The organism is Alteromonas halophila (assembly GCF_014651815.1).
GTDB classification, from domain to species: Bacteria; Pseudomonadota; Gammaproteobacteria; order Enterobacterales; family Alteromonadaceae; genus Alteromonas; species Alteromonas halophila.
On sequence record NZ_BMXP01000004.1, the window covers coordinates 115,343 to 173,013 of the forward strand.

Genomic DNA, 57,671 nt, shown 5'->3' on the forward strand with positions numbered 1-57,671 from the left:
AATACCGAACTTAATGTACTGGGTTACACCTTTAACACCATCCAGGCCGGCTTTAACCATATGTCGAATGGCCAGAGCGGGCTGCGCTCACGAAGCTGGAACCGGCTGTTTGCCTCGCTGCTTTTTTCCAGTAAGGAAAACCTCTACTACGTTAAAGCCTGGTACCGTATTCCTGAAGATAAGAAAACCTCACCCATGGATGCCACGGGTGATGATAATCCCAACATTACCGACTATTACGGGCGCATGGAATTCGGCTACGGCACCCGTTTTGGTGACGTAAAACTGCTGATGCTGATCCGCAACAATTTAAATTTCGGCAACAACCGGGGCAGTATTCAGCTGAATCTCAACTATCCGCTATCAGACCGGTATGATCTGATGTTGCAGTACTTCAACGGGTACGGTGACTCTCTGATTGACTACGACCGTTCGCAGGAGCGCATCGGTATTGGCTTTAGCCTGAAGTTCCTGTAGCACACCAGGGTCCTGCATCTCTGCGCGTAACAGCCTGATGTTTCGAAAATAAAGCAAACAACCGGAATTCTTCTATAGTTGTAAACAGCGCGCTGATGTCGCCAATACAACAGCCAGGTTTAAAGCCACACTCACGCGATAGGACTGGACGTATGAAGCGAGACTCTCACAATGAACTGCCATTAGATGATCCGGACCCCATTATTCGTGTCAGCCATGTGGCCATTCGCTTTGCCGTTAAACTGCTTGCCATTCTTATGGTCATCGTCATTTTTTTCGGCATTGCCGATGTTATCTATGTGCTGTATCAGCGACTGATAGCAGATCCCGTTTACCTGTTAAATATCAGTGATATTTTCGAGACATTTGCCGCCTTTCTGGCGGTGTTGGTGGCCATTGAAATATTCGTAAACATTCGGATATATTTGCGAGGTTACGACTTTCCGGTCAAACTTGTGGTGGCCACTGCAATGATGGCGGTCGCCCGAAAAATCATTGTGCTCGACTTTGCAAAAATTGAGGCCATGGAAGTGTTCTCGCTAGGCGCAATTATGCTGGCATTAGGTATTACCTATGGCCTGATGCTCAGAACCGGAAAAGAACGCGAACGCCCTGCGGACCGCTAGCCAGCGCTGGCTGGCCGTAGTTTACGTTAGTCGCACGGGCCCTGGCCAGCGCGGCACCTACCGTGCATAAAATACCTTCTTACTGCTCTGGTCTAACGGATCACGCCTGCCGCACGGTATAACTGCAGGTGAACATCTACCAGCGCGCTGATATCCCGCTGATAGCCTCCGCCGATAACCGCTGCAACAGGCACGCCATGCTGCTGACAGCGCTCCATAACCATAGTATCCCGCGCCAGCACTCCTTGAGTTGTCAGTGACAACAATCCGAGATCGTCGTTACCATGAACATCCACACCGGCATCAAAAATAACCGCATCAGGCTGTGCCTGTATAAACGCAACGTGCAGGGCTTCGTCGAGGGTTTCGAGATACGGCTCGTCCTTCATTCCTTTGGGTAAGCCAATATCAATATCTGACACCTGCTTTCGGTGCGGAAAGTTTTTCTCGCCATGCAACGACAGGGTGAACACGGCGGCATCATCGCGAGCCAGCCAGGCTGTGCCATCGCCCTGGTGTACATCGCAATCTATGATCAACACCTTATCGATGGAGGCTGAGGCCAGCATGGTTTTGGCAGCCAGATACAAATCATTAAATAAACAAAAACCGGAACCAAAACTGTCAAACGCGTGATGATACCCGCCGGTCAGATTCAGTGCCCGGCCATGTTCCAGAGCCAGATTCGCGGTCAGACAGGTGCCGCCTACAGCGCGAAGTGTTCGCTGAATTAGTTGCTGCGACCAGGGAAAGCCAATACGGCGCATGGCTTTTTTGTCCAGTGAGCCGCTGAGCAGCGCGTCAACATAAAGCGGATCGAAGTGATCGCGAAGTACCCCCTCCCCGACCGGCTCGGGGGAAATGAAGCGTGACGCCGCAACGCCATGCTGACCAAGCGCATCGCGGATCCCCTGATACTTTTCAATTGGAAACCGATGCCGTGGTGGCAATGACAACTGACTGTAAATCGGGTGGAAAACCAGTGGGATCATAATGCTCGCTGCCCGCAGAAATCTTACATTGGCAGGCAGTGTATCATGCGTGCTGGTATTAGCGGCTTAAGCTGTTCACAACACGCTCGACATTATCTGACATGCGCTGCATGGAACGGGCTATATCGTCGCCCTGAGATAAATCATGGTATTTCTGTGACGATGTCACCACCTTGGAGATAATAGCCTCAACATCGCTCAGTACCGCCTCCTGCTCATCCGCAGCATCATTTAAGGCCACCACCACACTGGCAGTCTCTTTAATATCGGATACAACCTGATTCAGGGTTTCCAGTGCCAGCGCGGCTTCTGTCGCATTGGTATCAGAGAGCTGCTTTCCTTCCTCCATTGCGGTCACCGCGCCGCGCGCTTCTGCTTCAAAACTGCTCAGAATATCGTTTATTTCCTTGGTCGACTGCTGGGTTTTCGCCGCCAGCGCCCGCACTTCATCCGCTACTACGGCAAACCCCCGGCCGTGATCGCCGGCACGCGCCGCCTCAATCGCTGCATTGAGGGCCAGCAGATTGGTCTGGTCAGCGATTTCATTTATCACATTTACCACTTTAAGAATATTTGCACTGCGGCTTTGCAGTTCACTGACAATCTCACTGGAATGCGTAACGGTCCTGGCTAACTGTTTAAAGCCCCGGTTCGCTTTTTCAAAGGTGGCATAACAGCTGGCCACGTTTTCCTGTGAATTATTGGTCGCTACCGCCACCTGATCGGTAATCGCTACCAGATTCTGTACAATTTCACGCAATTTATCGGTGCTGGCGTCCAGAGACTGTGAGGCATCCCGTTGCTCAACGGCACCATCCATAATGGCATCGCTGACACCATGCAGGTTTTTCACGGCATGCACCATTTCCTGCTCGGCGGCCTGCAGCTCACCCACAGAACCTTTTAACTTGTCCTGTAATGTTCGTGCTGAGTCTGCCAGTGCACCCAGCTCATGCCGACTACGGTAAGTTAGCGGGTAGTCATAGTTACTCTCGGCCAGGTGTCGGATGCAGGTAGCGATTTCTTTAACCGGCCGAATAACCTGGTGTCGTAGTCTGTAAATAACGTAGACCACGGACAATAGCGATAACACCACTGATGCAATCAGTACCAGGTACAACGTACTGCGGGTACTGCCCTGCAGGTCAGCGGTTGCCTGGCTGGATTGTCTGCCTATTTCGTCGGCAATGGTTGCCAGCAGCTTTGCGGGTTCGCGGTCTATGCCCCGTACAAAATCATCCCCCACTTTAGCGTCAAAGCCTGATGCGACAAACGCCTCATACCCTTCCCGGTATTTCTCAGCCATAACCTGGTGCGACTTAAGAAACTGTCGGATATCTGACTTCGCCGCGCTGCTGATAACCGGATTATCCAGCATAGTATGAAACTGCGCCCGAATATCTTTTTCACGTTGTTTAAACCGGCCCCAGTATTTATTTCTGTCCTTCTCGTTGTGTCCGCGCAACAGCACATTTTTCCATTCCTGAACCTGAGTTTTAAAGGCACTTAACACCCCGTTGACATCGCGTTCAGACCGGATCAGGGTGTTTTCAAGTTCTTCAATAGAATTGATAAGCGTAAAGGACTTAACGATGGAAGAGGCATTAAGGAGTACTAGCAAAAACAGGCTGGCAAGCACGGGCGTCATTACCAATCGGCTTATACTGGAATAGTTCACACATACACCTTTGTTCGGGGCTACAATTTTAACGCCGGTATTAAATGATCGCTGTGTGACATACGCATGACAAAAAAGTATAAATTAATATAACCAACTATTCGGATATATACGCAACATGCCATTATCGCGACTGCAGGAGTCCCCAACAATGCACAGGAATTCACAGGTTTTTGGAGCGGTTTTTTGTAGTACGCAGCGATACTTTATTAGCGCAGGCGTGGGACAAGTGGCGAAGAGGAATCTGGCCTCAACCAGGCTTGGTTAAGATTTATTCGCGGCAAAGTAACGGCGGGCAGAATGCATCATGCCCACACACATTACTTTTTATCACAAAGTCTGCAAGGGGCGTAACGCATCACACCCCTTCCAGATTTATTCCCACTCAATGGTGGCAGGCGGCTTACCTGAAATGTCGTAGACAACACGCGAAATGCCGTCAATTTCATTAATAATGCGGTTTGAGACTTTACCCAGGAAATCATAAGGCAGATGGGCCCAGTGGGCTGTCATAAAGTCGATGGTTTCTACCGCGCGCAGTGACACAACCCAGTCGTATTTACGTGCATCCCCCATCACACCGACCGAACGCACCGGTAAAAATACGGTGAAGGCCTGGGAAACTTTCTGGTAAAGATCGGCGCTGCGCAACTCTTCAATAAAGATAGCATCAGCACGACGCAGCAGGTCGCAATACTCTTTTTTGATCTCGCCCAGCACCCGAACGCCAAGCCCTGGTCCCGGGAAAGGATGGCGATACAGCATATCGTATGGCAGGCCCAGCTCCAGACCAATCTTGCGAACTTCGTCTTTAAACAGTTCACGCAACGGTTCGACCAGTCCAAGCTCCATATCTTCCGGCAGGCCGCCCACATTGTGGTGTGACTTGATAACATGCGCTTTGCCGGTGGCAGAGCCTGCTGACTCGATGACATCGGGATAAATCGTTCCCTGCGCCAGCCATTTAGCATTAGTCAAAAGTGCAGCCTGCTCGTCAAACACCCGCACAAATTCATTACCGATGACTTTGCGCTTGGCTTCCGGGTCGTCAACCCCTGCCAGTTTGTCCAAAAAGCGCGCTTCAGCATCGATCTTGATGATATTCAGGCCGAAGTGATCGCCGAACATTTCCATGACCTGCTTGCCTTCATCAAGGCGCAGCAGCCCGTTGTCGACGAATACGCAGGTAAGCTTGTCACCAATGGCCTGGTGCAACAGCATGGCAGTGACCGAGGAATCAACGCCACCAGATAAGCCCAGAACCACTTCCTCATCGCCGACCTGCTTTTTAATTTTTTCTACGGCATCTTCAATAATCGCGCCGGGGGTCCAGAGCTTCTCACAGCCACAAATGTCCATCACAAAATGGCTCAGTAGACGCTGGCCCTGACGGGTATGCGTGACTTCCGGGTGAAACTGTACCCCGTAGAACTGCTTTTCTTCATGGTACATCGCCGCATGCGGACAGGACGCAGTCTGCGCGATCGTTTCAAAGCCTTCGGGGACCGCTGAGACCTTATCGCCATGACTCATCCACACATCCAGCAGTGCATTGCCGTTGTCACTGATGGCATCTTCAATATGGCTGAGCAGCGGGCTGGGTTTAATGATTTCCACCTGCGCATAACCAAACTCACGACGGTCTTTTGAGCCCAGTACACCACCGCCAAGCTGTTCTGACATAGTCTGCATGCCATAACAGATCCCCAGCACAGGAACACCTGCGGTGAACACATAATCCGGCGCACGCGGTGAGCCCTGCTGTGTCACCGACTCAGGACCTCCGGACAGGATAATGCCCTGCGGGTTAAACTCGCGAATTTGTGCTTCTGTGACATCCCACGCCCAAAGCTCACAATACACGCCAATTTCACGCACCCGACGTGCAATTAGCTGTGTGTACTGCGATCCAAAATCAAGTATAAGAATTCGCTGGTCATGAATATTGGTGGTCATGCTGTTACCTGTCATCAATAAAAAGAAAAAGGCTGGTAAGAGACCAGCCTGACATTGGGTTTGTCATGCGCCCGGGGCTTAGCCCAGGCGATAGTTAGGCGCTTCTTTGGTAATGCTCACATCGTGCACGTGAGATTCGCCCATGCCGGCAGAGGTAACACGCACAAATTTTGCTTCGTTACGCATCTGATCAATGGTGCCACACCCGGTCAGTCCCATGGCAGAGCGCAGGCCTCCCATCTGCTGGTGGATAATTGTCGCGATTGGCCCTTTGTAGGCCACCCGGCCTTCAATGCCTTCAGGTACCAGTTTGTCAGCCTTGCTGGCATCCTGGAAATAGCGATCTGATGACCCATTACTCTGGTTCATTGCGCCCAGTGAGCCCATTCCGCGGTATGACTTGTAATAGCGGCCCTGATAGAGTTCGACCTCTCCGGGCGCTTCTTCGGTGCCAGCCAGCATGCTGCCAACCATGACGCAGCTTGCGCCCGCCGCAATCGACTTGGCAATATCGCCCGAGAAGCGAATACCGCCGTCGGCGATGACCGGGATATCATGATCTTTCAGCGCTTCGACAACGTCGCCTACGGCAGAAATCTGTGGTACACCACACCCGGTAACAATCCGGGTAGTACAGATAGAGCCTGGGCCAATGCCAACTTTCACTGCATCGACACCCGCTTCGACCAGCGCCAGTGCGCCTGCTGCAGTCGCAACGTTACCGGCGATGATCTGCAGATCCGGGTAGCTGTCACGTACTGATTTTACCCGATCAATCACGCCCTTTGAGTGACCGTGAGAGGTATCAATCAGCAGCACATCAACGCCGGCATCAACCAGCAGCTGAATTCGCTCGTCGGTACCTGCGCCAACACCAACGGCAGCACCAACCCGCAGTCGGCCCAGCGAATCTTTACAGGCGTTGGGTTTATTTTCTGCTTTCTGGAAATCTTTAACGGTGATAAGGCCGGTCAGCTTAAAGGCATCATCGACCACCAGGATTTTCTCTATGCGATGTTCGTGCATCAGTTCCAGTACGTTGTCAGAACTGGCCCCTTCTTTCACCGTAACCAGGTTATCCTTGCTGGTCATGACCTGCGATACGGGCAGTTCAAGACGACGCTCAAAGCGCAAATCGCGACCCGTAACAATACCGACAAGATTATTTTCTTTGTCCGTGACCGGAAAGCCTGAATACCCCAGCTTTTTGGATAGCGCAATGACATCGCCGATGGTGGCGTCAGCCTCAACCGTCACAGGATCGGAGACCACACCACTTTCGTATTTCTTCACTTCGCGAACGTGTTTGGCCTGCTCTTCCGGCTGCATATTTTTATGAATGAAGCCCATTCCGCCTTCCTGCGCCAGGGCAATCGCCAGCGGCGCTTCTGACACTGTATCCATTGCAGCAGAAACCATGGGAATATTCAGGGTAACCCCGCGGGTGAGGCGCGTCTGTAAACTTGCTGTATGAGGGAGGACGTCAGAATAGCCGGGAACCAGCAGAACGTCGTCAAATGTAAGCGCTTCTTGGATGATACGGAGCATGCAACAACACCTTTTCAGTTGAGGGTTAATTGCGGCGCAATTGTAGTGTTTTTTCGTTTTCAGGTAAACTCTATTCCAACTAAAACCAAGGATTTTTTGCAGTATGTTTCAGACGCCGCCCGCCTCCCCCCGCCAAATCCTCACTGTCACCCGCTTAAACCGCCTGGCGCGTACGTTGCTGGAAAGTGAGATGGGCCTTATCTGGCTATCGGCAGAGGTGTCGAATTTTGTCGCCGCGGCATCAGGCCACTGGTATTTCACCTTAAAAGACAACAAAGCGCAGGTTCGCGCCGCCATGTTTAAGAATGCCAACCGTCTGGTACGCAGACGGCCGAAGGAGGGAGATAAAATTCTGGTCCGCGCCTCTGTCGGGATTTATGAAGCCCGGGGTGATTATCAGCTGATTGTCGAGCACCTTGAAGATGATGGAGAGGGCCGTCTTAAGCAGGCCTTTGATGCGCTGAAAGCAAAGCTGCTGGGCGAAGGACTGTTTGATGCCTCAAAAAAGCGTCCGTTGCCCGACAGCATTCAGCGCATTGGCGTGATTACCTCAGCCAGCGGTGCGGCGCTGCATGATGTGCTGAGCGTACTTGGCCGTCGCAGTCCGGCAACGCAGGTCGTCGTGTATCCGTCGCTGGTACAGGGCGAGTCTGCTGCCGCACAGTTAATTGATGCCATTCATACGGCTAACGCACGTAATGAGGTTGATGTGATCCTGCTCACCCGCGGCGGGGGCAGTATGGAGGATTTGTGGTGCTTCAACAACGAAGCGCTGGCCCGCACTATTGCCAGTTCTGATTTACCCATCGTAAGTGCGGTGGGTCACGAGGTTGATATTACCATTGCCGATTTTGTAGCAGACTTGCGGGCGCCGACCCCGTCGGCTGCCGCCGAGCAACTGAGTCAGGATACCCGCGCCTTATTGCAGCGGCTTGATACGCTGACCACACGTTTAAGCCGGACTATGGAGGCGCGAATACGAAACGCAGAGCGCCAGTTAAAAGCCAGCCATCAGCATTTACGGGCCTTGCACCCGGCCAACCAGATTAATGCGCAAAACCAGAACTTACGCCGGTTATCACGCAGTCTTCAGCACGGAATGCTGCAACATTTGCGCTATGCCCGGCAACAGGCACGTAATCTGGATGAGCGCCTGCACAGGGTGTCACCGCTCAAATCTCTTCACGCCAGTCAGCATCAGCTTGACGGCCTGACCCGGCGTCTGGTGGCGGCAATGACACAGCGACAGCGCAGCGCTGAGCAAGCTCTGGCCACACAGGCTCAGCTACTGCAGTCCGTCAGTCCGCTGGCAACACTGGCACGCGGTTACAGTATTACGTTCAGTGGCACCACGGCTGTCACGGGCGTGAACCAGGTTAACGAGGGTGACAGCCTGACAACCCGGGTTGCTGATGGTGAGATTGTATCCACGGTTAGCGCCACCAAACAGCTAAATGACGAGTAAAAAAAGACGCATCGCAAAAACGGCAGACGGCGGCCTCAGAAGGCTATTGACAAGCTTCGCATGGGTGCGCGATCCTTGGTTAATAAATGTATCGTCGCGTATCGGCAGGTATCGCGCAGAAAGAGGCTTTTTTATGTCACTACGCGCGCCCCGTACCAGGTTCGTCGTACTATACTTTTGTTGCATAATTGGCGCGGCAGGCTGTGCCCATCAGTCGCAGACTAAACAAATTTCCTCTGCCCATGTACCAGAGCTGGACGTACAGGCATTGTCACTGTTTTCTACTTATGCCAGTGATGCCATGCGTTTACAGTGTCAGCAAAACGCGCACACATGTCACGAAGACGCGATCCCGCCCGACACATTTCTTGATACCCTACGCGACGCGGGCAACGCTGACACTGTGCATGCCTCCTCCTCACAGTCTGCCGATTATGAACTGCTTATAGCCAACCTTGGCCGTGAAACAACACCCTCTGTCTGGCAGTCATTGTTTTCTCAGCGCTCCCCCGACAGTATGCAATATGCAGAGTTTACGCTGACCTGGCGAGGGATTGAATTGTCCAGCCTAATTGTCAGCGGGCGCTTCCCGGCTACCGCGGATGCGAAAGCTAAAGCGCGTCACCTTATCGGCAAGTGGTGGAACGCCGTCGAAAACAAGCGTATTTTTTCTGCCCGTTATCTGTACACCCAGCTTAATGCCAGCAATTACGACGATGAACTACGCCTGCCTGAATCTATCGACACCTTTCGGCAGTCTGTCACCGAACTGTATCCTGACCCGCTGGAGGGCGTGATCAGTCGCTACACCCACCCTGACTATCAGGATGCGCTGGTCGACATTAACGTCTACCCTATTCGTCAGTCTCTGTCTAATGACACGGCCCGGATCCTGGACGATGAACTGAACAATGATCTGGCTCAGGCTGAAAAAGTGGCGGACGCACGGGCATTGACGCTGGAGCTTATTCACACCGCCGAAGATACGGATGTTGCGACCCTTCAGGGCAAAGGCAGACGGCTCGCACTGCAGGCATCATCGCCAACCAGCGATACGATTTATGCCAGTATTTACGCCTTTCGTCTTAAGGATAAAATAGTCAAAATTACGACCACCATGCCACCTCGGTTTTCTGATGCGCTGGTGAGCAAGGCCATACCGCACATTCAGGTCCCGAAGGAGTCAGGACTGATGTCTTCTCTGCGGGCAAACAGTACGCAGGGCGGGAGTTAGTTGTGGTTACGGCCCATTTCAAGGCGGTCCGGTTGTAGGGTGCAGCGCCAGCCTGAAACGCGACAGGTAGCGCCAGCTACCTGTCTGTCCGGGTGCTTAGCGGCGCTTCTGCTTGTGAAACGACATCATCCGACGGCGCTTACGCTGCTGTGACAAGGTAAGCTTGTTGGTCTTGCCCTCAAACGGATTGCTGCCTTCGCGGAACTCAATTTTTATGGGTGTCCCCATTACCTTTAACGCGCGACGGAAATAGTTCATCAGGAAACGTTTATAGGAACTGGGCAAGGCGTCAACCTGGTTGCCATGGATCACAATGACCGGCGGGTTGTAGCCCCCGGCATGGGCGTACTTCATCTTGACCCGACGTCCGCGGACCAGCGGCGGCAGATGATCTTCCTGTGCCAGCTCCATAATCTGAGTCAGCAACGACGTACTGACCCGACGGGTCGCACTTGCATACGCTTCCTGTACGGACTCAAACAAATTACCTACACCACTGCCGTGCAACGCCGAGATAAAGTGCAGCCGCGCAAAGTCTATAAAACCAAGACGGCGATCCAGCTCGCGCTTCAGTTCGTCTTTAATATCGGTATCCAGACCATCCCATTTATTTACGGCAAGCACCAGCGAGCGCCCCGAGTTCAGCACAAAGCCCAGCAGGCTTAAATCCTGATCAGAAATACCTTCCCGCGCATCGATCACCATCAACACCACATTGGCCTCTTCAATGGCCTGCAGTGTTTTAACTATTGAGAACTTCTCTACCGCTTCGGTAATGCGCGCACGTTTGCGTACGCCAGCCGTGTCAATTAGCACATATTCGCGCTCATCGCGGGACATAGGAATATAGACACTGTCTCTTGTTGTCCCCGGCATGTCATAGACCACGACCCGCTCTTCACCGAGGATCCGGTTGGTCAGTGTAGACTTGCCGACATTGGGCTTGCCCACAATCGCCAGCTTTATAGGCAGATTTTGCAGGCGTTCGCGCTGCGCTTCCGCATCTTCTTCTTCATGGACCTCGGTGTCCTGCACCTGCATATCAGGAAAGCTGTCATCCAGAGGACTGAGCGCGGTTGTCATTAACTGACTTACACCGCGACCGTGCGCTGCCGCGATCTGGTAAATTGTGCCGATGCCCAGTGAATAAAAATCGGCACTTTCGCTGTCGCCATCAATGCCATCGACTTTATTAGCAACCAGCAGTACCTGTTTGTTTAAGCGGCGCAGGTAATCTGCGATCCCCTGATCGGCAGGCAACAAACCGGCCCGCGCATCCACCATAAACATCACCACGTCGGCCTCTTCTACGGCCAGCAGAGACTGCTGTGACATGTGTTTGTCTATGCCTTCTTCATCCCCGGTAATGCCGCCGGTGTCGACAACAATAAACTGGCGGCTTTCAAACGTCGCCTGACCGTATTTCCGATCACGCGTTAACCCAGGATAGTCGGCCACCAGTGCATCACGGGTATTGGTAAGGCGGTTAAAAAGTGTGGATTTGCCGACGTTTGGCCGACCTACCAATGCAACAACAGGCAACATGATTGCGATCCTAAGAAACGAAAAATCAAAGAGGCCGCGGCAAGCCGCGGCCTAAATAGTATACCGGTTCACTGAACAATCGCCAGCCACCGGTAAAGTGGCGGGTTACGGTGTACGTACAGAGACGACTTCGCCGTCACGGGTCACAATTATAAGATCACCGTTAACATTCAGTGGTGCAACATACACTGCTTCGTCTTCATCATCACCGCCGATATCCAGTCGCGCGACAATCTTGCCGCTATCAGCGTCCAGCCAGTGCACAAAGCCCCAGTTGTCGCCTACGACAACGTAGTCTCCCACCGGCTCTGCGGCAGTAACGGATCGCCCTTTAAGCGAACCTTGCGACCAAAGTTCAATACCGTTGCGTCTGTCCAGCGCATAAATATTGGACTTATTATCAACCACGAACAAGGCATTGCCCTCGCGGGAGATATCGCGGTAGGCACCGTATTCGCGTTTCCAGATAATGCGACCGGAACGCAATTCGACGGCGGCAAGTGTTCCGCTGTAAGAAATAGTGTAGGCAATACCACCAAACAGCAGCGGCGTGGTGTCCACATCAACGATACGCTCAAGTTCGGTCGCGCCGGCCGGCTTTCCAATGGCGGTTTCCCAGGCTACCGCGCCTGAACCGAGGATATTGACCTGCAGCTTACCCGTTGCGGTTCCAAGAAGCGCGCCGCCACTGACAATTACCGGCGCTGAAATACCACGAAGCGTAAGCGGCGGTGTCTCACCTTCACTCACCCAAAGCTGCTCACCACTTTCTGCATCAAAGCCAAACAGTGATCCGGCGCCAGTATTGACGACCAGAATACCTTCGCCAAGCGCTGGTGCAGCCAGCACTTCGCCAGGCACGATGGCTGTCCACAGTGTTTCGCCACTTTCAGCATCCAGGGCCATAACCAGTCCGTTTTCCGAACCGATAAACAGTTTACCATCGCCATGGGCCATACCGGCAATGCGGGCAGACTCGCCACTGCTCCACAATTTTGAGACGGCGCTCATCATGCCTTCGTCGCGATAGACTGCAAAGTTGCGTTCCCACTTTTCCTCGCCGTTTTTTGGATCAAGCGCTTTGACATCGCCGTGTCTGTCGGCGACAAACAGCGTGTCATCAGCGTACACCGGGCGTAGCCGTGAAAAGTAGTAATCAACGCCATCGCCGATATCTGTATCCCAGCGCACGCTGGGTTCAAACTGCTGCTCAATGGGTTTGAGACGGCGGATCTCCAGCTCTTCCTCATCCGTGAACCACCCTTCAACGGTGGAGCACCCGGTCAGGGTGACAGACATAAGTAGCGCGAGACTCAGCGCGCGGGCACACTGCCCATTGCGTCCACGTGTGGTGTGAAACAAATCAGATACCTCGTTGTATTGTTATGCGCCGGCGGCGGCCGCCAGATTATCGAGTTTCATTTTTAGCATCGGATTGTTGGCACTTTTTTCCAGAGCAAGTGAGTACGCTTCACGTGCGTCGTTAAACTTCTCCTGACGCACAAACACATCCCCCTTCACTTCCGCGACTTGCGCGGCAAAGGCCTCATCCTGAATATCGCTAAGCGTAGACAACGCCGCATCAAACTGGTTCAGCTCCATTTGTACGCGAGCCAGACGTACGCCAGCCATGCTACGCAGATGCGCATCATCGGCCGTGCTGACAACCCGGTTCAGATGGTTAGCGGCGGTGTCAAGATCGCCCTTCGCTACGGCTGTGCGTGCTGCGATCATACTGCCGATAGTGGCGTAGCCGGTGTCACCGTGTTCGCTAATAAAGCTGTTAAGCTGTGCAGCGTCACTGCTCTGTTCCAGTTGCTGTACAGCCTGCTGATAGCTAATTGATGCGGCTTCACGTGACTCCAGCTGTGAGTCAGAATAATACCGCCAGCCCCACAGGCCTCCCAGGCCTAACAAAGCACCGACAATAATTGCCGTACCGTGTTCTTTCCAGAATCGCTTTATCGCTTCAACCTGCTGTTCTTCTGTTGCGAACTGTTCCATCGCCTAACCTCTTATTCTTCAGTGCTGTCACTGGTACTTGTAGTTACTTGTCCGTCGCGGTCAGCAACGCACGTAATGTTGTATCGATAGCATCAAGTGCTACGGTTTGTTGTTCGTCGCCCTGCAGAGGCTTTATTGTTACGGTGCGTTGATGCATTTCATCACTGCCAAGCAACAACGCGGCCCGGGCACCACTTTTATCTGCACGCTTTAACTGCTTTTTCAGGTTGCCGCCACCGCAGTGCATCAGAATGCGCCGCTCAGGCAGCCGGTCGCGCAGGCATTCTGCCACTTCTGCCGCATAACCCACAACCTCTTCGCCCAGCGCAGTCACATAAATATCCGCTGTCGAGGTATCGGTTTGCGCATTCAGTGTACCCAGCATGAGCACCAGACGCTCCAGACCCATAGCAAATCCTACCGCGGGAGAAGGCTTGCCGCCCAGCTGCTCGACCAGACCGTCGTAGCGGCCACCAGCGCACACGGTGCCCTGTGCACCAAGACTTTCCGTCACCCACTCAAACACGGTGCGGTTATAGTAATCAAGACCACGTACCAGGCGCGGATTGATTTCATAGGCAATGCCGGCCTGCGTCAGGCGCTGGCAAAGCGCATCAAAATGCAGTTTTGATTCCTCATCAAGATGATCAACTAACAGCGGTGCATCTTTAATAGCTGCCTGTACATCCGGATTTTTGCTGTCCAGTACGCGCAGAGGGTTTGTCTCTAGCCGTCGCAGGGAATCCTCATCCAGCTGGTCCGCCCGAGCCCGTAAGAATTCCGTGAGAGTCTGGCGATACTGCTGACGCGCCTCGTTAGAGCCCAGAGAGTTGATCTGAAGCGTGACATGCTTATCAATGCCAAACGCTTTCCATAACCGGGCAGACAGTAAAATAACCTCTACATCGATGTCCGGCCCGGCCAGACCAAATGCTTCTACGCCAAACTGATGAAACTGACGGTAACGCCCTTTTTGCGGACGCTCATGACGGAACATTGGCCCCATGTACCAAAGGCGTTGCTGCTGATTGTATAGCAGACCATGCTCGTTACCGGCGCGCACACAGCTCGCCGTTCCTTCCGGACGCAGTGTCAGGCTATCGCCATTCCGGTCTTCGAAGGTGTACATTTCTTTTTCGACAATATCCGTGACTTCACCAATCGACCGCTTAAACAAATCGGTGCTTTCAACAATTGGGGTGCGGATCTCCTGATAGCCGTAGTTTGCTACCACTTGCCGAATGACGGATTCAACCTGCTGCCATTCCCGGGAAACATCGGGAAGACAGTCGTTCATGCCACGAATAGCCTGGATTGTTTTAGCCACCTGAAATTCTCATACCGCTTGTTAATGAAAAGCCCCGCATTATAGGGGCTTCTTGGCCAAACAACAATGCTCCCGGCCAATGTGAATGCCGCTCAGACTGAGACACCTCGGTTGCTATTGGCAGGGTTTAGTATCGATTGCCTGAAACGCGTGCTGTCAAAGCCTTCTAGGATTCCTTGTGGGTCACCGGGATCGCATTCGCCTGGTCGATACGGGCGGCCTTGGCGCGGATCCGCGCTTCAAGCTGATCGACCAGGTCATCGTTGGCCAGTCGCTCTTTCTGACGCTTACCGTCAACATAAAAGCCACTCATATTGCGCGCCCCTGTCAGACCAAGATCAGACACTTCGGCCTCGCCCGGGCCGTTCACCACGCAACCAATTATCGACACGTCCATAGGCGTACGCACATCTTCAAGGCGCTGCTCCAGTGCGTTGACTGTACCAATCACATCAAACTCCTGACGAGAACAACTCGGACAGGCAATGAAATTAATACCCCGTGAGCGTATACGTAGCGATTTCAGAATATCAAAACCCACTTTGATCTCTTCTACCGGATCAGCGGCCAGCGACACCCGCAATGTATCGCCAATGCCTTCTGCCAGCAGCATGCCCAGACCAACTGCGCTTTTTACCGCGCCCGCACGCTGACCACCGGCTTCGGTGATCCCGAGGTGCAGTGGCTGGTCAATACGTTTAGCCAGTTCACGGTAAGCGCCGACCGCCAGAAATACATCAGACGCCTTCACACTGACCTTAAACTGGTCAAAATTCAGTTTATCGAGGATATCCACATGGCGCATAGCGGACTCGACTAACGCGTCAGGCGTAGGCTCGCCATACTTTTCCTGCAGGTCGCGCTCAAGAGAGCCACCGTTGACACCAATACGGATGGGAATATTTTTATCTTTGGCACAGTCGACCACTGCGCGAATACGCTCCATATTGCCAATATTGCCCGGGTTAATACGAAGGCAATCCGCACCATAGTCAGCCACTTTCAGGGCAATACGGTAATCAAAATGAATGTCAGCCACCAGCGGCACACTGACACGTTTACGGATTTCCCCAAATGCTTCGGCGGCATCCATGGTTGGCACGGACACTCTGACAATTTCCCCGCCGACACCAACGATACGATCAATTTGCCCGACCGTGGCATCGATGTCGGTGGTTTGGGTATTGGTCATCGACTGCACGGCAATAGGCGCGCCATCGCCGATAGGCACATTACCTACGTTGATTCGGGTCGACTTCCTGCGAGTTATCGGACTTTCTGCAAACATCAATTAATCCTGAATGGGAAGCGAGAATCGTGCGGTGCGACCTCCCGGATATACCGACATGTCTACCGCCTCGCCGTTCACGGTTATCTGTACATTATCCGGTGCGCCGAGGGTAACTTCAACCGGTGGAACACCGGAGATTTCCATTACCCGGCCTGCCTGTTTGATACCATATGCAATCGCCTCACCCGTACCGTCTTCAATATTCACCCAGCAGTCATCGGCAAACCGAAATACCATATCAATAGCCGCAGACTCGCCGCTGCCTGCGGTACCACTTTCGGTGACGCTTTCGCGCGGCTGGCTATCGGCTAAATCCGGCGCTGCTTCTGTCTGCGCTTCCTGCGACGCTACAGTGGCGGGCAAATCCCCGGGTTTTTCCTCAGACGAGGACTGAGCTGACGGCAGCGTATCATTATCCATGCCCGCTTCCGGCGCAGAAGACGTATCGGTATCCTGCGACGGCGCGCCTCTATCAGCATCTGGCAAACTATCGGTACGCTCAGGCACAGCACTGAGTGGTTCATCACTGCGTTGTGGTTGTGAGCCAGAGGCCGTGTCAGACGGGCTCTCAGATCGTTGCGCGACCGTCGATTCCGGTGCGCTTTCAACCAGATTATCGTTGCCCGATTGCTGATACCACCAGACGACGACGCCCGCCACCAGCAATACAACGATACCGTAGGTGACCATCATCCAGCGGTCATCATGATTCTGCTTTGCGACACGGCGTGAAAAACTCTGCAGCTTCGCGGTCTGTTTACTGCTTGAATGCAGACGGTCAAACTCTGCGATAACTTCTTCCTGACTTAGCCCGAGTTGCTTGGCGTAATTACGAATGTAGCCACGGGTAAACGTCACTGATGTTTTTTCGTCAATGCGGTCCTGTTCCAGATTATCAATCTGCTCGGCTTTCAGAAAAAGCTTGTCTGCAACCTGCTGCTGTGACAGGCCCTGCTTTTCACGGCCTGCTTTAAGAAGCCGGCCCGGGCTGGCTGTTGACGTTTCCGTCGTATCTTCTGTGTCCTGTATTTCTTTGGGTTGTTCGTCTGACACCATCAGATTCCTATTTCTCCTGCTCGTTGGGTGGGATTAACCAGAGCTTCATGCCGGCAAAAATCGCGCCACTGTCGTCCAGTTCATTCCAACTTTGCAGAGTTGACAGCTTTATGTTGTATTTTAACGAGATACGATAAAGGTTTTCTTTCGCTTTGACTATATGGAAACGTGGTTGCTGGTCAGAATCTGTCGCAGGTAAGCTGATCTCGGCCTGTGCCCCTGACGCACTCGTCTGTTCCGATGTCGCTTGTGTACTGGCTGTTGATGATTTGTTCGGTTGAGCCGTTTCACGGGCTACGTTCTTGCCCGACGTGTCGTCAGATGCCGACACTTTTGCTGAAGCCGGCGCTGGATCGGCCGCCTTCGCTTTGCGGGTCACGGCTACTTGCGGCCAGTTTTTAGCTAGCTGTCGATACTGACTGACCAGACGATGAGAGGGGTATACCGCGATCAGCATATCACCATATTCCTCTGCCGTTTTATAGTTCCCCTGACCTTGGGCGACTTTAATCGCCAGCCACAGATAGTCCGGCGTGACCTGACCTACTCTTTCAAAGCGGTTAAGGGCCGTTTCTGCCTTATCATACTGCTTATTTTCCACATACAGCTCCGCAAGCAAAAACAGACTCTTCGCTCTGCCGGGCTGATGGTTGAGCGCTTCTTCGAGGTAGTTTACCGCCTGCTTGTAGTCGCCTTCACTCTGCGAGCACAGCGCCATATTTTCGTAAGTTTCCGCCGAATTGGCATAGCGCTGGTTATTGATTGCTTTCTGGAAGTAGTCCAGCGCCGCGTCGTAGTCACCGGTCTGGCATAAGAACGCCCCGTAACTGTTCGCAATATCAGCATTGCGGGGGGCCAGGTCTATGGCCGTCGTGTAGGCATCATTGGCGCGTTTATTTTCGCCGACACGCTGATAGTAGTAGGCAAGCGAATAATGTACATCAGCCGAGCGCGGGGCAAACTCAAGCGCTTTATCCAGGTTTGACTTGGCCTGAGGATAATTCCCGTTCTTTAAGTAGGTCAGGCCAAGTGAAATACGGGTTTTGGCGGCGTCCTGCCGATCAAAGTCATCTTTAAAGGTGCCCGGCTGTGGGTTGCTGACACAGCCACTTAGCAATATCACCAGTGCTGGCGTGGTAATACGCATGCCCTTTACTCCTTTTCTACATAATTGATTTACTGGGCCATTTTTACTGAAATTGCTTCGCCCTTCATCTGTTTTTTCAACATTCTTTTGGTTCTGTCAACGACGTCACCTACCAACTGGCCACAGGCAGCATCAATATCATCGCCGCGTGTGCGCCGGATAACAACGGTAAAGCCATATTCCATAAGAACTTTTGCAAACCTGTCCATGCGGGAGTTACTGGAGCAGGTATAAGGCGAACCTGGGTACGGATTAAACGGAATAAGGTTAATTTTCGACGGCGTGTCTTTAAGTACTTTTGCCAGTTCGTGAGCCTGTTCCGTGCTGTCATTAATGTGCGACAACATCACGTACTCGACTGTTACCTTGCCCTGATTCGCATTGGATTTCTGCAGGTAGCGGCGCACTCCCGCAAGGAAATTCTCAATGTTGTATTTTTTATTGATAGGCACAATTTCATCACGCAGTTCATCGTTAGGCGCGTGCAGTGAAATCGCCAGCGCCACATCAATCTGATCGCCAAGTTTATCCAGCGCCGGGACTACCCCAGAGGTACTTAACGTCACGCGCCGCTTGGACAGACCAAAGCCGTAATCGTCCAGCATCAGCTCCATGGCAGGTACAACGTGTTTCAGGTTAAGCAGGGGTTCGCCCATGCCCATCATGACTACGTTGGTAATGGGGCGCTTACCGGAATCGTTTGACATGCCAAGGTGGGTTGCCACCCGCCATACCTGGCCAATGATTTCGCTACACGTGAGGTTACGGTTAAAGCCCTGCTGCGCGGTTGAACAGAAGGTACATTCCAGCGCACAGCCAACCTGTGATGAAACACATAAGGTGGCGCGATCGCCATCCGGGATCCACACCGTTTCGACTTCCTGACCGCCTTCTAACGTCATCACATACTTGATGGTTTCGTCGCTGGCTTGCTGGAAGTAAGCGATTTCCGGCGCCTTGATTTCACAGTTTTCAATCAGATTGGCCCGCAGGTTTTTATTCAGATTAGTCATGTCCTCAAAATCGCTGACACCATGGTGATAGATCCATTTCATGACCTGATCGGCCCGAAACGGCTTTTCACCGATCTCTTTGAAGAAGCTGCGTAGCCCCTCGCGATTGAGATTTAACAAATTTGTTTTTGCCATAACCGTTAAAACCCTGCCCTGACATTGCGATGTTAGTTTCAGTGCGTCAACTGACGACGAGTCTGCGTGCCCAATGAGGTACTACGACGCCGATTGTCTGATGGTAGACAATCCCACGCTGCATTTGTTTCATTCCATTGCGCTGGCTCAGCCGAGATGTGGCATATCCGAGGGGTCAAACAAGACACCACGTCAGACACGCTGCGTTGTCGCTTTTTGACGAACTGTTCAAAAATTGGGCGCGAAGTTTAGCATATTGTGGCCCATGACGAAAACAGATTAAGCCCAGACAACAAAAAAGGGGCTTAACGCCCCTTTTCATTATTCTGTTGTCCCGAGCAATATTAGCGTGTGCGCGGACAGATTTCTTCTTCTGAGAAGAAGTACGCAATTTCACGTGCTGCAGACTCTGGTGCGTCAGAGCCGTGTACTGCATTTTCGTCGATCGATTGTGCGTAGTCAGCACGCAGTGTACCGGCAGCCGCGTCAGCTGGGTTTGTTGCACCCATGATTTCACGGTTTTTAACGATGGCGCCTTCGCCTTCCAGCACCTGAACCATTACCGGGCCAGATGTCATGAAGTCAACCAGTGCACCAAAGAAAGGACGCTCTTTGTGCTCGGCATAGAAACCTTCTGCCTGTTCTTTGCTCATGTGGATCATTTTTGATGCAACAATGCGCAGACCTGCAGTTTCAAAACGGTTGTAGATTGCACCAATCACGTTTTTAGCTACCGCGTCAGGCTTGATAATCGAAAAAGTACGCTCTAGCGCCATCTTTTCTGTCTCCATTAAAAGTCTTTAAAAATTTTTGGCCGCGAATTATAGGCAATTCTGCGTGTCTTGACCAGACACGATTACATCCAGATAGAAACCGGCCTGTTACACGTCAGCCTAGCACGCACTGCATGAAGGCTTTATGACAGTATTTATGCGGCCTGCGCCATGCCTTTTATCTTCGCAACGATGGCGCGCAACCCGTTCCCACGGGTCGGTGTTATATGATTTTCTAAATCCAGTTCAGTAAAATAGCCGTCAATGTCAAAATCAAGGATGGCCTGCGCTGATTTATCGTTATAGGCGGCAAGCACCAGTGCAAGTAACCCCTGCACGATAACCGCGTCACTGTCGACCTCAAACTGAAAGCGTCCATCCTGCTGATTGGCAATAAGCCAGACATTGCTTTGACAGCCTTTCACCAGCCGCTCCGGAGTACGTTCGGTTTCAGGCAGCCCCGGTAAGTGTTTACCTAAATCAATAATATACTGATAGCGCTGTTCCCAGTCATCGAAAAACGCCAGGTCATCTATAATTTCGTCAGTACCAGGTAGTTGCATTATTCGCTATTTCACCTTTATCTAGAAAAACAGTCCCGCTTCGAGTTGAGCTTCTTCGCTCATCATGTCTCTGGACCATGGCGGATCGAAGACCAGATCGACGTTCACCTGATTTACATGCGGCACCATGGCGACACGAACCTCAACATCGCCTACCAACACCGGGCCCATGCCACAGCCAGGAGCGGTTAGGGTCATATCAATATCGACAACACCACTTTCCTGGTTAATATCGACCTTGTAAATAAGTCCCAGTGATACCAGATTGATCGGAATTTCCGGATCATAAATGGTTTCCAGTGCCTCCCAGACCTGCTTCTCATCTACCTGCCCGTTGTCCGGCGGCGTAAATGTCAGCGTTTTCGGTTTGCGGCCAATTGCATCGGCATCCGTACCATCAATGCGGTACATATTACCCCGCCAGGTGATCGTATAGTTGCCACCGAGCTCCTGCGTAATATTGACAAACTCACCGACTGGAATTGTGGCCGGATTACCGGCCGGGACCAGGCGCGCTTTACATTCGCGCTCGGTCACTACCATATTCTGCTTCATGGGTGCGGGGATTATCCTATGTTAAAGCTTTCACCGCAGCCGCACTCGTCGACTACGTTAGGATTATTGTATTTGATGATACCGTTTACGCCTTCCTGAACGAAGTCAATTTCCGTGTTGCGTATCAGGTCGCAGGCATTGGCTGCCACGGCGACTTTCAGCTGCGGGGATACCTCGACAACTTCATCATCGTCGTGCGGGGCATCAGCGAAATCCAGCACATACGCGTAGCCGGTACAGCCACTTACCTTGGTCGACAAACGAATAACTGCACCAGGACGGTCTTTGAGTTTTTTCTCAAAGTGGCGAACTGCCGGTTCTGTCAGACTGACCAGTTGCGTACTGGGAACAAAGGTTTCAACACTCATGTCACCTCCTAGGCCAACATCATTTTGGCTTTATTCAGCGCTTTAAATAATACGTCCACTTCTTCGGTGGTGTTGTACACCGAGAACGACGCCCGCGCTGTACCCGGGATCCCGAGTCGTTTCATTAAAGGTTGCGCGCAATTATCGCCTGTGCGGATTGCGACACCCTGTTTGTCCAGGATAAAGCCGATATCTGCCGGGTGCGCGCCTTCCAGCAGAAAGCTCATGACACCGATTTTATCCGGTGCTGTACCAATCAGCCGCATGCCGTCTACCGCATTTGCCTGTTCTGTGGCGTAGCGAAGCAGGTGCTGCTCATGGGCCTGCACATCACTGATATTCAGTGTGCTAAACCAGTCAACTGCCGCCCCTAAGCCAATTGCCCCGGCGATATTTGGCGTACCGGCTTCCAGACGGTTAGGCAATGCACCCCAGGTGGCTTCGTGATAGCTCACGTCCTGGATCATTTCGCCGCCCGTTTGCCATACCGGCCAGTCTTCGAGCACTGTTTTACGTCCCCACAGCACACCGATGCCCGTAGGGCCAAACAGTTTATGACCGGAAAAGGCATAAAAATCACAGCCAATATCGCTGACATCGACATTGCCGTGTGCGATTCCCTGTGCGCCATCAATCAGCACCAGTGCGCCTTTTTCTTTGGCTCGCGCGGTCAGGGCTTTCACCGGATTGACCGTGCCCAGCGCATTGGAGACGTGCGGCATAGCCACCATACGGGTTTTATCACTGAGCAACTGTAGAAATGCGTCTGTGTCCAGCTCACCTGAATCAAAGATTGGCGCCACATTTAAGGTTGCGCCTGAACGGCGACACGCCTGCTGCCAGGTGACCAGGTTTGCATGATGCTCAAGTTCAGTCACCAGCACTTCATCACCTTCGCGCAGCAATTGGGCCAGCCCATTAGCCACAATATTAATGGCTTCGGTTGTGCCGCTGGTCCAGATAACCTCTTCACGGTACGCCGCATTGATGAACCGTGCGACACTGTCGCGGGCATGCTCGTAGCGCCGCGTTGCTTCGTCCGACAGCTGATGTGCACCGCGGTGTACATTGGCATTACACTGGGTATAAAAGTCCACCAGCGCATCGATGACTACCTGTGGTTTCTGCGTGGTCGCCGCATTGTCCAGATACACCAGTGGATTATTGCCTACCCGGCGATGCAAAATCGGGAACTGTTCACGTAGCGCCGCAACATCCAGGCTCATCTATTTAACCTCCATGCTCACAAAGCGTTCGCTTAACAGCGGCAGCAACCACTCGCGCAGTGCTTCATTCGGCATCGCTGTCACCAGTTCCTGAATGAAGCCAAAGTTCAGCATTACCAGCGCTTTTGAGCGCGAAATACCGCGCGTTAGCAGGTAGTACAACGCTTCTTCTTCAATTTCTGCCACCGTTGCACCGTGCGCACACTGAACATCATCGGCATATATCTCCAGCTCGGGCTTGGTATTCACCAGTGCCCGGCGTGACAACAGCAAATTACGGTTATTCAGCTCAGCCAGCGTCTTCTGCGCATCGCGATGAATATGAATACGGCCATTGAATACGGCCCGGGCACGATCACCAACAATACCCCGGGCATTTTCTTCGGTAGTACCATTTGGCACAGCATGCTCAATGGTGCTGTGCAGATCGAACAACTCGCCTTCTGACAGCAGATAAATCGCATTCATTTTGGCCCTGGCATGCTCGCCGGCATGGTGAATATCTACATCCAGGCGCGACAATTCGCTGCCATACCCCACCATGGTGCTGTTTAATCGTGACGACTCACCCAGCCGGAAGTGGCAACCACCAACCTGTTTGGCATCGCCGGTAAACATGGCAAAACGATAATGCTCGAGTCGGGCCTGTGCGCCGATATCGTACTCGGCAAACGCTGTAGTGAAGCTGTCGACAGTACCTGTACCCTGTTCGATCACACACGCCCTGGCTCTGTCACCCAGACGCACCACCACTCGCGTGTGCGCGTCGGCATTCGACGCCGCCAGATTGACAATGCGCACCGGCGTATCGATGACGGCGTCGTCTTCAACATCAATAAACACACCGTGCTGACAAATGGCATCATTCACCAGCCCGAATACATGGCGACGCGGTTTAACCTGCCCGTATATCCCGGCAATGGCTTGCTGCTGCGCGTCACTGGCATCGCTTAACGTCGTCAGCGTCATACCTGCGGGTACGTCCAATGCGCTGGTATCGGTGACCAGTTTACCGTCGACAAAAACCAGCTCGATGGCATTGAGATTGTCAATGGCCGGTACCTGATAGTCCGGCACATCATCGCTGTGACTGACATCACGCTTTTGTACACTTGTCAGTGGTGTAAACCGCCACGCTTCATTGCGGCGGCCGGGCCAGCCATCCTGCTTTAATTGGGTTAAGGCCTGCTGACGCACAGGCGCCAGATAGTCATTTACCTGTTGCGCCTCGCCAATGACCTGTTCTAGCCATTGACTCATGCTTCTGCCTCCTCAAAGGCTTTACCGAGAAATGCATAGCCTTCTTTTTCTACCTGCTGGGCCAGTGACGCATCACCGCTTTTCACAATTTTGCCATTGGCAAGAATGTGTACAAAGTCAGGCTTGATGTAGTCCAGCAAGCGCTGGTAGTGCGTCACAACAATAAAGCTGCGCTTACCGTCACGCTGGCTGTTTACGCCATCAGCAACGACCTGCAGGGCATCGATATCAAGGCCGGAATCTGACTCATCAAGAATACAAAGCTTCGGCTCAAGCAAAATCATCTGCATAATTTCGTTGCGTTTTTTCTCGCCACCGGAGAAACCTTCGTTGACCCCGCGCTTGAGGAAGTCAGCAGGCAGCTGCACCTGTTTACAGGCCGCTTTGGCTTTCTTTAAAAACTCCGCGGCTGACAGCGGCTCTTCGCCACGCTGTTCACGAATCGCATTAACCGATTCTTTCATAAATTCCATGTTGCTCACGCCCGGAATTTCTACCGGGTACTGGAATGCCAGGAAAAGGCCTGCGCTGGCGCGCTCTTCCACTTCCATGTCCAGCAGATCCTGCTCTTCAAATTTCACATCACCGCCGGTTACCTCGTAGCCATCGCGTCCGGACAGCACGTAACCCAGGGTACTTTTGCCGGCCCCGTTCGGACCCATGATGGCGTGTACTTCCCCCGGATTGATTTCCAGGTCCACCCCGTTAAGGATAGATTTTTCTTCCACGCTGGCATGTAAATCACTGATCTTAAGCATTAATTACCCCACTGAACCTTCAAGACTAATTTCGAGCAGCTTCCCGGCTTCCACCGCGAACTCCATCGGCAGCTCTTTAAATACTTCCTTACAGAAACCGTTGACGATCATAGACACCGCTTTTTCAGGGTCCAGACCACGCTGCTGACATAAGAACAACTGCTCATCACTGACTTTTGACGTGGTAGCTTCGTGCTCTACGATGGCAGACGGATTTCGGCTTTCAATGTAAGGGAATGTGTGTGCACCGCACTCATCGCCGATAAGCAGCGAATCACATTCGGTAAAATTACGTGCGCCGTCAGCTTTCGGGCCCATTTTGACCAGCCCACGATACGCATTGTTACTTCTGCCCGCTGATATCCCTTTGGAGATAATGGTCGAGCGGGTATTTTTACCCAGGTGAATCATCTTGGTACCGGTATCGGCTTGCTGACGTCCCCGGGTAAGGGCCACGGAGTAAAACTCACCGACGCTGTTGTCCCCTTTGAGTACACAGCTTGGATATTTCCAGGTGACTGCTGACCCGGTTTCCACCTGTGTCCAGGATATCTTGGCATTGGTATGGCAAAGACCGCGCTTCGTCACAAAGTTGTAAATGCCCCCCTTGCCGTCTTCGTCGCCCGGATACCAGTTCTGCACGGTTGAATACTTGATGCTGGCATCGTCTTTCGCCACCAGCTCAACCACGGCTGCGTGTAACTGGTTTTCATCGCGCTGCGGCGCCGTACAGCCTTCTAAGTAGCTAACGTAGCTGCCTTCTTCGGCAACAATCAGCGTACGTTCGAACTGACCGGTGTTCATTTCATTAATTCTGAAATACGTCGACAGTTCCATTGGGCAGCGTACGCCTTTGGGAATATAAACAAATGAACCGTCGGTAAACACAGCACTGTTAAGCGCCGCGAAGTAGTTGTCGGTGCGCGGCACCACTGAACCTATGTGCTTTTTCACCAGCTCAGGGTATTTATGTACTGCTTCAGAGATTGGGCAGAAGATGACCCCGGCTTCTTCCAGCTTTTCCCGGAAGGTCGTGACCACCGACACAGAATCAAACACCGCATCGACGGCTACCCCGGCCAGCATTTCCTGCTCATGCAGCGGAATACCCAGTTTTTCGTAAGTACGCAGCAACTCCGGATCGACTTCATCTAGTGATTTCGGTTTGTCTTTCATACTCTTAGGCGCTGAATAATAAGATATCGCCTGATAGTCGATCTTCGGATAATCAACATGCGCCCAATCAGGCTCTTCCATTTCAAGCCAGGCATGATAAGCCTTCAGACGCCAGTCCAGCATCCATTCAGGCTCGCCTTTCATTTCAGAAATACGGCGAATAACCGATTCGTCCAGGCCGCTTTCAAAGGTCTCGGACTCGATTTCTGAATAAAAACCGGCCTCGTACTTTCTTTCTAATGCCTGTTCGATCTGTTCACTCATGTTTGGATCTCACTTATTTGCCTGTCATTGCTGTGCCCCGCGTGCCGGGCCTGTACGGTCTTGCCCGACATGTGCTAAGCGGCACTTGTATCTGGTCTTGAACACCTGCTTAGCAGGAACACAGCATTTTAATACGCTAATTTTATAATACCTGACTAAATCACTCAAGAATTAGTCAGGTAACGGTGAGGCGGGGTTAAAACACCGAACTTAATTTGTCGACTGGTTTTGCCAGTCTGCTGGCATCACCTGACCCGGATTTTGGCGAGCGCGATCATGCCGCAAAGCCCCGCAATATGCAATTAGCGGTTTGCCTCTCGCAACCGGGTCACTACACTGGTCACTTTTTCAATAACATAATCAATATCGTCATTGCCGGTAAAACGCCCAACGCTGAATCGCAGACCCGCGTGCGCCAGTTCATCATTTCGCCCAATGGCTTTTAACACATAGGACGGCTCCATACTCGCAGAGGTGCAGGCGGACCCCGACGACACCGCGATATCGTTAAGCCCCATGATCAGGCTTTCGCCGTCGACACCGCCAAAACTTACATTCAGGATCCCGGCGACACGGGCGCTGTCGTGGCCGTTGTGATAAACATCATCCAGCTCTGATATACCTGCCCACAGCCGCTCACGCAGTGCGGTAAGCCGCTGTGCTTCTTCCGCCTGCTCTGCCTGGGCAATAGCAAACGCTTCGCCCATACCAACAATCTGGTGGGTGGCCAGCGTTCCTGAACGCATACCCCGCTCGTGTCCGCCGCCGTGAATTTGCGCGGCAAGACGAATTTTCGGCCGACGACGCACGTATAACGCACCAATGCCTTTCGGCCCATATAGCTTATGCGCAGAAAACGACATTAAATCAACCGGCAAAGACGTGATATCAATCGGTAACTTGCCCGCACTTTGCGCGGCATCGACATGAAACAGCACGCCCTTCTCACGGCACAATTCGCCAATAGCATCTATATCCTGAGTAACACCCAGCTCGTTGTTTACGTGCATGACGCTGACCAGCACAGTGTTATTTTTAAGCGCATCGTTGACCTGTGACGGATCAATACGGCCATGACTGTCAACCGACAAATAGGTCACCTCACAGCCTCGTGCAGCCAGCGCCGCGCAGGTATCCAGCACGGCTTTATGCTCGGTTTCAACCGTAATGATATGGTTACCTTTATCGGCATAACCTTCAGCTACCCCTTTAATCGCAAGGTTGTTAGCCTCAGTCGCGCCGGAAGTAAACACAATTTCGCGTGGATCGGCATTAATCAGGTCAGCGATCTGGTTGCGCGCCACATCCACGGCTTCTTCAGCCATCCAGCCAAAGCGATAGCTGCGCGATGCCGGGTTGCCAAAGTTACCGTCAAGCGTTAAACAGGCAGCCATTTTCTCGGCGACCCGTGGATCCACCGGTGTCGTCGCGGCATAATCAAGATAAATAGGCGTGTTTGGATTGGTCATCATTGGACTAAAGCTGAATACTCACTTCGATATCATTGGACACCTGACCAAGCGACTGTGATTTGTCCTGCCGACCCGCTACTTCGCGTACATCGCGTTTGGCCATTAACTCACCAAGGGTAATAGAGTCCAGAAATACGCTAATCCGGTCGCTTAAATCTTCCCACAGACTGTGTGTCAGGCAGCGCTCTCCGCCCTGACAATCTGACTGACCATGACAGCGCGTGGCATCAACCGACTCATCGACGGCCCGGATCACTGCGCCAATGGCAATATCATCAGCATGGCGGCCAAGTTTGTAGCCACCACCAGGCCCACGCACGCTGTCCACCAGCTTTTCTCTGCGCAGGCGCGAAAATAACTGTTCCAGATAAGAGAGAGATATTTCCTGTCGCTCGGAAATATCGGCCAGCGGCACCGGCCCTCGGGTCGAATGAAGCGCCACATCCAGCATCGCGGTAACTGCGTAGCGCCCTTTTGAGGTTAATTTCATGGTATCCCCCTACCTGATAATTCCCCGGAAATTGTTCCATAACCTAGTAAAATGGTCAAGTATTTACCCGCGTAAAGTACTCAGGTATTCCTAAGTAGATACTCGTCTCTGCGAACGCAGAATCACTGAAACACGATGCAGTAAAAGAAAAAGTGGAAGAATCATTGAGCAGCAAAAAAAGCACCGCATTAAGCGGTGCCGAAAAAATACAGGAGTGTATTTATTAGTAACGTCGACCGCTTCTTACAAACACGCCAATCAGTGCTGCTGCAAGAAGACCGAGGGGGGCCGGTGCAGGCACACTGACATTACCGCAGTTAACGGTACAAACATCTTCCTCGAAGCCTACGTATTGCACCTGGGACTGAGAGTAGTTGTAAAACCCAAAGCGGCCAGCAGCGTTATTCAGTCCGCTCAGGCTAAAAATCTGCTGATTATTGAATGTACCGCCATCGATCGCAATATTGATTTCAGTCGCGGTGTACCCGAGTGTAAATTGGTACTCAGTACTGTATTCCCAGCCAAGACTAGGGCTGTAATCACTGTCTAAAACGGAAATACCTGAGCCGCTATGGTCCCAGAAATTCACGTCTGTTTCTGAACTGATGTGTGACAGCGTGAACCCGGCAAATGCCTGCTCGCCGCCAAAAACCTGGTCGCCGCGTTTCCAGTCGAACAGGTAATAATCATCCAGCCCGTTAAAGCCGAATACAAAACCGATATAATCGTCATCACCATCATTACTGACACTGAATGAGCCTGTAAATTCACTGTTTATAAATGAGTCAGGGCTGACAAAGTAGGTCGGCTGGCCGTTAATGGTTTGCAGTACAGACGAACCGTCGGTAGCAACATTCCAGTTGCCGCTGGTCGACAGTCCTTCCTGCACCCAGTTATTTAGATCAATTATCGCGGCCTGCGCTGGCAGGACGGTTGCTAACAGTGTGGCACTTAGCAAACATTTTTTTACTGCAGATTTCAACATGGTTTCTCCTCATGACGTCCGTTACGTCCGTCACCACTGAATCAAAATCTATTCCACATTGCTTTAGCTATTGATTTTATGAGAAAAAACAATCCTACAGAAAAACGAATGTAAAAAATTCTGACAGTTTTTAGAGGCCGGAACTGCCCCCCCCTGTCTCAGCTGCCAACGACTGCGTGCAAGCAGAAGCAAGCACTTATTGGTTCATAAAAAACGATGAATAAAAGACATGAGAGCACTAGCGAGACGTGCCAGATGCTCTACAGGTTTCAGACGCCGCTTGCGCTGCCTGCGATTTTTTACTCCTGTGTGGGGTGTAAAAGTACTGAACAAATCATGTCATTCACGGAACAGTTAAGGCGAATATCGTGACTGCGGCCGGTTATAGCGTCTGCAGTCCCCGCCAGACATCATTCACCTGTGGAAACCGCTGCTGACAAAATGCGTACGTATCTTTATAGATCTCACGTACTATGGCAATCAACTCATCGTGCACCTTATCGTGCTTAACTGTCGTATTAACCCGCTGCTGCGCTAAGTCAGGCCGTGCTTCCACGTTCAAAAATGCGGAAAGCTGTGCAATTGTCTCCGGGGTAAATAGATCTTCGAAAATTCCATAAAAGACATCGTCTTTGTCAAACACTGCCTCAATGGCGGCAATGGTATCCTGATAGCAGGTTCTGATAGTACAGCTTTCAGACGCGGCATAGTGCTCCAGCGCTATGGCATCAGATTTATCAATGTGCACGCCTGCCTTTGTACTTTCGTTGCGCTTATAGTGACGAACGGCACTCCAGCATCGCGGTAGCTGCGTAACGAGCTATTAAGGTTAGTTTCATGATAGCGTCTAACCTGATAATTCACCGGTAACTGTTCCATACCTTTGTAATGTGCTTGAGTATTTACCCCGGTTAAAACGCTCGGGAACTTCAAGGCATGTTTGAAGGTATCCTTGGCGAACATGTTGTGGCCACCATTGGAGGTGCATCCTTATTGAATGATAAATCTGCGACAGTATGGCTAGCAATTTAAGAACCAATTCTATACCTTAGGAACATCTGTAGCAGTTAAGTACTTTCATTAGTAATTTACACATTGGCGCTATAAAGCCGGAGTTCACCCCTGATGCTTACTATTGCAAGAGCATGCTCTGGCGAAATTTTTGAGCACTGGACGCGTTGCCAATTGCAGTAAGGAAACACGATGATCATTTCCCATAAACATAAATTTATTTTTATCAAAACAGTTAAAACCGCAGGAACGAGTGTTGAAATTGCCCTTTCTAAGCATTGCGGACCTGATGACATCATCACTCCCATATCAAAAGATGATGAAGCCAAGCGACAGGAGTTGGGCTACCGCGGCGCACAGAATTACAGAATTCCATTTTCGAAATATAAAAAAATCGATTGGTTAAAATTCGCTTATGACAGAGAGCGCAGAAAATTTTATAACCACATTGGTGCATCAGAAGTCATGCAATATATTGAGCCTGACATCTGGGATTCTTATTATAAGTTCAGCTTCGAGCGTAACCCCTGGGATAAGGTTGTCTCTTGGTATTATTGGCGATATAAGTCAGAACCTAGGCCAAGTATAAGTGAGTTCGTGCACTCGTCAGAGGCCAACATTATCAGAGGCTTTGAGCTCTATACACACTTATCTGAGATGGCAGTCGACCAGGTATTTTTCTTCGAAAATATTAATGAGGAAATGGATAAAATCAGAGAAAAACTTAATCTCAGTGAACCGCTGTCTTTACCCTTCGCGAAAGGGGGGCACCGCAAAGATAAACGGAGTTACAGCGATATTTTATCTGACCAAGACAAAGCAAAAATCGCTAAAGTGTATGCTAGGGAAATTGCCCATTTTAACTATACTGTCTAGAATTGCAGACTTGTACGTTACAAAATATCATTCGTCCACTGCGCGGTATTGCTTCGCTGGGCGCAACTGGTTTGTCTTGGGCTAATGGATTTTCCAAGGTAAATGTGCATCAATAGGCGATGCTCTACACTAAAGCCGGGTTCCCCCGGCTTTAATGTAGACTCAAGAGTTATCAATCTTTAAAACCGGTATTCTACACCTAAACTGGCCTGCTTCAGGTCGGTGTTAAACTCAGTGTCATCAATATCTTCTACCGCGTCTTCCGCGTCCATCGACGAGTCGTAGACAGTGTACTCGGCAGTAATCAGGAACCGTTCGTTGACGGCGTAGCTGACGCCGCCGCCCACAAACACACTTTCATCGTCGTAATCGTTGTTCACGGTGCCGACATTATATTCTGTCTCTGACCACAGCTGACCAAGTTTACCGAAAATCGAAAAGCGCTCTGTGATTGGGTACGTGCCCTTAAGCCCGGCCGTAAAACCGTCAGTTTCAGCATTGGCTAAATCATTACCGTAGTCGCCAAAGTCAATATAGCTGCCTTCCAGCGCAAAATATTCGTTGAACCGGTAACCGGCGACACCCTGCCATACGTCTTTATCATCATCGAACTCATCATCGCCGTCTACGCGCAGATACCCATAGTTACCGCCAACATAGAAACCCGCGTCATCAATGTTTTCATCCTGGTTATAGGACTGTGCCTGCGCACCGAACGCCGTGAGTGCCACAATACCCGCAATAGTGCTTTTAATGTGTTTCATAGATACTTCCTCGTTCGTTTTCATCCCCCGGAAAAAGAATCAGGGGCCAGTGAGTGTCAACAAAGCTGTATCAAGCGCCGTGCCAACCTATACATCTGAGAAATAACCCTGTTTTCAGGAAAGACTTTCAGGATTGGGTAAAATTTCTGCGTAAAAAAAACAGAGATCTTCGCGGCCTTTCCTGCGGGACAAATTTCATTCGGCTACTTAGTGAAATATTTTTCCGGGGCGTGAAGTCTTTTCACAGCAAGTGCTGGCCAGTAAGTAATCACTACGGATTGCCGGGCTGAACTCGCGCAACCTGGATTCGTCAGGCCTCCGCCTTGATAATATTGCTGATAATCATTATCATTCGCGCAAATTTAAAAATCTTTGAAGTATTGTATGAAAAGAACGTCTGTTTCACTTGCCCTTCTGTCTGTCATGGCATTACCTGCTGTCGCCAGTCCTCAGATTGATGATGTCATTGAGGTAACGGCCACCCGCACCAGCGTACCGCAAAGTGCTATTCCGGCCACGGTGTCCGTTATTACCGGCGACGAGATCCGCTCACAGCTTAACGTGGCACAGTCGCTTTCAGATATTCTTGGCAACATGATCCCGGCGTTTTCTCCTTCCCGTCAGAAACTCACCAGCTCAGGCGAAACATTGCGGGGACGTAATCCACTGTATCTGATCGACGGCATTCCCCAGTCAAACCCATTGCGTAATGGCTCGCGCGCAGCGTACACCATCGATCCGTTTATGATTGAGCGAGTCGAAGTCATCCATGGTGCCAGTGCCATTCAGGGCATGGGCGCCAGTGGCGGCATTATCAACATCGTCACTAAATCAGCGGAGTCCGGGCCCACCCATGAAGTGAATGCGGGGGTAACAGCATCACCGGAGGCGTTTTCTGACAGCCTCACATACCAGACGGGGTACCTGTTCAGACAAAATGCGGATGACTGGCAAACTGTTCTGGGTGTGCAGCTAAAAGAGACCGGCATGTATGTCGACGGTAACGGACAACTCATCGGTGTCGATGGCGTACAGGGCGATACCATGGACTCACGCAGCTATGATGTATTTGCAAAGATCGGCTACACCATAGACAGTAATCAGTCGCTGCAGTTTATGTTTAACCGTTTTGACATGGCAGGTAACGGCGACTATCGGGGCGTTGATGGTGATCGCGCTGCAGGCATTCCCGCGACCTCACTGGAACAAGGCGTTGAGGGCGACAGCCCGGAAAACGAGGTCATTACGTCCAGCCTGACTTACCAGCACCAGTCACTGTTGAATGCTGATCTAAACTGGCAACTTTTCTTTCAGGATTTCTCTGCATTATACGGTGGTGGCCGCTATGGTACCTTTCAGGACCCGGCGTTTGGCGACAACCTGTTTGACCAGTCTCGCAATGACTCACGCAAATATGGATCACGCCTGACTATGAACTGGCAGGACGTTGCCAACAGTCCGCTGGGTATTACCGCCGGACTCGACTTTCTGAATGACACAACCTTTCAGGAGCTGGCGCAGACGGGACGCAAATGGGTGCCTGACACAGAGTTTGTCAACTGGGCCCCTTATGCTCAGGCGCGCTATCAGCTTGGCGATCTGAACCTGAGTGCCGGTGTTCGCTACGAATATGGCAAGCTCAAGGTCGATGACTTTACTACCCTGTATTCTTACAACAGTACCTTTGTAGAAGGAGGCGACCCGTCATTCAACGAGTTGCTGCACAACATTGGCGCGGTATACCAGATTAGCGATGGGTGGCGCGTTTATGCGAGCTATTCTGAAGGCTTCAGTATGCCGGATGTGGGCCGGGTTTTGCGCGGGATCAGTGAGCCAGGCTTGACGGTTTCCAGCTTCCTGGATCTGCAGCCTGTGATTGCCGACAACCAGGAAGTGGGCGTGGAATACAGCGCTGATGCCCTAACCTTCAGCGCCAGCTATTTCACCTCTGACTCTGATTTGGGTGCACGCCTGCAGGCTGACGCCGATGGTATTTATACCGTTAAACGGGAGCGCACTGAAATAGATGGCCTGGAGATTAATGCCAGTTATATGCTGTCAGCCGATACCCGTTTCTCGGTAAGCTATGCCGACACCGATGGCGAATTTGACAGCAACGGTGACAACACCGTCGATCAGAAACTCTCCGGTCGCAACATTGCCCCGCGTCGTATGAATGTTACCTGGCAGCAAAGCTGGTCAGATATGCTGTTAACCCGCCTGCAGTACAGTAAACTGTTCGACCGTGATGCGCCGGCAGGTAATAGCATCAACGATTTCGACGGCTACCACACACTCAACGCAACGGCAACGCTGGACACCCTCGACGCCGGAACCTTCACACTGGGTATAGAAAACCTGATGGATGAATTTTACTTTACCTACTATGCACAGAGTGTCGGCGGTGATAACCGCAACTTTGCAGGCCGTGGCCGCACGGTAACACTGAGCTGGCAATATGGCTGGTAAGTGATTGCGTTTGTCATTCGCTCAGCTTAATCAGCGCATCCACACCTGGCTTGGTCTGTTGCTAAGCCTGTGGGTGCTGCTGATGGCGGTCACAGGGACCGCCCTTTACTACAAACCGGCACTGCTAAAGCTTACCTATCCGGTATTGGACACTGGCGCGCCGCTCAGTCAGACCGCCGCTGCAGTGCAGCTGGATTCCCTGCCCCCACAGCTTGACCACGGCTATGCCTACATGCCGACCCGCGACGCGCCATGGCTGGAGGTGGTTGATACAGAGAACACGCGCTGGTACTACGGTGAATCAGGGCTGCTGTTAAAGCGTGAAGCTCACAGCGATGTGATTGACGTGTTTGTATCACTGCATCATGATTTAATGCTGGGCGACACCGGAAAAGATGTGCAGGGGTTCGCCGGCCTTGCCAGTCTGCTGCTGCTCATCACAGGTACGATCCTCTGGTGGCCGCGTCATCGGCTGTCGCGCCGTCATTTCACGATTCACTGGTTTAGTCTTAAAAGCCGAAAAGGCCTGCAAACCCTGGCTGAGATGCATAAAGTCAGCGCGGTGATATTCCTGTTGCCGATGGTGTTATTACTGGGCACTGGCACCGCGATTATCTATTCACAGCCGGTTAACTCTGCGCTGGTTGGACTATTTCCCAGTGAGGGTCAGCAACCACTGATCCCCACACCCGCCCCCACGGCTGAAAACTGGCAGCAACGTCTGAGTGTTGCACAGTCACTTTTCACCAACGTCAGTCCACGGCTTATATACCTCTCAAAAGACCGGCTGCGACTGAAACACGAGGACGAATGGCACCCTAACGGGCGCAATTATATTGGCTTTGACACAACCAGCGGAGTGCTGGCGGAACGTGAGGATGTGAGACAGACGGCCTACGGAAATCAGCTTTCCCACACAATCTACCCTTTGCACGTAGCTGCGGTAGGTGGTGTTGCGCTGTTAGCCGTCAGCACGCTGGCGGGTTTGATACTTATACTGCTGCCACTGACCGGTATCAGCTATTGGGTAAAACGCCGCAGATACCGGCCCAACGCACACAAAAAGCCAACCGCGACTTAAATTTTCGGATCGAAGGCGTCCTGCGCTTCGTCGTCTGATGCCGGTGCGACAGGGTCGATACCGGTATTGGCAAAGTCTTTGGCTGACAGACTACTGAGCGATTCGGTACACACATTGCCACCCATCGCCTGGATAGCACTGCACATTTCTTCCACTTTGCTGTCCATCAGCGCCATGTGATCAAGCATGATCCCCATGGCATTGGCAACCGGATCCGGATTATCTTCTGACACCGCATACGCATCAAACCCGTACTTTTTCGCGATGTGCGCACGCTTTTCACCATTCTCACCGGAGGACCGGGTATCGGCGGAGGTCACAATACGGCCAGGGATCCCAACCACGGTTGAATCGGCAGGTGCGTCTTTTACCACCACCGAATTTGAGCCAATTTTCGCCCTTGCGCCGATGGTTATCGGCCCCAGCACCTTGGCACCAGCGCCAATGACCACATTGTTTTCCAGGGTGGGATGACGCTTTCCGGCATTCCAGCTGGTGCCGCCCAGCGTAACACCGTGATAGAGCGTAACATCGTCGCCTAGTTGTGCGGTCTCACCGATAACCACGCCCATGCCATGATCGATAAACACCCGACGACCGAACGTAGCTCCCGGGTGAATTTCCACGCCGGTCAGCCAGCGACTAAACGTCGATAAACTGCGCGCCAGCCAGCGCCAGTTACGCTGCCACAGCCGGTGACTTACCCGATGGATCCAAATGGCATGCAGCCCCGGGTAATTGGTCAGCACTTCAAAGGTATTTCTGGCCGCCGGATCGCGATGAAAAACTGCCTGAATGTCTTCTTTGATGCCGGAAAACACGTTCTACTTTCCCTTCAGTGATTTATCAATGGATGACAGGATGCCGCGCAGAATATTGAGCTCCTGCGCTTCTGGTCTGGCCCGGTTAAACAGGCGACGAAGCTTGGTCATAACAATCCCCGGGTGATTTTTCACAATAAAACCGGTACCGGTGAGCGTAGATTCAAGGTGTGTATAAAAACGTTCCAGATCGTCATTAAGTGGGTAGTCAGACTCCACTTCCGGCTGTTTGTCGGTCGCCAGGTACGCCATGCGCACTTCGTAACTTAAGGTTTGTACAGCCATGGCCAGATTCAGCGAACTGTACTCGGGATTTGCCGGAATACACACATGAAAATGGCATTGCTGCAATTCTTCATTGGTCAGGCCATTGTTTTCGCGGCCGAAGACCAGCGCCACCGGGTAATTTGCTACTTCCTGAATAAGCTTTTCACCGCATTCGCGGGGCTCCAGCATCGGCCAGGAATGGGTGCGTGAACGTGCCGATGTTCCAACAACCAGCCCACAATCGGCGACGGCTTCTTCCAGTGAATCTACGGTAGTGGCATTGCCCAGTACATCCCCTGCCCCAGCGGCAAGCGCACTGGCTTTGCCGTCTGGCGCCTGTTCCGGGTCAACCAGATACAGGTTGCTCAGGCCCATGGTTTTCATGGCACGTGCGGCAGAGCCAATGTTGCCGGTATGAGAGGTATTCACCAGTACAATGCGAATATTTTCAAGCATAATGTCCACTACAAGATCAAGGTCAGATAGCCGCGAATGGTAGCATAGTAGAGGTCTAGATGGCTATCTACTGAGGATGCGCCTTGTCATCATTTCGGGCTATTTCTTTGATTGCATATCATCAGGGTTCTGCTACACTTCGCGCGTTTGTGGCGGGACACTGTATCGCCACGCTGATCTTTGACAATTGGTGGAGTACCTCATGCATCCGATGCTGAATATTGCGGTGCGCGCTGCGCGCGTGGCCGGCACAATTATCGCCCGTGGTTTTGAAAACCGGGGTGACCTTGCGACTGAAGCCAAAGGCGCAAATGATTATGTGACACAAATCGATAAAGACGCTGAACAGGCGATTATCCAGAAAATTCAGCAGTCCTACCCTGATCACAGCTTCTTAGGTGAAGAAAGCGGTGAAACCAGCGGCAAGGATGCAGAGTTCCAGTGGATCATCGATCCACTCGATGGTACCACCAATTTCGTTAAAGGCATTCCTCACTTTGCCGTATCGATTGCCCTTCTTCATAAAGGCCGCCTTGAGCAGGCCGTTATTTTCGATCCTATCCGTGGTGAATTATTCACGGCATCACGGGGACAGGGCGCGCAGCTTAATGGCTACAGAATTCGTGCCAGCAAGCCTCGCGATATGTCTGAAACGGTTCTGGCCACGGGACTGCCGTTTAAAGATAAATCGCAGTTTGGCGAATACGCCCTGTCATTAAATAAAATCTTCCATGATTGTGGTGATATCCGTCGCGCAGGCTCAGCGGCGCTGGATATGGCCTACGTGGCGGCAGGTCGTCACGACGGTTACTGGGAACGCGGCATTAAAGCCTGGGACATTGCAGCCGGCGAATTGCTGGTACGTGAAGCGGGCGGCCTGGTCACTGATTACAAAGGCGGCAACGACCCCTTATTTAAAGGCGAAGTGGTAGCCGGTAGCGTGAAAGTTGTTCAGGGATTGGTTAAGCACCTGAAATAATCGCGCCAGAAAAGAATCAAAAAAGCGGTGCATATCACCGCTTTTTTTGTGCATGCCAGCTATGACTACGCCTCAGGGCTGAACATTTCCAGGTCGACCTGCTGCGCAATTAGCAATTCAATATCACTGTCAGACAATAAACTGCGTAACTGCACTGCACTGCCTGATAGCTGTTCATGATGACAAATCAGGTACCACAGTCGTTTAGCAAACGCCGTCACACTTTCATTCTGACGATAATGCAGTCCATTACCATTATCGGCGCTACTTTTAGCGAGCAAACTGAACAATTGCGCCAGCAGCTCACTGGCCTGCTCTATATTCTGTCGCTGGGCTGCCACCGCTTCCTGCAGGCTGCTTTGTATGACAAACAGGTTGTCGCACGCTACCTGTATCTGCTTTTTCCTGCGACTGCTTCGCGTGGTGTGATCGTGAAGCGGCGCCAGCAGGCGAGCCTTGATCCCTGAAAGCGCTGCACAGGCAGGTAACCGGTGCTCAAGCAAAAGTTGCTCAGCCTGTTCAATCCACTGAAACAAGCTGGGTAAAAACTGCGGATCTTTTACTTCCATACGTTTAACCAGTGCAGGAAAGCTAAGCAATAACTGGTTGGCATTTTCAAGCAGCAGCACCCGTGAACGCAGCATGGGCATTATTCCGGTAACAGTTTACGGGTAACATCACCATCGCTTTGCTCGATTTGCTGCCACTCCATGCCGTCTTCAGTGATGCGCATTTTAATATGAACAATGCTCTCTGGCTTCTGCTCTTTCAACAGATGCGATTCAGCAATCACATTCATGTCACCCAGTCTGGTTTTTTGCGTATTGCTGAGGATCAGCCGTTCTGCGGCTTGCTGAATGCGCTCCGACAGTTGCGCTTCGTGCGCGTCCTGCTCGCGTTTTATCAGCTTGTTCTCCAGTGCTATCCGGGTCACCTCTTTGGCAAGATGCGAACTGTACTGGGCGACCGGCGTCAGTTTTCGTTGTTTATTGATGTCTAACTCAAGCTGATTGGCATTGTCAGACATCAGTGAACGCACTTCGCGGGAAGCCTTGAGCGGTAAACTGGTGCGCCCTAAATTCTTGGTAATTTCGTCATAAATGACTTTATTAAACTGCTGGTTTTTAATGATATCGACCGAGTCTGCCAGCTCTTCTTCAGCTGACTCAATGGCCACCGGTATGGTCAGTTCCACATCGGCGATGCGCATGCGAGGGACAGCAAAGTGCCGCAGCAACTCATGCTTCGCATAGTCTTCTGCCACTTTCACCGTCTGTATATCCGCCATAACCCGTGCATTTGAAACACTGGAAATAATACTGCCCAGGTAATCATTGAGCTTTGGCATCCCCACTCTCCTTGTTCAACCACAAAGACTAAGAAGACCAGTAAGGCTGGCCTCTTAGCAAAAGGCTAGGCAGACGCAGGCTCGACACTTGCAATGCTGTCTTCAAGCATGGTGAGTATGCGGTCCAGCCCTGCGGGAATTTCATCATTCACCGCTGTGACTTTAACCCCGAGGTTGTAGGTTTTCTCTACCGTCGTACCGCGTGTCGAGTTTCGTTTGTATGAGGCGGAGGCTTTGAAATTCACTATTTTATAGTTAATCCCAAGCTCAGCACTTGCAGCAAACTCACTGGATACGCTGGCCGTTTCGGTAGACGTTAATTTCGCGTTGAAATCAATGGTAAGTTCTTCAATACGCAGTGCCGGAATTGTCAGCATGGTAAGAAACGGCACTTTTATTTTGACTTCTTTGGTTTCAAAATCGGTACTATCAGCGTTTGGCACCGACTTTTCAAACTCAAAGTCGACGTACCTCAACTGATTATTGTCAAATCCTACTTCCTGAATAAAACTGACCTGAGACATTGACGCTGCATGCTGTGCCTGAACGGCAGCCTGCAGTGGACCTCCAATGTACACACTAAAGTCGAGACTATTTAGCTCCTGAACTAAATTAGGCATAACTTCGCTCCTTGTACGGGCGTGTCGGTGGGTACTGCTCTCCTTACAGCTTCAGTTATTTAAAATATCAACAGCTTTGATTATTCGCCAATTTTTACTTAGAACAATTTTGTTTGTTTTTTGACCAGAAAGGAATACAAAAGTGATAAGCTGCGAATCAGTGCCGCCATTGCGTCTAACGTCATGGCGGCGCTGCTGCACACATATTTGGATAAACGATACGCATCACCCTTTAAGCGGTGAAAACCTGCTTGCTGTTGGCGACGACGCACTGACCCTGCCTTTAAGGCCAAACAAACTACGCAACCCGGGTACCCGCTTTATGCCTTCATAGCTAAGCATACAGCCAACGACGGTACCAGCAAGAATAAGCAGAAACGATAATGATGCCGGCAACAACGTGCTGCTGAGTACATAAGCCAGAACGACAATTAACGTTTGATGCAGCATGTAATAGGGCAATACCGCCTGATTGAAATAGCGCGTGACTGAGGATGGCCGGGCAAGGTAGCGCGACCCGTAGCCGAGGATAGCTCCCAGCCAGCACCAGTGATTGCCAGTGACAATGCCGCCGATCAGTGGCCATAACCAGAACGGTGCCTCTTCCCGGGCCGGTATGTCACCAAGCACGCCATGACGATCCAGTATAAGCAGCGTGTATGTGCACATAGCAATCAGCAGCAGCACGCGGCGATGCTGCACAACGTTGCGCCAGAGCAGCGGGCGGTTAACAATCACCATGCCAACCAGCATCACCAGCCCATACTTAGCATGGTTATACCAGTCTGATATCAGATCATGGGTCACAGGGTACGCTTCGCGCAGGTTTAACCAGATATATGTGGTCGCAGTTACTACCAGCGGCAAGAAGACAGCGACATGATCAGTCCACCCGGGTAAGCGGCTTATCACGCGCGTTAATAAGGGATAGAGGCCTGCAACAATAACGCTGTAGCAAAACAGATAAGGTAAAAACCACAAATGATTCCAGGTCAGCAGGCCAATGACAGACTGTTCATCCGGCAGGTAATCGGTAGCGGGATTGATGTAGTGACCATAAAACTCCCAGAACGAAATACTGACTAGCCCGTTCACCCTGCCCTCTACATAGGCCTGGGGTGCGACCACCACAAACATACCAAACACCAGTGGCAGCAACAGTCGCTGCGTGCGCTCTTTCAGACAGGACAAGGCAGGCCTCCGTGAAAGGACCGCGCCCAGGACCATAGCGGAAATTAAGAATAACAGTGACATACGCCATTGATTGGTAAGGATCATCACATCCTGCAACCAGACGAACTGCACGTCGCTTTTTATATGCCAGCCCCAGTCCGCCACATAGTACATACCAATGTGATACAAAATCAGTACCCCGAATGCGAGAACCCGCATATTGTCCAGCGCATCATAGCGCTGATGATGATTTGCTTGCTTCATCCCTGCTTCTCCTATTGAATATACCCTGGCTGTGCATCGACAGTCTGATTAAACGCGCATGACATGCTGAAAAACACGTGAGAGTGACGGTACGCAAGGGATGAGGGATAAGAGGTGAATAGCTGGGACGAAAAGATGGGGCGCTTTTTACGTCGAACTGAGCAGTACCACCTGCTGATGTTAATCGGTGCCGCGTTTATCTATTTTATGGTTAACAACACCATTAACGCAGCCTCGTCCTGGACTGAGCTTAGTCGTGACCCGGCCAACACCAGTGCACTGTGGGAACCCTACGTCTGGGAATACACCAGTGCGCTGAGCACCACTTTATTGCTGCTGCCACTGATTTTCATTATCCGGCGGATGGCGCATGCTGAGTACGGCCTAAAAAAGTTGTTGCTGATCCACCTTTGTCTCGGCAGCTTGTTTTCTGTATGCCATGTGGCACTGATGGTAGGCCTGCGCAAAGCCGTTTACAGTATCACTGAACGAAGCTACGACTTCGGCCCCATCGTCGGGGAATTTTTCTATGAGTACCGAAAAGACCTCTGGGGATATGCAACGTTGCTTGCCACCTATTACTTAATCCACTTCGTCTATCAGCGACTGATTGGCGAAGCCGCGCCAGTGGCGACTGAACCGCTAACAGATACGCCTGCCACACCGGGACTTCCCGCGCATCTGCTGGTCAAAAAACTGAACCGTGAATTTCTGGTGCGCCTGAATGATGTACTCTGGGTAGAAGCGGCGGGCAATTATGTGAACCTGCACACCGAAGATGGGGTGTACCCGCTACGCATGACCATGAAACAGTTTTGTACGGATGCACGCGCCCATCATATCTATCGCATTCACCGCTCCTATGCCACCCGTGCACAGGCCATCAGTACTATCGAGTATGATGATACGGGTGACGGCACCCTCACCTTAACGACCGGCACCGCACTGCCCGTATCACGGCGCTACAAAGACAGCCTGAAAGCGGCATTCTCACCAGCTTTGACCTGATAAGTAAGAAACGGTTACCGCTGCCAATCAACCCTGACCGTGGGTGCGGGTCAGTTACATGCCAGAGCATCACAATCTAAGGATGTTACAGGCGGCCAGCTGCGATATTGGTATATTGATGGTTGGGCCGGTGAGAGACAAAAAAACGTAATACGTGTAGTTGGGTTGAAGAGAAAGTCAGCGTGAAAGACGTAACAGGTTAATGATACAAAAAGGCCGCTCATCTGAGCGGCCTTTTGAATTTGCCTGGACTAGGGCATTGGATCCAGATCCTCACCCTCTTTTTCTACCTGCGGCGGCATCAGATCTTCTTTACTGATCCCCAGCGCCAGTGCAACTGAACTGGCGATGTAGATAGATGAGTAAGTACCTATCACAACACCAAACAGCAACGCTGTGGCAAAGCCATGAATAAGCGCGCCCCCTTTATAAAACAGTGCCAGCAATACCAGCACGGTAGTTAGTGAGGTAATGATAGTTCGGTTCAGAGTTTGCGTCAGTGACGTATTGACAATATCGACCGGCTCGCTCTTACGGATCTTGCGGAAGTTTTCGCGGATTCGGTCTGACACCACGATGGTATCGTTAAGTGAATAACCAATCACCGCCAGAACCGCAGCAAGGACGGTAAGATCAAACTCCAGTTGCAGAACCGAGAACAACCCCAGTGTCAGCACCACATCGTGCACAAGTGCGGAAACCGATCCAAGCGCAAACCGCCACTCAAAGCGCATCGCCACGTAGACCAGAATACAGATCAGGGCCACCAGCATTGCCAGTCCGCCCTGTTCAGTCAGTTCTTCACCGACATTCGGGCCAACAAACTCAATGCGGCGCATGTCCACCTGCGTGCCATCGGCGCGCAGCGCATCGATAACCTGGTTACCAATGGTGGCGGCTTTTACGCCATCGCGCGGCGCGATGCGAATAAGCACATCCTGACTGGTACCAAAGTTCTGCACTATGGCATCGTCAAAGTCTGCGGCGGTCAGCTGGTCACGGATTTGCTCAAGATCAGCCGCTTCTTCATAGCCCACTTCGATCAGCGTACCGCCGGTGAAATCCAGCCCCCAGTTCAGTGAATTGGTGGCCAGCGACACAATTGAGCCAAGAATAAGTAACGTTGACAGCACCAGCGCAGGAATGCGCAGTCGCATGAAATTGACGTCTTCGGATAACTTTAATAACTGCATGCTGCGCTCCTTAAATCGCCAGTTTCTTAACGCGTTTACCACCCCAGATAGCGTTCACTATCACCCGGGTTGCCAGAATGGCGGTAAACATTGACGTGGCAATACCAATCATCAGCGTAATTGAGAAGCCTTTAATCGGTCCTGTACCCACAGCGAACAGAATCAGTCCGGCGATAAAGGTTGTGATATTGGCATCTAAAATGGTTGAGAATGCACTGTCATAACCATGATGTATTGCCTGTTGCGGGCTGCGCCCATCCCTGAGCTCTTCTCTTATCCGCTCAAAGATTAGTACGTTAGCATCCACCGCCATACCGACGGTCAGAACAATACCGGCCATGCCCGGCAGGGTCAGCGTCGCACCCGGGATCATCGACATGATACCCACAATCATCACCAGGTTACTGGCCAGTGCGATATTGGCAACCACACCAAATGCCTTGTAATAAACCAGCATAAAGGCCAGTACGGCGACCAGACCGTAAATAATGGCCTGCATACCCAGCTCAATGTTTTCTTTACCCAGGCTTGGGCCAACCGTGCGCTCTTCGACAATCTGAATTGGCGCAATCAGCGCACCGGCACGCAGCAACAGCGCCAGGTCGCGGGCTTCACGCGGTGAGTCCAGCCCGGTGATCTGGAATTTACTGCCCAGTTGCGCGCGGATGGTTGCGACATTGATGACTTCCTGATGTTTCTCGAAAATCAGCTTGTCGTCTTCATTGCGCTCGCCGGTCGCTTTGTACTCAATAAATACGGTAGCCATCGGATTACCGATATTGCCACGGGTTCCCCGCGACATTTTGCTGCCGCCTTCTGAGTCCAGTGAAATATTCACATTTGGCAGGCCGTACTCATCAACACCGGCGGTAGCGTCAACAATGTGACTTCCGGTCAGCATGACCCGTTTTTCCAGCAGTTGCGGTCTGCCCTGCTGATCTTCAATGATCATTGAGCCTGGCGGTACACGTCCGGCTACGGCGTCGCGCACATCATTGTCCTGATCAACCATTCTGAATTCCAGCGTTGCGGTTGCATTCAGAATTTCTTTAGCACGCGCGGTATCCTGGATACCTGGCAACTGAACTACAATGCGATCCGCGCCCTGCTTTTGCACCAGTGGCTCTGCAACACCCAGCTGGTTTACCCGGTTGCGGATAATAGTAATATTTTGCTTCACCGCGTTGTCACGGATCTGCTGCAGCTTAGCCTCTGAGAACGTGGCGCGCAATTCAAGATCCCCCACCTGTTCAAAGGTCAGGTCGCGGAACTGGTTGCGCAGAAAGAATTCGGCACTGTCCAGGGTGTCTTCATCACGAAACGTAATGTCAACATAGTTATCGCGCTGCACAACCGTGCGGTAACGCAGGTCTTCTTCACGCAGCTGGGTGCGGAAACTGCTTTCGGCATCTTCCAGCGATTTGAGGATCACTTCGCTCATGTCCACTTCCATCAGAAAGTGAACACCGCCACGTAAATCCAGCCCCAGCTTCATGGGGGTACCGCCAAGATCTTCCAGCCACGCCGGCGTGTCTGGCGCCAGATTCATGGCAACGTAGTAGTCGCCACTTAATGTCTGTTCCAGTGTTTCCCGGGCAACAAGCTGATTTTCAGCATTGTCCAGACGCACCAGGATCTGTTCGTTTTCAAACTCCACCCGTTTTGGCGTAATGTTTTTTTCGCTTAACGCCTGCGTCACTTCGTCGACCATCTGCTCGGTGACCGTTGCGTCCCGGCCTGCGGAGATCTGCACCGCATGGTCTTCCCCGTAGAGGTTTGGAAGGGCATAAAGCGCACAGATGCCAATGACCAGAATGACCGTCAGCACCTTCCATATTGAATTCTTATTTAACACAGCACATTCCTTTTTCGCCGGTACCGGTCACTGTTACACCGGTACCGGCACCAACGGTTAGAGCGACTTCATTGTGCCTTTTGGCAGCACAGCGGTAACGGAGGTTTTTTGCACCACAATGTTATTGGTGTCATTCAGAGCAATTTCGATAAAGTCTTTATCTTCTGCAACCTTGGTGATGCGGCCCACCAGACCGCCCTGGGTGAGGATTTCATCGCCTTTGCCAAGTGACGCCACCAGATTTTTGTGCTCTTTAACACGCTTGGCCTGCGGGCGATAAAGTAAAAAGTAAAAAATCAGGCCAAACACGGCCAGCATGATCAGCATTTGTAAACCGTCACCAGACTGACTTCCGCCGGACTGCGCGTACGCATTTGAAATAAATAAACTCATAAATTTCCCCAGTAATTATCGTTGTTATAGTGCCGGAACCGGCAACCCTTTTTGTTCATAAAACGTTTCAACAAAGGCATCGAGTGCATTGTCTGCAATCGCATCCCTTAAGCCCTGCATAACCCGCTGATAGTACCGCAGGTTATGAATGGTATTTAATCGCGCCCCCAGGATCTCGTTACATTTGTCGAGATGATGCAGGTACGAGCGTGAATAGTGCTGACAGGTATAGCAGTCACAATTTTCATCGAGCGGCGAAGTATCATTGCGATGTCTGGCATTGCGAATTTTTACCACGCCTTCTGTAACAAACAGATGGCCGTTACGGGCATTGCGGGTCGGCATCACGCAGTCAAACATATCCACCCCGCGGCGCACCGCTTCCACAATATCTTCAGGTTTACCCACGCCCATCAGGTAACGCGGTTTATCGTCCGGTATTTTGGGAGCCACATGCTCGATAATGCGGATCATGTCTTCTTTGGGTTCACCCACCGACAGCCCGCCAATGGCATAGCCGTCAAAGCCAATCTCTTCCAGGCCAGCCAGTGATACATCACGCAGATCTTCATACATACCGCCCTGAATAATGCCAAACAGTGCAGACGTGCTGTCGCCATGAGCATCTTTACTGCGCTTCGCCCAGCGCAATGACATTTCCATGGACAACCGCGCTTCCTGTTGAGTGGCTGGAAACGGTGTGCATTCATCGAATATCATGACAATGTCGGAGCCCAGCTCGCGCTGCACTTCCATTGACTTTTCCGGTGTCAGTAAGATTTTTTCACCGTTAATGGGTGAGCGGAAAGTAACGCCCTCCTCGGTGATTTTACGCAAGTCACCTAAACTGAACACCTGAAAACCACCGGAGTCAGTAAGAATGGGCTTTTGCCAGTGCATAAAATCATGCAAATCGCCGTGCTGACGGATTATACCCGTACCAGGGCGCAGCATCAGGTGAAAGGTATTGCCAAGACAGATATGCGCGCCACTGTCTTCTAATTCTTCAGGCGTCATGCCCTTCACGGTGCCATAGGTACCCACTGGCATAAACGCAGGAGTTTCAACTTCACCGCGTTCAAAAACCAGCTTGCCGCGTCTGGCGCCATTATCTGTATTTAACAACTCAAATTGCATTCATGCATTCCTGTTATTGCACGGAACCGTGCCAAAACCAGTAAAAATTGGCGGCGATTATACCAGCATTCACACTGAGATCATTCCCGAACATCTATGTTTCTTGTTGACTGATCTTCTGACTGCGCACCTTCTATAAACATACTGTCGCCATAGCTGAAGAAACGGTATTCCTTCTCGATGGCCTGCTTATAGGCTTCCATCACATTATCCCTGCCAGCAAACGCACTGATCAGCATCATCAGTGTTGATTCTGGCAAATGGAAGTTGGTAAACATGGCGTCGACCACTTTGAATTTAAAGCCCGGATAAATAAAAATATCGGTATCGGCGTAGAAAGGCAGAATAGCTTTGTCAGAGGCTTCTGCAGCCACCGCTGCAGACTCGAGCGATCGTACCGAGGTGGTACCCACCGCTATCACACGCTTACCGGCGGCTTTGGTGGCGATCACAGCATCGGCCACAGACTGGGGCACCTCGGCGTATTCGGCGTGCATCTTATGTTCCAGAATATTGTCCACCCGTACCGGCTGAAACGTGCCAGCGCCAACATGCAGCGTCACAAATGCGGTGTTCACTCCTTTTTGTTTGAGCGCCGCCATGATGGCATCATCAAAATGCAGACCTGCGGTAGGTGCGGCAACGGCACCTGGCTTCTGGTTGTACACGGTCTGATACCGTTCTTTGTCGGTAGTCTCATCAGGCCGGTCAATATAGGGCGGCAGCGGCATGTGCCCGTATTCTTCCAGCAGTGTCAGGGCTGGCGTATCGTGTTCGAAACGCAATTCAAACAGCGCCTCCTGGCGGCCAGTCACAGTGACCGTCACTGCATCCTCCAGCAACAGCGTAGCGCCAGGCTTTGGTGCCTTGCTGGCACGCACATGCGCCAGCGCAGTGTGGGTATCCAGCAAACGCTCAATCAGTACCTCAACCTGCCCGCCGGTTTCCTTTTTGCCCAGCAACCGTGCCGGGATCACACGGGTGTTGTTAAACACCAGCAGGTCTCCCTCATCGACAAGTGACAGCATTTCAGCAAACATGGTGTGGCTAATCTGACCGCTCTTACCATCAAGGTGCAGCAACCGGCTGGCCGTGCGCTTTGGGGTTGGGTATTTAGCAATGAGGTGTTCGGGAAGCGTAAAATTAAAATCTTGTCTTTTCACGGTGTATGCATCGCTTGGGTTAAGACAGGCACTGACGGTTGAGGTATTAATTGCAATACCTTTATATCCCCAACTATACCCATCATAGTTTGAATTTAGTCGCCGCCACCAGCTTAATCGGTTAAGATATCACCAGTTGTGAAGATGTTCTCCCGGAACATTCCTTTGTTGTTCTATGCCCGGTTGCTACCGGGCTTTTTTCTTTCTGATGCCGGACTATCAGTCGCGAAGTTTACCTGACTACGCCGCGCTCGTCAGCCATGGCGGCTAAATTGGCGCACTTAGGGTACCGGACCGTCGTGTAAATCCGCCAGGATCTCCTGCATCATTTCTACCGTGACGGGTCGAGCCCGAAGCACCATTAATATTTGCAGTAACAGGTCGGCGCCCATGATCCCTTTATTGACCTTATTGCGTAGATTGTCCGCACTTTGCTCTACCCCAATTTCAGACAGCCGGGTGCTGAGCGCCTGGTACTTCACGCCACGGACTGACATTTCCGATTTAACCAGTCGCTGTACCACTTGTCTCCAGCCTTCTTTGGCAACCAAAATAAACCCCAATTGTGAATTATATTTTACATAAACACACTTTTTTACACATTAAGTGCGTATTCGTTATTGACGATTATGGCATGCTCTGACTACACTGCAAGCAACATTATTGGCGTTGTTGCGAAATCCCGTTACAGTGGATGCTGGCACTTTCGCTTAACCCGTTAAGGAGACAGAAAATGAGTTGGGATCTACAGAGCATAGAAGCTTTGTTAACTGAGTATGACGACTTTGTGGTGACCCGCGAGGAAAATTGTCTGCTCATTGCAAATCAGGATGGCATTGATGCCTGGCTTGCGATCAGTGGCGAACAGATCCTGGTGGAAAGTTTGCTGTTTGCTGCCAGTCAGGTGAGCGATAAAGCCGCACTTGACCACGACATCCTGTCTACGCACATGTTATTTCCCTTAACGACGGTCGGGATCTCAAATGTGGGTGACGACGAATATTACACCGCTTTTGGTGCTTTAAGTGCACAATCTAAAGCACAGAGTATTGTCATTGAAGTTGAGACCCTGTTTCAGAATGTTGCATCGTTTCTTGATGCGTACGAAACCTACCTCAAATAACGTTACGCTGGAGGAAAAGCGAAATGTCAGTGTGGAAAAAACTTATTACTGCCGTCAAAGGCGGTGCGACAGAAGCCGCTCAGTCGGTAGCAGACAGTCAGGCGATTCGGATCCTCGAGCAGGAAATCCGCGAGGCCAAAGAAGAGTTGCGTAAGTCTGATCATGCCCGCACGCAAATTCTGGCCAAGTGCAAACTGTCACAACAGAAGATTGACAGCTTCAACAGCTCGATAGACGAATACGAAGCGCATGCCCGCAAAGCCGTTGATTCAGATCGTCAGCTGGCGCTGGACTGTGCACAGAAGGTCTCCGACCTGAAAGAAGAGCGCGAGCAGGAACAAAGCTATCTGGATCAGTTCCAGCAATCTGAAAAGAAACTGGCTCAGAATATTCAGCAGGCAAAGGCGAATCTGCGTCGTCTGGAGCAGCAGGTCGATATGGTCAAAGCCACTGAAAGTGTTCAGAAGGCGCAGGTTGCGGTGTCATCACGGCATACCGGTGCCAATAGCAAAATGAAAACGGCAACCGAGTCGCTAAGCCGCATTCAGGATCGCCAGAAAATGCGCGGCGCAGAACTGGAGGCCGCAGAAGAACTGGCGTCCAGCGAGTCCAGCGATGATTTGGAAAAACGCCTGGCCGACGCCGGCATTAAAGGCGGAAAGTCGTCTGCAGATGACGAACTAAGCCGGATTTTAGGCAAGTAACACAGTAGACAGCCCGCATCAGGGCTGTCATGGTTAAGTCACGTGTTTACCTGGCACCGTCAACCGGTGCCTTTTCAACAACAGGGATCGGCCGCTCTCGTCATGACACCGTGGATAAAAGTTAAAAAAGTCATGCTGCGCTACTTTTCGGAGTCGCGCTGGTACACCATTCTTGGTGGTACACTTTTTTATGCGCTGAGTAGCTGGATTTTCCTGTTCCTGGCCAATGAAACGGCCCTGACTCAGCAAATTGACTATCTTTACTGGCTGGCTGTCACAGCCTCGACCGTGGGTTATGGCGATTTATCGCCCGTCACACACGCCGGCAAACTGATTGTTGCCCTGTACGTGATCCCCGTTGGCCTGACGCTGTTCGCCATGGTGATTGGCCGTATTGCTGCCTGGGTTTCAGAACAATGGAAAAAAGGAATGCGAGGTATGAGAAGCTTGCATGTTCAGGATCATATCCTGGTTATCGGCTGGAACGAACACCGTACAATGCTGTTGCTGGACCTGCTCCTTCAGGAGCGGGAATTTGTGCCATCAAAGCCGGAGATTGTGCTGTGTGTCAAAGCCGACATCGAAAATCCGATGCCCGGCCAGATTGAGTTTGTGCGTGTCGAATCCTTCAATAAAGATGCGGATATGGACCGCGCCTGCATCGCTAAGGCCAGCACCATTTTGATGGATAACCCACAGGATGATGTGACCATGACTACGGCGCTGTATACCTCACAGCGCAACCCTGATGCCCATCAGGTGGCCTACTTCACCGACGACAGCCTGGTTCCCTTACTGCAACAGCACTGCCCTAAAGTGGAGTGCACCCCCAGCGTTGCGGTAGAAATGCTGGCCAAGGCCGCGTTTGATCCTGGCTCGAGCATGCTGCATCACGATTTGCTCAGCGTCGATGAAGGACAGGCGCAATTTTCGGTAGGCATTCCCGCAGACTGTAATGCTGTGGCAGTAGAGAAGCTGTTTGTGAACCTTAAAAAGCGCTACGACGCGATATTTATCGGTTATGCACCGGGTGGGGTCTATAAAAACATGGTAGTGAACCCTGACTTATCGACCCAGTTGCAGCCGGGTGACAGAATTTTCTACATCGCCGACGCGCGCATCCCGAATATCGACTGGGTCGCACTGGGCGTATAAGCGAGGAAGAGCCAATGTTCAGTAAACTGTTTGGCAAAAAAGAAACGACGCAGAAACCTGCGTCACCAGAAATCATGGGCCTGTATCTGGGTGGCTCGTTTGAGCTTGATGATCTTAAGCTTAAGCTGCTCGAACCTGAATTAACCATTGAGGGCGCTGCCCGCTCGCAACTCATACAGGCTGTAGGCCGCGCCGCGCTCGACAGTGGCGGTACGTTGCTGCGCTTTTATACTGATGACGACGCCTTCCTTCAGGTAGTTTGTGATGGCGGCGAGAGCGAAAATCACATCAGTGACGTAAAACTCTGGCATTTTTATAACACCCAGACCATTGGCTCTGACTCACAATGGCGGGAAACGCTCGACACCCTGATTTCACAACCCACCTATACCCTGGACGGCCACACCTTTACCCGAGTATGGGATGCCGTAGGTGACACCTCCCCGCCCGTCGCGGTCACTGAAAAAACTTTTGAAGAGGACGGTGATGTGAGTGACACCGACCAATTCATGATGTTATATGAACGTCCGCTAGAAAACGGGCGCACCGAATCTCTGCTGGTAGTGGGAGAAGAAAAAATTGTAGGTAATAATGCAGATCGCTGTCTGGTCATCAGTACCGGCTTTGATATTGAACCTGCTGACATAACGATAAACGGATAATAAGGACTCCTGATGGAAATGATCATGAACTCGCTGGCCGGACTCGACAATTTTGCACTGTATTTTGTCGTTTCAATTGTGTTTATTTTCGTGTTCAAGCTGGTGTATGCACTGGTTACCCCGCACGATGAGTGGAAACTGGTTAAAGAAGACAAAAATGTCGCCGCTGCAGTCGGCTTTGGTGGTGCACTGATTGGCTTTGCAATTGCACTGTCTGGGGCTGCGTCAAACTCCATCGCGCTGATTGATTTTGCCATTTGGGGCATCGTGGCGATCATTGCTCAGTCACTGGCGTTTGCGCTGCTGCGTTTCACCTTTATGCCAAAGATTGCGGAGCGCATTAACAACAACGAAGTCTCTGCCGGCGTCATGCTGGCCTGCATGTCGGTCGCAGTCGGACTGCTGAATGCCGCCTGCATGACCTATTAAGGAGGCGCTATGACACAGCAAAAACGCAGTAAACACATAAACCTGAGTCAGATGCGCAAAGCCTTTGCGCTCAAACCGCTGGCCGTGGGTGTGGCCGGTGTATTGTTAAGTGCCTGTACACAGCGCCAGGATGCACAGATTTATACCAACCTTGACGACTGCAAGGACGATTACCCGGATGCGCCGCAACGTTGTGAAGCGGCTTATCAACGGGCGGTGGACGAAGCGCAGCGCACTGCGCCCCGCTTTGGCACCGAATCAGACTGTGAGTATGAATTCGGTGATAACCGCTGTCAGTATGTGCAAACAAACAGTGGCAGTTTCTTCATGCCGTTTATGGCCGGCTACATGGTCAGTCAGTTAATGTCGCCTAACCGTTATTACTCCCAGCCGCTGTACACCTCAACCTCGCCCTATTCGTCATTTCGTTCACGCTGGGTAACGGCAGACGGTTATGTGTTTGACGGTAATATCAGAAAGCGCAACTACCGGGTACGGCCGGACACACTGAAAACGAAACCTACCGTGACCCGTACCATGAGTCGCGGAGGTTTCGGCAGCAGTGTACGGGCCAAATCCAGCTGGGGCAGCTCACGTTCTGGCTGGGGCGGCTAGACCATGTTTCGCCTTCCCTGCCAGCCTCGCAACGGCTGGCAGCAATTAGCCACGGAATTTGGCTTTCACTTTCATACCATGTATGGCGAGCCTTACTGGGATGAGTCTGCCTATTACCAGTTTACGCTAAAGCAAATCGAGCAGGATCTGGAAGATCCCACCGCCGAACTGCACCAGATGTGTCTGCATGTGCTGGATAAGGTGGTCAGCAGCGAGGCATTAATGCGCCGTTTCTGTATTCCTGAGCCACACTGGGACCTGATCCGTGACAGTTATCTGGCCCGCGATCTAAGCTTGTATGCACGCCTTGATCTGGTCTATGACGGCAGTGGCCCGGCTAAATTACTGGAAAATAACGCAGATACGCCAACCAGCCTGTATGAAACCGGTTTCTGGCAGTGGCTGTGGCTTCAGCAGCAGGTAGATAACGGCACACTGCCACGCCAGTCTGATCAGTTTAACAGTCTGCAGGAAAAGCTGGTTAACCGGTTTAAAGACATTGCCGCGCATTATCACATCGATCAGATGCACTTTGCCTGCTGTAAGGATACCGATGAAGACCGTGGCACCGTGCAGTACCTGCAGGACTGCGCTGCCACCGCCGGACTGACCACCGACTTTGTCTATATCGAGGATATTGGCCTGTCAGACAATGGCTTGTTTACCGACTTGCGCGATGCGCCGATAACCGACTGCTTTAAGTTATATCCCTGGGAGTTCATGCTGCGTGAGCCCTTTGCAGAGGCGTTGTCTGGTGCACAGGTTCACTGGCTGGAGCCTTCCTATAAGGCCATTTTGTCGAATAAGGCCCTGTTACCGCTGCTATGGCGGGAGTTTAAAGGGCACCCTAACCTGCTCCCCGCCTATTTTGATAATGACACGCCTGATGAACGCGAGGCCTCAGCCTGGATTAAAAAGCCGGTTTTTTCCCGCGAGGGCGCGAATATTTCACTGATTGAGAACGGCAAAGAATCTGTATTGAGCGATGGCCCGTACGGAGAAGAAGGGTTTGTGCTGCAGGGCTACCAGCGACTGCCGCGCTTTGAAGATAACTTTACTCTGATTGGCAGCTGGCTGATTGGTGATGAACCGGCCGGTATATCAATCCGGGAAGACAGCAGTCAGATTACGCAGGACCTGTCCCGTTATTTGCCCCATATTATCGTGTAATACGCCGTAAAGGACAGCTTATGAAAGCCATCGCCACTGTGAAGCAACAACTCTCTTTTCTGGGCATTGTTGCCGGCATCCTGCTGGTACTGGAAGTCATAAACCTGTTTACCGGCAACTACCTGAATCAGTATGGCCTGGTGCCTCGTCACCTGCACGCATTAGGCTTTATGTTTACGGCACCCTGGCTGCACAGCTCCCCCACTCACCTTATCGCCAACCTGTTACCGCTGGTGCTTTTTATGTGGTTAACTATGCAATGGGGTAATAAGGTTTTTGTGAAGGTGTCGCTCACCGTCATGGTACTCAGTGGTATCGGTGTGTGGCTGTTTGCACGCAGCGCGGTGCATATCGGGGCAAGTGGCATGCTGTACGGCTATTTTGGTTTTTTATTGCTGGCCGGGTTTACCTCCGGGCGCGTGCGCTACCTGCTCATTTCCATCGTCGTGATCGCCCTGTATGGCGGCATGCTGGTGGGCGTGCTGCCTACTCAGCGGTTTATTTCGTTTGAATATCATTTGTTTGGCTTTTTAGCCGGGTTGCTGAGCGCCTGGACTTGGGCACGTCGCCGCAATACCGTATAATCCCGGGACAGTTTCACTGAGTAGTAATCATGGCTAACGCGCACCAGCAAAAACAGAATCAAAGCTTTTTCGGCAACCTTGCCTTTAATATTATTATTCCGGTCGTGATCATGAGTTACGCCAGCGATGAGGCGTACCTTGGCCCGGCCTGGAGTATTGTCGCTGCACTGATTTTCCCGATTGGCTACGGACTTTGGGACTTAAAAGACTCAGGCAAGGTCAATATGTTCTCGGTACTTGGGATCATCAGCGTCATTCTGACCGGCGGCATCAGCCTGCTGGAGTTACCTGCCGAATACATCGCTATTAAAGAAGCCGCAATCCCGGCGCTGATTGGCATCGCTGTTCTGATCACCCAGTACACGGAAAAACCGCTGGTTAAAGTGCTGGTGCTAAACGAGCAGCTGATTAACTGGCCGCGCCTGAATCAGGTGCTGGATGAGCAAAACAAGCAGCAGGAATTCAGTAAGAAAGTGGCTTTCAGTTCCTACATCGTAGCCAGTTCGTTTTTTCTTTCTGCCGTGCTTAATTATGTACTGGCTAAGGTGATCCTGGTCAGTGAACCCGGCACTACCGCTTACACCGAAGAGCTGGGTAGAATGACAGCACTGAGTTATCCGGTCATTGTAATTCCGAGCATGATCCTGCTCATGACCGCCCTGTTTTACCTGTTCAGACAGATCAAGCAACTCACCGGCGAAGATCTGGAGTCCTTTATTAATCAGTAGGTCCTATTCGACCCTGACTGATAGAAAAGGCCTAAAGTCTTTCATAATGAAAGGCATGCTCACAACGCGGTGAGCTGCAGACCGGGGTGTTCGTATACAGGATTGATATGCTCAAAATTGCGCACTTATCCAAACACTTTCCCGGCACCGCTGCGCCACAGCTAGATGGGCTGTCACTGACGGTTCCCGCCGGGCAGTCTGTCAGTATTCAGGGCGCTTCAGGCTGCGGAAAGTCGACGCTGCTGTCACTGATTGCCGGGTTTGAATTGCCCGACAGCGGCGACATCACCTTTAATGACACCTCCCTGATTTTTACCCACACCCGCGATGCCGACGCCTTCAGACGGCAGCAACTTGGCGTGGTGTTCCAAAGCTTTAACCTGCTTGACTGCCTGTCTGTGTGGGACAACATTGCCTTTCCGGCCCGTCTCAAAGGTAACCCTGATGACACCTACCAGCGTGACATCATGCACCAGCTTGATATTGCACATTTAGAAACTGCCATGATCGGCTCACTGTCCGGCGGAGAGCAGCAGCGGGTCGCTATTGCCAGAGCGCTGGCACACCGCCCAGCCCTTCTTCTGGCCGATGAGCCGACCGGTAACCTGGATGAGGCAACCAGTGAACGGGTCACGACCGCATTAATTGATACCTGCCGTCACACCGGCACCACGCTGATGCTGGTCACCCACGCCAGTGAAGTTGCCGACTGCACCGACGTCAGCTACCGGCTGCATAATGGCCAGCTTCAGTCTAACCAGTCTGCGGTGCCAGCGTCCTGATGCGACGGGTATGGCTGGCTTTTACCACGCTGTTGTCACTGGCCCGGGCCAGGCCCTGGGAGCCGGTGCTGATTGTATTTTCTATCATGGTAGCCTGTGCGGGCCTGACCGCAGTCAGCCTGATTAATGACAGCGCCAGTCAAAGCAATCAGGCCAGCCTGAACGCGTTAAGCAGCCCGTCTCTTGAAGTAACGGCAAAGCGTGCGTCGCAGCCGCTGACTAAAACAGACTACGCACAGTTACGGCAGGCCGGCTTCGACAAACTCGTCGCTGTGACCCGAAACAGGCTGACTCTGCGTTGCGCCAACGGTGAGAGTATGGCGCTTGACAGCCTTGCCCTTGATGGTACAGGCGCTTTTTTCCATCAACGTATTAACGGGGAATCAGTCTCACCAGACACACTACCTGCACCGGTTGATGCGGTTGCGGCTGCCCCCGCAACCTTGTCCGCGCTGGGCTGTGCCGGCAAACCACTGAACCTTGCCAATGGCAAAAAATTACCGACCCCTACTGCTAACGCACAGCTCCCCTACGGCCTTATTATGATGGATATGCCTGTGTATTATTCACTGTATTCTCTGGATGAATCACCACTGAGTGCACTGATAGCGACAAGGCCGGTGAGCGACGCTGATATCACAACATTGCGCCGCCTGCTGCCACCCCACCTGCAGGCCAGCACAGCGCCACAACTCACGGGTAACGCCCAGATGAGTGAAAGTTTTCGGCTGAATCTGTGGGCCATGGGCGCGCTGATGGCGGTGGTCAGTCTGTTTATCGTGGTTAATGCGCTTAATCTGATGTACCGGTCACGGCTTGCCACACTGGTGCGACTCAGGCAGGCCGGGCTGAGTGCCCGCGCGCTGTCGGCGGCCCTGTTTGGCGAGCTGGCACTGTATACGGGAATTGCCAGTTTAGCCGGGGTTGCGGCCGGGGCATGGCTGACGCTTAGCTTTACGCCGGCCATTGCCAGCACCTTCATCTCCATGTTTTCGGCCAATTACATTGAAGCCCAGCCCGCCATTGCTGTGCTGTTTCTGAAGGCCTGGGGGCTGAGTATGCTGGCGCTGGTCGTTTTCATGCTGCTGCCCGTGATGCGTTTATCACGGCTGCTGACCTTTAACCAGGCACGGGGACCCACCGTATTGCCGCGCTGGCTTGGCCTTATCGCCCTTGCCGTGGCCTTACTTGCACCTGCACTGGCGTTTGACAGGGTAAGTGCGCTTGCCATTGTTGGGCTCAGCCTGCTGTGTGGCTGCGTATGTATACTGGCCTGGCTGCCGCCCCTGCTCGCATGCCTGGCCCGCGCCACACCCCGGCGCCTGCCCGTGCTTCATTTCAGCGCTGCCAGCGCCGTGCAGCTGTCGCAGCGCACCCGCATGGCAGTGTGCGCGTTTTTTATTGCGCTGACGGCCAATATTGCCATGAATATCATGACCGACAGCTTTCGCACTGCC

At 51.8% G+C, this 57,671-nt stretch carries 57 protein-coding genes (2 of these 57 running past the window's edge); 20 read left to right on the plus strand and 37 right to left on the minus strand.

Going from position 1 to position 57,671, the window contains the following annotated elements:
- Together IE054_RS10145 and IE054_RS10150 are read left to right on the plus strand one after the other, a co-directional pair.
- On the plus strand, positions 1–477 hold the 3' portion of the coding sequence (locus IE054_RS10145) for a phospholipase A (RefSeq protein ID WP_189406057.1). Its footprint begins 444 nt before the window's first position; 477 of the gene's 921 nt are visible here — the last part of the coding sequence; the start codon falls outside the window, past its left edge; it ends in the stop codon at positions 475–477.
- Between the two features lie 152 nt (positions 478–629).
- Positions 630–1,103 (plus strand): phosphate-starvation-inducible PsiE family protein, encoded by a 474-nt coding sequence (locus IE054_RS10150; RefSeq protein ID WP_189406059.1) that lies wholly within the window; start codon positions 630–632, stop codon positions 1,101–1,103.
- Positions 1,104–1,195: 92 nt separating this feature from the next.
- On the opposite strand, the gene IE054_RS10155 is transcribed toward IE054_RS10150, so the two are convergent.
- The 4 genes from IE054_RS10155 to guaB form a co-directional block, all read right to left on the minus strand.
- On the minus strand, positions 1,196–2,095 hold the full coding sequence (locus tag IE054_RS10155) for a histone deacetylase family protein (protein WP_189406061.1): 900 nt from the start codon (positions 2,093–2,095) through the stop codon (positions 1,196–1,198).
- 58 nt (positions 2,096–2,153) lie between these two features.
- Positions 2,154–3,773 carry a methyl-accepting chemotaxis protein gene (locus tag IE054_RS10160; RefSeq protein ID WP_229805077.1) on the minus strand — a complete coding sequence of 540 codons (1,620 nt, stop codon included), beginning with the start codon at positions 3,771–3,773 and terminating at the stop codon, positions 2,154–2,156.
- Positions 3,774–4,148: 375 nt separating this feature from the next.
- Positions 4,149–5,729 (minus strand): glutamine-hydrolyzing GMP synthase, encoded by a 1,581-nt coding sequence (gene guaA / locus IE054_RS10165; protein ID WP_189406063.1) that lies wholly within the window; start codon positions 5,727–5,729, stop codon positions 4,149–4,151.
- 78 nt (positions 5,730–5,807) lie between these two features.
- On the minus strand, positions 5,808–7,277 hold the full coding sequence (guaB, locus tag IE054_RS10170) for an IMP dehydrogenase (RefSeq protein ID WP_189406064.1): 1,470 nt from the start codon (positions 7,275–7,277) through the stop codon (positions 5,808–5,810).
- Between the two features lie 103 nt (positions 7,278–7,380).
- Here guaB and xseA point away from each other — a divergent pair, with 103 nt between their 5' ends.
- On the plus strand, positions 7,381–8,742 hold the full coding sequence (xseA, locus tag IE054_RS10175) for an exodeoxyribonuclease VII large subunit (RefSeq protein ID WP_189406066.1): 1,362 nt from the start codon (positions 7,381–7,383) through the stop codon (positions 8,740–8,742).
- A gap of 133 nt (positions 8,743–8,875) precedes the next feature.
- Complete coding sequence (locus IE054_RS10180) at positions 8,876–9,976, plus strand: hypothetical protein (RefSeq protein WP_189406068.1); 1,101 nt, start codon at positions 8,876–8,878, stop codon at positions 9,974–9,976.
- Between the two features lie 96 nt (positions 9,977–10,072).
- Here the strand turns inward: IE054_RS10180 and der are convergent, their stop codons facing one another.
- From der to IE054_RS10280, 20 genes are all read right to left on the minus strand, one after another.
- Positions 10,073–11,521 carry a ribosome biogenesis GTPase Der gene (gene der / locus IE054_RS10185; protein WP_189406071.1) on the minus strand — a complete coding sequence of 483 codons (1,449 nt, stop codon included), beginning with the start codon at positions 11,519–11,521 and terminating at the stop codon, positions 10,073–10,075.
- 105 nt (positions 11,522–11,626) lie between these two features.
- Positions 11,627–12,883 (minus strand): outer membrane protein assembly factor BamB, encoded by a 1,257-nt coding sequence (gene bamB, locus IE054_RS10190; protein ID WP_189406073.1) that lies wholly within the window; start codon positions 12,881–12,883, stop codon positions 11,627–11,629.
- Between the two features lie 21 nt (positions 12,884–12,904).
- Positions 12,905–13,525, minus strand: a complete 621-nt coding sequence (locus IE054_RS10195) for a YfgM family protein (protein WP_189406075.1) — start codon at positions 13,523–13,525, stop codon at positions 12,905–12,907.
- 43 nt (positions 13,526–13,568) lie between these two features.
- A complete protein-coding gene (gene hisS / locus IE054_RS10200) occupies positions 13,569–14,852 on the minus strand; it encodes a histidine--tRNA ligase (protein ID WP_189406077.1) in 1,284 nt (427 codons plus the stop codon).
- A gap of 166 nt (positions 14,853–15,018) precedes the next feature.
- Entirely contained in the window at positions 15,019–16,140 is a 1,122-nt protein-coding gene (gene ispG, locus IE054_RS10205) for a flavodoxin-dependent (E)-4-hydroxy-3-methylbut-2-enyl-diphosphate synthase (RefSeq protein ID WP_189406079.1), read from the minus strand.
- A gap of 3 nt (positions 16,141–16,143) precedes the next feature.
- The gene (locus IE054_RS10210) at positions 16,144–17,199 is read right to left on the minus strand and encodes a RodZ domain-containing protein (RefSeq protein ID WP_189406081.1); all 1,056 of its coding nucleotides are present in this window, start codon (positions 17,197–17,199) and stop codon (positions 16,144–16,146) included.
- 7 nt (positions 17,200–17,206) lie between these two features.
- Entirely contained in the window at positions 17,207–18,346 is a 1,140-nt protein-coding gene (gene pilW, locus IE054_RS10215) for a type IV pilus biogenesis/stability protein PilW (RefSeq protein ID WP_189406083.1), read from the minus strand.
- Between the two features lie 29 nt (positions 18,347–18,375).
- Positions 18,376–19,494 carry a dual-specificity RNA methyltransferase RlmN gene (rlmN, locus tag IE054_RS10220; RefSeq protein WP_189406085.1) on the minus strand — a complete coding sequence of 373 codons (1,119 nt, stop codon included), beginning with the start codon at positions 19,492–19,494 and terminating at the stop codon, positions 18,376–18,378.
- Positions 19,495–19,838: 344 nt separating this feature from the next.
- Positions 19,839–20,270 (minus strand): nucleoside-diphosphate kinase, encoded by a 432-nt coding sequence (gene ndk, locus IE054_RS10225; RefSeq protein ID WP_189406349.1) that lies wholly within the window; start codon positions 20,268–20,270, stop codon positions 19,839–19,841.
- 152 nt (positions 20,271–20,422) lie between these two features.
- Positions 20,423–20,830, minus strand: coding sequence for a SufE family protein (locus IE054_RS10230; protein ID WP_189406087.1), 408 nt, complete (start codon positions 20,828–20,830; stop codon positions 20,423–20,425).
- 21 nt (positions 20,831–20,851) lie between these two features.
- Complete coding sequence (sufT, locus tag IE054_RS10235; protein WP_189406089.1) at positions 20,852–21,385, minus strand: putative Fe-S cluster assembly protein SufT; 534 nt, start codon at positions 21,383–21,385, stop codon at positions 20,852–20,854.
- A gap of 11 nt (positions 21,386–21,396) precedes the next feature.
- Positions 21,397–21,753 carry a HesB/IscA family protein gene (locus IE054_RS10240; RefSeq protein WP_189406091.1) on the minus strand — a complete coding sequence of 119 codons (357 nt, stop codon included), beginning with the start codon at positions 21,751–21,753 and terminating at the stop codon, positions 21,397–21,399.
- A gap of 8 nt (positions 21,754–21,761) precedes the next feature.
- A complete protein-coding gene (locus tag IE054_RS10245) occupies positions 21,762–22,979 on the minus strand; it encodes an aminotransferase class V-fold PLP-dependent enzyme (RefSeq protein ID WP_189406093.1) in 1,218 nt (405 codons plus the stop codon).
- On the minus strand, positions 22,980–24,239 hold the full coding sequence (gene sufD, locus IE054_RS10250; protein WP_189406095.1) for a Fe-S cluster assembly protein SufD: 1,260 nt from the start codon (positions 24,237–24,239) through the stop codon (positions 22,980–22,982). It abuts the gene before it with no gap.
- A complete protein-coding gene (gene sufC / locus IE054_RS10255) occupies positions 24,236–24,997 on the minus strand; it encodes a Fe-S cluster assembly ATPase SufC (protein ID WP_189406097.1) in 762 nt (253 codons plus the stop codon). Before sufC ends, sufD begins: the two co-directional genes overlap by 4 nt.
- Positions 24,998–25,000: 3 nt before the next feature.
- Entirely contained in the window at positions 25,001–26,437 is a 1,437-nt protein-coding gene (gene sufB / locus IE054_RS10260) for a Fe-S cluster assembly protein SufB (protein ID WP_189406099.1), read from the minus strand.
- 302 nt (positions 26,438–26,739) lie between these two features.
- Positions 26,740–27,906: an IscS subfamily cysteine desulfurase gene (locus tag IE054_RS10265; protein ID WP_189406351.1), complete on the minus strand. Its 1,167-nt coding sequence runs from the start codon at positions 27,904–27,906 to the stop codon at positions 26,740–26,742.
- Positions 27,907–27,913: 7 nt separating this feature from the next.
- Positions 27,914–28,399 (minus strand): Fe-S cluster assembly transcriptional regulator IscR, encoded by a 486-nt coding sequence (gene iscR, locus IE054_RS10270; RefSeq protein ID WP_189406101.1) that lies wholly within the window; start codon positions 28,397–28,399, stop codon positions 27,914–27,916.
- 223 nt (positions 28,400–28,622) lie between these two features.
- Complete coding sequence (locus IE054_RS10275) at positions 28,623–29,384, minus strand: hypothetical protein (RefSeq protein ID WP_189406103.1); 762 nt, start codon at positions 29,382–29,384, stop codon at positions 28,623–28,625.
- Positions 29,385–29,766: 382 nt separating this feature from the next.
- Positions 29,767–30,132 (minus strand): hypothetical protein, encoded by a 366-nt coding sequence (locus IE054_RS10280; protein WP_189406105.1) that lies wholly within the window; start codon positions 30,130–30,132, stop codon positions 29,767–29,769.
- Between the two features lie 455 nt (positions 30,133–30,587).
- Between IE054_RS10280 and IE054_RS10285 the strand changes: the two genes are divergently transcribed.
- On the plus strand, positions 30,588–31,271 hold the full coding sequence (locus IE054_RS10285; RefSeq protein ID WP_189406107.1) for a sulfotransferase family 2 domain-containing protein: 684 nt from the start codon (positions 30,588–30,590) through the stop codon (positions 31,269–31,271).
- 179 nt (positions 31,272–31,450) lie between these two features.
- Here the strand turns inward: IE054_RS10285 and IE054_RS10290 are convergent, their stop codons facing one another.
- On the minus strand, positions 31,451–32,035 hold the full coding sequence (locus tag IE054_RS10290; protein WP_189406109.1) for a porin family protein: 585 nt from the start codon (positions 32,033–32,035) through the stop codon (positions 31,451–31,453).
- A 384-nt stretch (positions 32,036–32,419) separates the two neighbouring features.
- Between IE054_RS10290 and IE054_RS10295 the strand changes: the two genes are divergently transcribed.
- Positions 32,420–34,504, plus strand: a complete 2,085-nt coding sequence (locus tag IE054_RS10295; RefSeq protein ID WP_189406111.1) for a TonB-dependent receptor — start codon at positions 32,420–32,422, stop codon at positions 34,502–34,504.
- A 4-nt stretch (positions 34,505–34,508) separates the two neighbouring features.
- Positions 34,509–35,585 (plus strand): PepSY-associated TM helix domain-containing protein, encoded by a 1,077-nt coding sequence (locus IE054_RS10300; RefSeq protein WP_189406113.1) that lies wholly within the window; start codon positions 34,509–34,511, stop codon positions 35,583–35,585.
- On the opposite strand, the gene cysE is transcribed toward IE054_RS10300, so the two are convergent.
- Together cysE and trmJ are read right to left on the minus strand one after the other, a co-directional pair.
- Positions 35,582–36,406, minus strand: coding sequence for a serine O-acetyltransferase (gene cysE, locus IE054_RS10305; RefSeq protein ID WP_189406116.1), 825 nt, complete (start codon positions 36,404–36,406; stop codon positions 35,582–35,584). The two genes, IE054_RS10300 and cysE, sit on opposite strands and share 4 nt — an antisense overlap.
- A 3-nt stretch (positions 36,407–36,409) precedes the next feature.
- Positions 36,410–37,129, minus strand: coding sequence for a tRNA (cytosine(32)/uridine(32)-2'-O)-methyltransferase TrmJ (gene trmJ / locus IE054_RS10310; RefSeq protein ID WP_189406118.1), 720 nt, complete (start codon positions 37,127–37,129; stop codon positions 36,410–36,412).
- Between the two features lie 202 nt (positions 37,130–37,331).
- Here trmJ and suhB point away from each other — a divergent pair, with 202 nt between their 5' ends.
- On the plus strand, positions 37,332–38,108 hold the full coding sequence (gene suhB, locus IE054_RS10315) for an inositol-1-monophosphatase (protein ID WP_189406120.1): 777 nt from the start codon (positions 37,332–37,334) through the stop codon (positions 38,106–38,108).
- 65 nt (positions 38,109–38,173) lie between these two features.
- On the opposite strand, the gene IE054_RS10320 is transcribed toward suhB, so the two are convergent.
- The 4 genes from IE054_RS10320 to IE054_RS10335 form a co-directional block, all read right to left on the minus strand.
- Positions 38,174–38,752, minus strand: a complete 579-nt coding sequence (locus tag IE054_RS10320; protein ID WP_189406122.1) for a hypothetical protein — start codon at positions 38,750–38,752, stop codon at positions 38,174–38,176.
- Between the two features lie 5 nt (positions 38,753–38,757).
- The gene (locus tag IE054_RS10325) at positions 38,758–39,456 is read right to left on the minus strand and encodes a hypothetical protein (RefSeq protein WP_189406124.1); all 699 of its coding nucleotides are present in this window, start codon (positions 39,454–39,456) and stop codon (positions 38,758–38,760) included.
- 65 nt (positions 39,457–39,521) lie between these two features.
- Positions 39,522–40,076, minus strand: coding sequence for a DUF2589 domain-containing protein (locus IE054_RS10330; RefSeq protein WP_189406126.1), 555 nt, complete (start codon positions 40,074–40,076; stop codon positions 39,522–39,524).
- Positions 40,077–40,301: 225 nt separating this feature from the next.
- Complete coding sequence (locus IE054_RS10335; RefSeq protein ID WP_189406128.1) at positions 40,302–41,513, minus strand: acyltransferase family protein; 1,212 nt, start codon at positions 41,511–41,513, stop codon at positions 40,302–40,304.
- Positions 41,514–41,627: 114 nt separating this feature from the next.
- Here IE054_RS10335 and IE054_RS10340 point away from each other — a divergent pair, with 114 nt between their 5' ends.
- Positions 41,628–42,521 carry a LytTR family DNA-binding domain-containing protein gene (locus tag IE054_RS10340; RefSeq protein ID WP_189406130.1) on the plus strand — a complete coding sequence of 298 codons (894 nt, stop codon included), beginning with the start codon at positions 41,628–41,630 and terminating at the stop codon, positions 42,519–42,521.
- 251 nt (positions 42,522–42,772) lie between these two features.
- Here IE054_RS10340 and secF read toward each other — a convergent pair whose 3' ends face one another.
- The 6 genes from secF to IE054_RS10370 form a co-directional block, all read right to left on the minus strand.
- The gene (secF, locus tag IE054_RS10345) at positions 42,773–43,714 is read right to left on the minus strand and encodes a protein translocase subunit SecF (RefSeq protein ID WP_189406132.1); all 942 of its coding nucleotides are present in this window, start codon (positions 43,712–43,714) and stop codon (positions 42,773–42,775) included.
- 10 nt (positions 43,715–43,724) lie between these two features.
- Positions 43,725–45,569: a protein translocase subunit SecD gene (gene secD / locus IE054_RS10350; protein ID WP_189406134.1), complete on the minus strand. Its 1,845-nt coding sequence runs from the start codon at positions 45,567–45,569 to the stop codon at positions 43,725–43,727.
- Between the two features lie 57 nt (positions 45,570–45,626).
- On the minus strand, positions 45,627–45,962 hold the full coding sequence (gene yajC, locus IE054_RS10355) for a preprotein translocase subunit YajC (protein WP_189406135.1): 336 nt from the start codon (positions 45,960–45,962) through the stop codon (positions 45,627–45,629).
- A 24-nt stretch (positions 45,963–45,986) separates the two neighbouring features.
- Positions 45,987–47,099, minus strand: a complete 1,113-nt coding sequence (gene tgt / locus IE054_RS10360; protein WP_189406136.1) for a tRNA guanosine(34) transglycosylase Tgt — start codon at positions 47,097–47,099, stop codon at positions 45,987–45,989.
- 80 nt (positions 47,100–47,179) lie between these two features.
- A complete protein-coding gene (gene queA, locus IE054_RS10365; RefSeq protein WP_189406138.1) occupies positions 47,180–48,262 on the minus strand; it encodes a tRNA preQ1(34) S-adenosylmethionine ribosyltransferase-isomerase QueA in 1,083 nt (360 codons plus the stop codon).
- Between the two features lie 281 nt (positions 48,263–48,543).
- Positions 48,544–48,813, minus strand: coding sequence for a DUF6471 domain-containing protein (locus tag IE054_RS10370; protein WP_189406140.1), 270 nt, complete (start codon positions 48,811–48,813; stop codon positions 48,544–48,546).
- A gap of 182 nt (positions 48,814–48,995) precedes the next feature.
- Here IE054_RS10370 and IE054_RS10375 point away from each other — a divergent pair, with 182 nt between their 5' ends.
- From IE054_RS10375 to IE054_RS10425, 11 genes are all read left to right on the plus strand, one after another.
- Positions 48,996–49,385, plus strand: coding sequence for a DUF2170 family protein (locus IE054_RS10375; RefSeq protein WP_189406142.1), 390 nt, complete (start codon positions 48,996–48,998; stop codon positions 49,383–49,385).
- Positions 49,386–49,408: 23 nt separating this feature from the next.
- On the plus strand, positions 49,409–50,089 hold the full coding sequence (locus IE054_RS10380; protein ID WP_189406144.1) for a PspA/IM30 family protein: 681 nt from the start codon (positions 49,409–49,411) through the stop codon (positions 50,087–50,089).
- A gap of 102 nt (positions 50,090–50,191) precedes the next feature.
- The gene (locus IE054_RS10385; protein ID WP_189406146.1) at positions 50,192–51,244 is read left to right on the plus strand and encodes a potassium channel family protein; all 1,053 of its coding nucleotides are present in this window, start codon (positions 50,192–50,194) and stop codon (positions 51,242–51,244) included.
- A 14-nt stretch (positions 51,245–51,258) separates the two neighbouring features.
- A complete protein-coding gene (locus tag IE054_RS10390) occupies positions 51,259–51,906 on the plus strand; it encodes a YjfK family protein (RefSeq protein WP_189406148.1) in 648 nt (215 codons plus the stop codon).
- Positions 51,907–51,918: 12 nt separating this feature from the next.
- Positions 51,919–52,335, plus strand: coding sequence for a DUF350 domain-containing protein (locus IE054_RS10395; RefSeq protein ID WP_189406150.1), 417 nt, complete (start codon positions 51,919–51,921; stop codon positions 52,333–52,335).
- 9 nt (positions 52,336–52,344) lie between these two features.
- Positions 52,345–52,950: a DUF1190 family protein gene (locus IE054_RS10400; RefSeq protein ID WP_189406152.1), complete on the plus strand. Its 606-nt coding sequence runs from the start codon at positions 52,345–52,347 to the stop codon at positions 52,948–52,950.
- A gap of 3 nt (positions 52,951–52,953) precedes the next feature.
- Positions 52,954–54,120: a glutathionylspermidine synthase family protein gene (locus tag IE054_RS10405; RefSeq protein WP_189406154.1), complete on the plus strand. Its 1,167-nt coding sequence runs from the start codon at positions 52,954–52,956 to the stop codon at positions 54,118–54,120.
- A 20-nt stretch (positions 54,121–54,140) separates the two neighbouring features.
- Positions 54,141–54,704 carry a rhomboid family intramembrane serine protease gene (locus IE054_RS10410; protein WP_189406156.1) on the plus strand — a complete coding sequence of 188 codons (564 nt, stop codon included), beginning with the start codon at positions 54,141–54,143 and terminating at the stop codon, positions 54,702–54,704.
- A gap of 29 nt (positions 54,705–54,733) precedes the next feature.
- Positions 54,734–55,432 (plus strand): VC0807 family protein, encoded by a 699-nt coding sequence (locus IE054_RS10415; RefSeq protein WP_189406158.1) that lies wholly within the window; start codon positions 54,734–54,736, stop codon positions 55,430–55,432.
- A gap of 107 nt (positions 55,433–55,539) precedes the next feature.
- On the plus strand, positions 55,540–56,214 hold the full coding sequence (locus IE054_RS10420; protein WP_189406160.1) for an ABC transporter ATP-binding protein: 675 nt from the start codon (positions 55,540–55,542) through the stop codon (positions 56,212–56,214).
- Positions 56,214–57,671, plus strand: partial view of an ABC transporter permease gene (locus tag IE054_RS10425; RefSeq protein ID WP_189406162.1) — the 5' portion only. 960 nt of this gene lie beyond the right edge of the window; 1,458 of the gene's 2,418 nt are visible here — the first part of the coding sequence; it begins with the start codon at positions 56,214–56,216; its stop codon lies beyond the right edge, outside the window. Before IE054_RS10420 ends, IE054_RS10425 begins: the two co-directional genes overlap by 1 nt.

Bases quoted from the DNA above. Each gene is read 5' to 3' on its own strand.
- ndk (WP_189406349.1), bottom strand. From the start codon at position 20,270: ATGGCGCTAGAGCGTACTTTTTCGATTATCAAGCCTGACGCGGTAGCT.
- IE054_RS10180 (WP_189406068.1), top strand. From the start codon at position 8,876: ATGTCACTACGCGCGCCCCGTACCAGGTTCGTCGTACTATACTTTTGT.
- IE054_RS10410 (WP_189406156.1), top strand. From the start codon at position 54,141: ATGAAAGCCATCGCCACTGTGAAGCAACAACTCTCTTTTCTGGGCATT.
- IE054_RS10385 (WP_189406146.1), top strand. From the start codon at position 50,192: ATGACACCGTGGATAAAAGTTAAAAAAGTCATGCTGCGCTACTTTTCG.
- IE054_RS10295 (WP_189406111.1), top strand. From the start codon at position 32,420: ATGAAAAGAACGTCTGTTTCACTTGCCCTTCTGTCTGTCATGGCATTA.
- guaB (WP_189406064.1), bottom strand. From the start codon at position 7,277: ATGCTCCGTATCATCCAAGAAGCGCTTACATTTGACGACGTTCTGCTG.
- ispG (WP_189406079.1), bottom strand. From the start codon at position 16,140: ATGTTTGCAGAAAGTCCGATAACTCGCAGGAAGTCGACCCGAATCAAC.
- IE054_RS10195 (WP_189406075.1), bottom strand. From the start codon at position 13,525: ATGGAACAGTTCGCAACAGAAGAACAGCAGGTTGAAGCGATAAAGCGA.
- der (WP_189406071.1), bottom strand. From the start codon at position 11,521: ATGTTGCCTGTTGTTGCATTGGTAGGTCGGCCAAACGTCGGCAAATCC.
- IE054_RS10415 (WP_189406158.1), top strand. From the start codon at position 54,734: ATGGCTAACGCGCACCAGCAAAAACAGAATCAAAGCTTTTTCGGCAAC.
- suhB (WP_189406120.1), top strand. From the start codon at position 37,332: ATGCATCCGATGCTGAATATTGCGGTGCGCGCTGCGCGCGTGGCCGGC.
- IE054_RS10230 (WP_189406087.1), bottom strand. From the start codon at position 20,830: ATGCAACTACCTGGTACTGACGAAATTATAGATGACCTGGCGTTTTTC.
- IE054_RS10375 (WP_189406142.1), top strand. From the start codon at position 48,996: ATGAGTTGGGATCTACAGAGCATAGAAGCTTTGTTAACTGAGTATGAC.
- xseA (WP_189406066.1), top strand. From the start codon at position 7,381: ATGTTTCAGACGCCGCCCGCCTCCCCCCGCCAAATCCTCACTGTCACC.
- tgt (WP_189406136.1), bottom strand. From the start codon at position 47,099: ATGCAATTTGAGTTGTTAAATACAGATAATGGCGCCAGACGCGGCAAG.
- IE054_RS10320 (WP_189406122.1), bottom strand. From the start codon at position 38,752: ATGCTGCGTTCACGGGTGCTGCTGCTTGAAAATGCCAACCAGTTATTG.
- guaA (WP_189406063.1), bottom strand. From the start codon at position 5,729: ATGACCACCAATATTCATGACCAGCGAATTCTTATACTTGATTTTGGA.
- IE054_RS10380 (WP_189406144.1), top strand. From the start codon at position 49,409: ATGTCAGTGTGGAAAAAACTTATTACTGCCGTCAAAGGCGGTGCGACA.
- sufD (WP_189406095.1), bottom strand. From the start codon at position 24,239: ATGAGTCAATGGCTAGAACAGGTCATTGGCGAGGCGCAACAGGTAAAT.
- rlmN (WP_189406085.1), bottom strand. From the start codon at position 19,494: ATGGCAAAAACAAATTTGTTAAATCTCAATCGCGAGGGGCTACGCAGC.
- IE054_RS10265 (WP_189406351.1), bottom strand. From the start codon at position 27,906: ATGACCAATCCAAACACGCCTATTTATCTTGATTATGCCGCGACGACA.
- iscR (WP_189406101.1), bottom strand. From the start codon at position 28,399: ATGAAATTAACCTCAAAAGGGCGCTACGCAGTTACCGCGATGCTGGAT.
- trmJ (WP_189406118.1), bottom strand. From the start codon at position 37,129: ATGCTTGAAAATATTCGCATTGTACTGGTGAATACCTCTCATACCGGC.
- IE054_RS10395 (WP_189406150.1), top strand. From the start codon at position 51,919: ATGGAAATGATCATGAACTCGCTGGCCGGACTCGACAATTTTGCACTG.
- IE054_RS10335 (WP_189406128.1), bottom strand. From the start codon at position 41,513: ATGAAGCAAGCAAATCATCATCAGCGCTATGATGCGCTGGACAATATG.
- IE054_RS10245 (WP_189406093.1), bottom strand. From the start codon at position 22,979: ATGAGCCTGGATGTTGCGGCGCTACGTGAACAGTTCCCGATTTTGCAT.
- IE054_RS10210 (WP_189406081.1), bottom strand. From the start codon at position 17,199: ATGGTGTCAGACGAACAACCCAAAGAAATACAGGACACAGAAGATACG.
- IE054_RS10240 (WP_189406091.1), bottom strand. From the start codon at position 21,753: ATGAGTGTTGAAACCTTTGTTCCCAGTACGCAACTGGTCAGTCTGACA.
- IE054_RS10420 (WP_189406160.1), top strand. From the start codon at position 55,540: ATGCTCAAAATTGCGCACTTATCCAAACACTTTCCCGGCACCGCTGCG.
- pilW (WP_189406083.1), bottom strand. From the start codon at position 18,346: ATGCGTATTACCACGCCAGCACTGGTGATATTGCTAAGTGGCTGTGTC.
- yajC (WP_189406135.1), bottom strand. From the start codon at position 45,962: ATGAGTTTATTTATTTCAAATGCGTACGCGCAGTCCGGCGGAAGTCAG.
- IE054_RS10155 (WP_189406061.1), bottom strand. From the start codon at position 2,095: ATGATCCCACTGGTTTTCCACCCGATTTACAGTCAGTTGTCATTGCCA.
- IE054_RS10325 (WP_189406124.1), bottom strand. From the start codon at position 39,456: ATGCCAAAGCTCAATGATTACCTGGGCAGTATTATTTCCAGTGTTTCA.
- sufB (WP_189406099.1), bottom strand. From the start codon at position 26,437: ATGAGTGAACAGATCGAACAGGCATTAGAAAGAAAGTACGAGGCCGGT.
- IE054_RS10275 (WP_189406103.1), bottom strand. From the start codon at position 29,384: ATGTTGAAATCTGCAGTAAAAAAATGTTTGCTAAGTGCCACACTGTTA.
- IE054_RS10150 (WP_189406059.1), top strand. From the start codon at position 630: ATGAAGCGAGACTCTCACAATGAACTGCCATTAGATGATCCGGACCCC.
- sufC (WP_189406097.1), bottom strand. From the start codon at position 24,997: ATGCTTAAGATCAGTGATTTACATGCCAGCGTGGAAGAAAAATCTATC.
- secF (WP_189406132.1), bottom strand. From the start codon at position 43,714: ATGCAGTTATTAAAGTTATCCGAAGACGTCAATTTCATGCGACTGCGC.
- IE054_RS10405 (WP_189406154.1), top strand. From the start codon at position 52,954: ATGTTTCGCCTTCCCTGCCAGCCTCGCAACGGCTGGCAGCAATTAGCC.
- IE054_RS10390 (WP_189406148.1), top strand. From the start codon at position 51,259: ATGTTCAGTAAACTGTTTGGCAAAAAAGAAACGACGCAGAAACCTGCG.
- IE054_RS10400 (WP_189406152.1), top strand. From the start codon at position 52,345: ATGACACAGCAAAAACGCAGTAAACACATAAACCTGAGTCAGATGCGC.
- IE054_RS10285 (WP_189406107.1), top strand. From the start codon at position 30,588: ATGATCATTTCCCATAAACATAAATTTATTTTTATCAAAACAGTTAAA.
- sufT (WP_189406089.1), bottom strand. From the start codon at position 21,385: ATGAAGCAGAATATGGTAGTGACCGAGCGCGAATGTAAAGCGCGCCTG.
- IE054_RS10290 (WP_189406109.1), bottom strand. From the start codon at position 32,035: ATGAAACACATTAAAAGCACTATTGCGGGTATTGTGGCACTCACGGCG.
- IE054_RS10330 (WP_189406126.1), bottom strand. From the start codon at position 40,076: ATGCCTAATTTAGTTCAGGAGCTAAATAGTCTCGACTTTAGTGTGTAC.